Origin of the sequence: Bifidobacterium aesculapii (assembly GCF_001417815.1) — a bacterium.
Classification (GTDB): Bacteria; Actinomycetota; Actinomycetes; order Actinomycetales; family Bifidobacteriaceae; genus Bifidobacterium; species Bifidobacterium aesculapii.
The window spans coordinates 1-53,524 of the sequence record NZ_BCFK01000011.1 but is presented as its reverse complement, the minus strand read 5'-3'; the positions used below and the strand labels follow the sequence as shown (position 1 = coordinate 53,524).

Below are 53,524 nucleotides of genomic sequence, written 5' to 3'. Positions count from 1 at the left end.
CGGGGGTATATGGGGCACCGGAGGTACCGGAATTGGGGGAAGATGGGATGAATCCACTCATCGCGAACTCCTTACGCTGGTAGTCGGCCGCTCGGCGACGTTGCTTGGGTTCGCGAACGTGACCGCACGGCGGGTGCTGTCACGCCTTGTTAACCCATCGAGCAGGGCATGCAGACGGAGAACGACCAGACGGCGCAGCACACGCAGGCCCGCAGATGAGCCTCGCGATGCCGGGCGATGGTCTTCCCCGTGATGCGTTGCGCGATACACGGCGTAAAAAATCGGTATTCGGTTATCGGCTGTCAGCCTAGCAACAGGGGTGGGCGGCGTGCAACCGGCGGCGTGGCAGCCGCACTCGGGGCAATCGGCGTGGAACGCGCACGACACCAGCGGCATGAGACTGTGCTGGCGGCACTGGACCGACACCACTGCGACGACAACACTGTGACCACAACACTGTGACCACAACGCGAAAAGGCGGACCTCCCGTTGGGGAGGCCCGCCTCTACCGCAGTCGCCTTGACTCGGCGAATCGGGGTTTATACGGCCTTATGCGGATCGGCCTTATGGCCGGGACAGCAGCAGATTCGCCGTCCTGCGCTATCACCACATGTTGAACGGGAAGCCGTTGCTGCCGGAACCGCTGTCGCCGTTATCCTGGCCGCTGCCGCCGTTCTGATCGTTCTGGCTGTTGCCGTTGCTCGACTCGGAGCGGTTGGAGCCGTTGACGGCCTCCTCCTGCTTGTCGAGTGTCACGTCGACGTCCATGGTCTTGCCGTCGCGCACGATGGTGAGCGTGGCCTTGTCGCCCAGCGCCGAAGCGCGCACGAAGCCGAGCAGCGAGGCGTTGCTGCTCACCGCGTTGCCGTTGAAGGCGACGATCACGTCACCCTCCTTCAGGCCCGCCTTGTCGGCCGGGGAACCGGAGACGACCGCGGAGCTGCCGCTGCCCTGCGTGATCTTCGCGCCGGCGCGGGTCACGCCGTCCGCCTCGACCGTGGAGGAGGTGATGGTGATGCCGAGCGCGACATGCTTGACGGAACCGTTCTCGATGATCTCGTTCGCCACGCGCTTGACGAGGTTCGAAGGAATCGCGAAGCCGATGCCGATGGAGCCGGCCGTGCTGGACGACGAGCTGGACGAGGTGGAGGCGATCGAGGAGTTGATGCCGATCACCTGGCCGGCCGCGTTGAAGGTCGGGCCGCCGGAGTTGCCCGGGTTGATGGCCGCGTCGATCTGGACGGCGTTGGTGACGATGTCGTTGTTGTTGTCGTCCATCACGGTGACCGGGCGGTTGAGCGCGGATACGATGCCGGCGGTGGCGGAATCGTCATAACCGAGCGGGTTGCCGACTGCCATGATGTTCTCGCCCACGGCGAGCTTGTCGGAATCGGCGAACTCGACGGCCTTCAGGTCGCTCGGCGGGTTGTCGAGCTTGATGACCGCCAGATCGGTGGTGGTGTCGGTGCCGACGACCTGCGCGGAGTACATCTGGCCGTTGGAGAGCGTCACTTGGATCTGCTGCGCGCCGGAGATCACGTGGTTGTTGGTCACGATGTGGCCCTTGGTGTCGAGAATCGCGCCGGAACCCTGCGCGGCGCCGTTGGAGAGCTTCGTCTGGATGGAGACGACCGAGCCGGAGACCGCCTTGGCGACGGACTGCCAGTCGGGGGCCTCACCGGACTTCGCCGTGGCGGAACCGGAACCGGAGGTGCTGGAATCGACGTTGGCGAGGGAGCTGGTCGTCGGCACCTTGACCGCGCCGCTCGTGATGGCCGCGTAGCCCACGCCGAGGCACAATCCGGCGGACAGCAGCGCCGCGACCACACCGATGACCACGCCGCGCACGGTGCCGTTGGAGGCCTGCGGGCGGGAGGCTGCGGGCTGACCGGGCTGACCGGGCTGACCGGCGGCCGGCCCCTGCGGGTTGAACGGATTGCCGTTGCCGGTGCCGCCGAACGGGTTGCGCGGCGGGACCGGCTCGCTGCCGGAACCGGAGACACCCGGAATCGGACCGGCGCCCGGCGTCGTGTTCACCCCCTGCGGGTTAAACGGATTGTTGTTGGTGGGCATGCCGGCATACGGGTTGCGGTCCTGCTGCGCGGTCTGCTGGTTGGTCTGCGCGGGCTGGCCGGCGGCCGGCTGGGTCGGTACGGGGCCGTACGCACCGTACTCCGGGGCCGGACGGTACTGGCCGTACGCGGGCTGGCCGGCGGCGGGCGCGGGTGCGGGGGCACCGGACGGAGCGGCAGCCGGGGCACCGGTCGGGGCACCGGCGGGGTTTGCCGGAGCGGCGGAGACCACGGTCTGCTCCCCCTTGGCGGCGGCGTAGTCCGGGGTCGCTTCCGGCGTGCCGGAAGCCGTGGCGGGGGCCGCGGCGACCGGCGCCACAGGGTCGAAGTTCTGGGTAGGCGCCACATCGGATGCGGCGGCGGCCTGCGCGCCCTGCACGGCTGCCGGATCGATGGTCTCGGTGGGCTGCTCATTCGCGGCCGGAGCCTCCGGGGCGAAGCTCTGCGTGGCTTGCGTATCCTGAGACGCCTGCGGCTGCGCGGCAGGGGTCTGTTCCTCCTGAGGCTGCGTATTCTGGCTCCCCTGCGGGTTCCAGCTGTTCTGCTCATCAGCCATAATCGTCTGCTCCTTCATCAGAACGGCGGCTTCGTTTGACGTTGGTCGGTTCAGCAATCCCGCCGCCGGTTCGTATTGCTACCTAAGAGTAAAGGCAGTGGCTCTGTATGTTTCCTGAATGTTCTTTGAAAGTGCAAGGTGAATCCTCTACCGACTTCCCGCATATCTGCGCTACAAGGGGTTCTTTGCCGCCTTTGCGGACTTCTATCTCGCTTACGTGGGGTGCCTATTCCCGGTATGAGGGCTTCAAAATGGCTTGATTGCCACAAAGATTGGCCGTTTGGGAGCCCTTGCTCCTGAGGCAGGCACCCCACGTAAGCGAGATAGGTGTTTGCAACAAGCCAAAAGCACCCCTCGTAACGCAGATACTCTCAACCCGCACCCAATCTGGCCGCTCCCCACCATGTTTTGTCGTTTCCTCCCGGTCCTGCCACTTCATCCCGCCCTCACCTCATCCTCATCCCACCCTCCACGTCGCCACCCTCACCTCATCCTCATCCCACCCTCCACGTCGCCACCCTCCTCGCAACCCAAGCCATGACCGCATACGGCAAGCAGGAAGTGGCACCCCGACAGACGCTTCACCTCAATCCCCTTGTTCGCCTAAAGTGAAGCTATGACCGACATTTCCACGAATCTCAACGCCGCCGCACCGGCAAACGGCAGCGATAGCGGCATTGGCGCTGCCGATGTCGACCTCAACGAGCATCCGCGCGGCGCCACCCCCGGCCAGCCCGGCGACCGTGCCGCGTTCTCGTTCGAGACCATCACCCGCCTGCCGAACGCGGCCGACGGCAAAGGCCGCGACGGCGCACGCTACGGCCGCACCGGCATCATCCACACGCCGCACGGCGACATCCGCACGCCCGCGTTCGTGCCGGTGGGCACGCAGGCCGCGATGAAGGCGGTCCTGCCGGAATCGATGAAGGATCTCGGCGCGCAATGCCTGCTCGCCAACGCGTTCCACCTGTTCGAACGCCCCGGCGAGGACGTGCTCGACGCGGCCGGGGGACTTGCGAAGTTCATGAACTGGCATGGCCCGACCTTCACCGATTCGGGTGGATTCCAGGTCATGTCGCTGGGCGTCGGCTTCAAGAAGACGCTTGCGATGGACGTGACCGGCATGAAGTCCGACGACATCATCGCGAAAGGCAAGGAGCGTCTCGCGTGGGTCGATGAGGACGGCGTGACGTTCAAGTCGCCGCTCAACGGCGACGAGCACCGGTTCTCCGCCGAGATCTCGATGGGAATCCAGCACAAGCTGGGCGCGGACATCATGTTCGCGTTCGACGAGCTCACCACGCTGATGAACACGCGCTCCTATCAGGAGGAGTCCGTGGAGCGCACGTTCCGCTGGGCGAAGCGTTGCGTCGCTGAGCACCAGCGCCTCACCGAGGATCGTCTCGGCAAGCCGTATCAGGCGTTGTATGGCGTGGTGCAGGGCGCGAACTACGAGGATCTGCGCCGGCACGCGGCCGAGCAGATCGCCTCGCTCGACTTCGACGGCGTGGGCATCGGCGGCGCGATCGAGAAGCGCATCATCGGCGAGACGTGCGCGTGGATCTGCGACGCGATGCCGGAGAACCGCCCGCGGCACGTGCTCGGCATCGCGGAGATGAACGACATCTTCGCGTGCGTGGAGAACGGCGGCGACACGTTCGACTGCGTCGCGCCGGCGCGGTGCGCGCGCAACGGCGCGATCTACACGCGCCACGGCCGGTACAACATCAAACGTGCGCAGCACAAGTTCGATTTCGGTCCGCTCGAGGAGGGCTGTGACTGCTACACGTGCGCGCATTATTCGCGCGCGTATGTGGATCATCTGCTGCGCGCCCGCGAGTTCACCGGGTTCACGCTCGCCACGATCCACAACGAACGGTTCTTCGTCAAACTGCTCGACGACATCCGCGCCTCGATCGACGGCGGCTATTTCGAGGAGTTCCGTGACGAGTCGCTGGCGCATTTCTACGGGAAGTGAGGGATTGGCAATGATGGATCTTCGTGAGGCGATCGACGCGCGTCATGCCATTCGCGCGTATACGGACGAGCCGGTCGACCCGGACGCGCTCGACACGCTCCAGGCCGACATCGAGGCGTGGAATGCGGAGAGCGGACTGCACATGCAGATGGCGGTGGGGTTGGACGACGCGTTCCTCGGGTTGAAGACGCATTACGGGCGGTTCAAGGGCGTGCACAATGCGATCGCGCTAATCGGCTCGGCGGCGAGCGTCGAGCGCGAGATGCGTGTCGAGCGTCTGCGAGCGCGGCGCCGTGCGGCGGAACAGGATGCCGCGGGGCCTGCGGGCACGACGGGCGACACGTCTGGTGACGCGACGGGCGACACGTCGGGTGACGCGACAACGGTGGAGGAGCCGAACCGCGCCTCGACGTTGCAGGCGTTGAAGGCGACCGATGCGAGCGGCGAGGCCGTCTCCCCCGTTGACGCGGCGTTGCAGGAGAAGGTGGGCTACTACGGCGAGCGTCTCGTGCTGCGTGCCGTGCAGCTGGGATTGGCGACATCATGGGCGGTGCTGGATGATGCCGATACGGCGGCGGACCCGTGGTGGGAGCTGGAGGACGGCGAATCCGTGGTGTGGGTAATCGCGTTCGGTCACGGCGCGCGGCCGGGCGGGCGGCGGCGTTCCAAGCCGATGGCGGAGCTTGCGAGCGTGGAAGGCCCGTGTGCCGTCAGCGACGAAAGCGCTGAGGTCGGCAACGCACAGGCGACGGCTTCCGACGCTACCGGTCACGAGGGCGAAGGCAACTCAGGCGGTGACGGGGGCAACAACGGGGGCGACGCATCCGAAGCGGAAGGAGCCGCCACGACCGCTGCAACCACTGCGAACTGGCCTGATTGGTTCGTGCGCGGCATGGAGGCGGCGATGGCCGCACCCACGTCGCTGAGCCAGCAGCCGTTCCATTTCACGCTGAACGAGGACGGTTCCGTCACGGCGGAGGCGTTGCGGGGGTTGTTCTCGCATGTCGGATTGGGCTGTGCGAAGTGCCACTTCGAGATCGGAGCCGCGCCGCATGCGGTGACGTGGCGCGCGGCGTGACACGCCGAATCCTTGAGATTCCAACGCGACACGCCGAAGGCACATTCGATTTGCACCATACTTGGGGGCAGTGGTAATTTATCCACTTGTCTGCGAGTGTGGCGGAATGGTAGACGCGCTGTCTTCAGGTGGCAGTGAGTGTATGCTCGTGGGGGTTCAACTCCCCCCACTCGCACCAGCAACAAAGGGCTGGAACCGAATGGTTCCAGCCCTTTTGCTTTGCCCTGCGGCCTTAGCGGCGCCCCACAGTGCAATCCACAGTGCAACCCACGAATCGACACCCCACAAGTGCGCGCGATTTTGGTGCGCTGGAAGCCTGTTCAGCGCACCAAAATCGCGCGTACTGGGGTTGCGGCGTACTGGGGTTGCGGCGTACTGGGGTTGCGGCGTACTGGGGTTGCGGCGTACTGGGGTTGCGGCGTACGCTGCTACGCCCCCGCGAGCGGTCGGGGCATGGGCCGAAGCTCCATAGACGAAACGACCATATTGCAATATAATTTTGTATTGCAAAACTTATGGAGGTCCACCGCCAATGCAAACTGCCATCGTTCATCCACGAGTGCATGAACGTCATCCAGACATCAACGAGGAAGACGTTCTGACGGCATGGCGCAATGTGCTGCTTTCAGCGCCGCGCGACAATGGAACCGGATCATGGGTGTCCATCGGCATGGACGGCAATGGCCGGCTGCTGGAAATGGTCTCCATGCACAATAGTGCAGGGCAGTGGCTTATCTATCATGCGATGACACCACCGACGAAAAAGACCATGAAGGAGCTTGGAGCCACAAGGAGGAAATCATGAACCGCGAGGAGATTAACAAGCTGTTCAGCGTAACCGACGAGCAGCTCAACCACATGGCCGCCGAGTACGAGTCCGGCGACTGGGAAGGCGGCGTAGGTTCCGTCGTCCCCGGACGCCCCCGCATCTACGACGAGGAAATGGAAACCATCTCATTCCGCCTACCCAAGTCACGCGTGAACGCCATCGACGCCAAGGCCAAGCGCAACGGCGAAACCCGCAGCCAATTCCTGCGCCAAGCCGTCGACGACGCACTGCTCACCAATGCGTAACACGTACTTGCATCTGTCGAAGATGCGAAGACGTTCGCCACGGAGATTCAACTCCCCGCCCACAAGTACGCGCGATTTTGGTGCGCTGGAAGCCCGTTTAGCGCACCAAAATCGCGCATAGGGAGCTACGGCGTACTGGGGTTGCGGCGTACGCCGCTACGCCCACGCGAGCGGGCGGGGCATGCTGACGCGCAGCGAAAAGCGGTTGGTCAACCGGTCGGTGGGGCGATCGGGCACATGCGCCAGGAACCACGCGTCACCATTGACGACCTGCCCGGCGTGCCTGGCCGAACACGCGGAATCCAGCCAACCGACTTCCCTCCCGTCGAGCATCACATGGTATGCGGATTCACCACGCGAACGACCGCGCGGAATCAGCCCCGCGATCAGCTGGACATACACCCATGCGCCGTATCCGTACCGTTTGAGCAGCTGCTGCGCGCTTTTGCCGGCGTCAACGCCGACATGCACTTCCCCGTTCACGATGCGCGGCACATCGCCGGGCAACGTGTTGGCGGGTGTAATCACACGGCCATTGGACATCGGGTTCACAGCCATCTTCGGCTCCTTCGCGCACGGCGCGCAACCATTGCGCGCACCGGAACCGATTGTAGACGGCGCCGCGTTGGAACGCCGCCTATGTCCGGGAGCCGGAAGGCCGCGTACCACGAGCCGGACGGGCATTCGCCGGCAGCGCGGCGGCGAACGCCCGTCGGAGCGATTGGGCGATCAGATGAGATCAGATGTTGCCGCGCACGTGCTGGTCGGCCCACGACTGGGAGTGCGTGAACGTGGCCGGATCGGCGCTCACGTTGGCGTGGGGGTCGTCGAGCGCGTCGATCGCCGCCAACTCTGCGGGCGTCAGGTCGAATCCACCTTCAGCAGCGCCCGCGCCCAGTCCCGCGACGAGATTCTCGCGCATGCGTTCCACGTGCTTCGACTTCGGAATCACGATGCGCCCCTCCTGCGTGTGCCACCGCAGCACAACCTGGCCAGCCGTCACCCCGTGCGCGGCGGCAGCGGCCTGCACCGGATCGGACATGATGTCCTTGCCGTGCCCGAGCGGACTGTACGCCTCGACCGCGATGCCGTGCGCCTTGCAGTAGGCGCGCAGGCCCGGCTGGTTGAACCGCGGGTGCACCTCGACCTGGTTCACGGCCGGCGCCTCCCCCGAATCCTCGATGATGGCGCGCAGATGCTCGGGCAGGAAGTTGCTCACGCCGGGCACGCGGATCGCGCCCTCGTCGCGCAGGCGCAGCAGCGCGCGCCACGTTTCCTCGTAGAAGCCGGCAGCCGGGAACGGCCAGTGGATGAGATACATGTCGATGACGTCCACGCCCAGCTTGCGGCGGGACTCGTCGAACGCGACGCGCGCCGCGTCATAGCCTTGGTCGCAGTTGCGCAGTTTCGTGGTCACCCACACCTTGCCGGCCATGCCGGTGGCGCGCAGCGCGTCGCCGACCTGCTGCTCGTTGTAGTAGGCGGCGGCGGTGTCGATGTGCCGGTAGCCGATCTCCAGCGCCTCCTCGACCGCGCGCTGCGTGTCTTCCGGCGGGATCTGGAACGTGCCGAACCCGACCTGCGGAATCGCGGTGCAGGTCTTGTCGTTCAACGTCAGTTCAGGTGATTGCAGTTGTGATTGTTGCGTCTGTTCGCCCATGATGCCCCGATTCATGTCGTTCGGTCGGCTCGGATGCACACCGCCATAAATCACCGGCGGCGCATCCGGCCCTACCGGACATGATAGTTCGGGAACGGCACGGGGAGCCACCAACTCGTGCACTCTGATCTGCAACCTGCGCACTGCAAGCCGCAACCTGCGCAATTCTCAACCCAACCTGTGCACTGACTCACATAACCTGCGCACCCATCTTCTGAAGAAGCGTTTTCCACGCCTCGGCAGACATCCGTCAAATCCTTGGAATCATGCGGTTTCTCGCTCTTCCAAGAATTACCCGCCGACCGAAATGCCACCTTCTTTCAGCAAGGGTGTGCGCAAGTTACTTGCCCAACCGCACAGGTTGCGTTCCTCATCGCACAGGTTACAGCCATGACTACGCAAGTTACCACCGCAATTGCGCAGGTTGCGTCGACCATCCTTCTCCCCCACCGCATCGCGCATATTCACACCATCCCCGATCGAGATACAGTGGGGCCATGACCCGCAGCACCACGCACCACCATGTGTCGGCCCCAGAGCGGCCGGAGAAGTACGCGCGGGGCACGCGCTCGTACACGATGTCGCACATCCGCGGCAAGGACACGTCCATCGAGATGCTGGTGCGCAGTTACCTGTTCCGGCGCGGGCTGCGGTTCCGCAAGAACGACAAACGCTACCCCGGCCACCCGGACGTGGTGCTGCCGAAGTGGCGCACGATCGTGTTCGTTAACGGATGCTTCTGGCACGCGCACGAGGGGTGTTCGCGCCATTCGACGCCCAAGTCGAACGTGGAGTTCTGGACGGCGAAGCTGACACGCAACCGCGAACGCGACCAGCGCCAGCACGCCGAACTGGAGGCGGCGGGCTGGCGCGTGATCGTCGTGTGGGAGTGCGAACTAGTGAAGGCGAAACGCGAAGAGCGGCTGGAGCGGTTGTACCGTGAGATCGTCAGCGGTGGGGATGCCGGTACGGACGACGGGACGCTGGCTGGGCAGCCGGCGTCCACCAGCGGCACGAACTGGTAGGGTCAACGGACCATCAAGCCATGTCGTCCACCCAGCTGATCGCGTAGTCGAAGGCCGCTTTCGCCGCCCGGAAACGCCGGTAGTGCTCGGATGCGTAATCACCGCGCGGGATTCCTCGCCAATCGAAGGTGACAGGAATACTGCAGGGATCGCCGCGCAACATCGCACGCATTGTTATGGCATCACGTTCGACCATGACGGCGACGGCGCGATCCGATTGACATACGGAAACGATGACGGTCGTACCGTCCCATCCAATGATATCGATGCTGGGATGTCCGTATAGCGCGTAATTGAGCCCGTCTTCGATCGCGGCGACGATGTGCCAAGCCGATGTCAGAGCATCCGATCTCCCACGTGTTACTCCATGTCGCATCATCAGAGACGGTGGAAGAGTGCACGATCGCACGTAGTCGATCGATTGCGCGTCTGTCCAGCAGCATGCGTCGCTGTCGGTATCCTCTTCGAGGCTTCGGTCGATGAGATACGACATCACCGCAGGCTCATTCCAATACCGAACGGAGCATTCGTCGATGCAGCCGTTCTTCCACGCCATGTAGCGCTCACGATCATCGCCTGCAATCATCTCGAACGCTGCCTCACTGATGAACGTGCCACCATCGAGCTGATAGCACTCCTCTTCCGGGTGAATCTCACGATTCCGATACTGCACCATCGCTTTGGCGTATAGCCGATCATCCAGCTCACGCATGCGTCGCTCTACATCCGGCAGCGCGGGGATAACGACTCCCGATGAATCAGTCTGTGTCATATCGTCCAGTGTGATCGGAGCATCCGGGTTATTGTCCCGCTCATGGCAGGATCCACAGGCGATCCACGATCGCTGCACAATCGTCACATCAGCGTCGTCGGCGTTGTATCCTGGTGAGCCATGGAGGCACCAAGCAGTCCCAAAATCATCAACGTCGTCGGCGCTGCGATCGTGCGCGACGGCACAGTGCTGTGCGCACAGCGCGGCCCCGCCAAGTCACTCGCCGGATATTGGGAGTTCCCCGGCGGCAAAATCGAGCCTCACGAAACGCCACGGCAGGCGTTGCACCGCGAGATCGAAGAGGAGCTGCTGTGCGAGGTCGATGTCGCGGAAGAAGTATGTACCAGTGAATACGCCTATGATTTCGGCACTGTTCGCCTCACCACGTTCATCTGTCATCTCACCGCCGGCACGCCTCGGCTGACCGAGCATACCGATATCCGATGGCTCGCACCCGATGCGATGCCGCAACTCGATTGGGCTCCGGTCGACCGCGAAGCCGTCGCCATCATCGCGGCGAAACACACGCTGACGCGATAACGGCAGACTCCCGCCTGCTGTCGATGCGTGTCTCCCCTTCACGCGCGACGAGTCACGACAGACCACAACACGCACCACAACACACCACCCCCACCAGCACAACCAGCACAGTCAGGAAAACAGCATCATGGCAGACACGCATCCAGCCCCGGCACCCACCGGTCTTACCCCCATCTGGATCCCGGATACCGCAGCGACGGCGACAGCCGTATCTGCCGCGTCAGCAGCGGTGTCGACGCCCGAAGGCGAGGCGAGGCACTCGGTGCTCGAAGGAGCCATCTCCGGGCTCATCGGGCCGCGCGCGGACGCTTCCGACAGCTACAAACCGACGTTGATCTCCAACCGTCCCGGCGGCCCCAGCATGCACGACCAGCTCAGCGACGCCCTAACGAACAGCGACGCCTTCGACATCTCCGTCGCGTTCGTTTCCGCCGATGCCGTCATGAGTCTGTTCGAGGATTTCCGCAGGCATCGGGACAATGCGATAGCAGCAGCCAACACCGCTGCCACGACCGGCACGATCGCCACCACAACCGTCGACGCCCCCACGACAGGCGACACCATATCACGCCCCAGCCGCCTCATCACCTCCACCAAGAACCATTTCAACGATCCGCGTGCATTCTGGGAGCTGCTGCATCTGCAGCGCATAGCGGGCGTGGACGTGCGCGTCTGGGAGGGTTCCGGCGCATCCTCCACCGCCACCCAGGGCCAACCGTTCCATCCGAAGGGCTATATCTTCACGCGCCGCATGCGCAACGGCACCCCGTATTACGACCTGTTCGTCGGCAGCTCGAATCTCACCGCCGCAGCGCTGAATACGCAGCGCGAATGGAATCTCAAGGTCTCCTCCCTCGCGGACGGCGAACTGGTCCAACAGGTGCGGGAGGAAATAGACTCGCAGGTGGCTGATTCCGTGCCGCTCACCGAAGAGTGGATCAGGCAGTACGAGGAGGATTTCAAGAAGTACGCGCCGCCACGACGAGACATTCTCAAATCGTTGGAAGGCCGCGACATCCAGCCAAATGCCATGCAGCGCGAAGCATTGGAGAATCTCAGAAAGCTTCGCGAACAGGGCGAGCATCGTGCGGTCATCGTCTCCGCCACCGGCACCGGCAAAACCTACCTGTCCGCGTTCGACGTGCGCGCCTGCAAGCCGAAACGCATGCTGTACATCGCCCAACAGCAGATGATCCTCAAGGCGGCGATGAAGTCATACCAGAAGGTGCTCGGCTGCGACGAATCCGAGCTCGGCCTGTACTCCGGCAACAGCAAACAGCATGACCGCCGATACGTGTTCGCCACCGTGCAGACGATGCGACAGCCGGAAGTACTGGCGAAGTTCGCCTCCGACGAGTTCGATTACATACTGGTCGATGAGGCACATCATGCCGGTGCCGAAGGCTACCAGCGCGTCATCGACCATTTCAAGGACGCCGATTTCATGCTCGGCATGACCGCCACACCGGAACGCACCGACGGTTTCAACATCTTCGAACTGTTCGGGCACAACATCGCCTATGAGATCCGCCTGCAGAAGGCGTTGGACGAGGACATGCTCTGCCCGTTCCATTACTACGGCGTCGCCGAATATCTCGGCACGCATGACGCCACGTACACGGACAATCAGGGCCACACGCATACGGTGAGCCAGCGGCTCGGCGTCGGCGGCAACGACGGCGGCAGCGACGGCAACGGGCTCAGCGTAGACGAGTCCGGTCAGCTCAAGTACGAGATCGCGCAGCTCGCCAGCAAGGAGCGCGTCCGCTACATCATCGACAAACTGCAGGAGTACGGACAGTTCAACCTGCCCGTCACCGGTCTGGTGTTCTGCAGCAGGCAGGAGGAGGCCCGCGAGCTGTCGCGCCTGTTCAACCAAGAGTGGAACCAGCAAGCGGAACGCCACTACCAGACCGCCGCGGTGACCAGCACGGATGAGAACGGCAAGCCCGTATCACAGGAGCAACGCGACGCATACGTGCAACAGCTTACGGAAGGCAAGCTCGATTACCTGTTCACCGTGGACCTGTTCAACGAGGGCGTCGACATTCCCGCCGTCAATCAGATCGTGATGCTGCGCAACACCGAATCCAGCATCGTCTTCACCCAGCAGCTGGGCCGCGGCCTGCGCAAGTTCCCACATAAGGACAGCGTCGTGGTCATCGACTTCATCGGGAACTACGCCAACAACTTCCTGATCCCGGTGGCCCTGTACGGCAACACCGGCGACCGCGACCGCGCGCGCAAGAACCTGCAACGCAAGTCGATCGGATTGTCGTCCATCAGCTTCGACAAGATCTCACGGGAACGCGTCTTGAAGTCATTGGACACCGCCGACTGGTCCGAGATGAAGAAGCTGACGAAGCAGTACCGGATAGTACGCTACGAGCTCGGGCGCATCCCGATGCTCATGGACATCTACGCCTATGATCCGTCACTGCCGTACACGTTGGCATCAAAGCGCAACAACTATCTCGACTTCGTGCGTTCGCGAGAGAAGAGTCTCGGCGGCGGCAAACGCGGCGGGGCGGGCACCGCACAGTCGTTCGCAGACCAGCTGGAACCGGTGAGCGCAACCGAGGACGCGATCCTCAAGATGGCGACGGAGCTGTTGCTTCCGGGATTGCGGCCGCAGGAACTGGTCATCCTCGACCGGCTGTGCCGGTTCGCCGACGAGCGACTGACGGACGAGACGCCGTCCGACTGGCACGCCACCGGCACAATCACCCGCGAAACACTACTCGACGCGATCCGCACCGCGTTCCCGCAGGCCGATTCGTCGGAAGCGCAGTTCGACTCCGCCATCAGTGTGCTCGATTACTCATACTTCACCGGCCCGAATCGCAAACGTTTCGGCGAACAGCCGCTGGTCGAAACCGTGCCGGCATCCGACGACGAATTCAACGGCGGCGAGCGCGGCCGACGCTACCGTCTGACCGACCGTTTCGCCGCGTTGCTCGCCGCGAACCACACGTTCCGCATTTTCTTCGCGGACACGTTGCGCACCGGTCTGGCGAACTGTCGCGACATGTTCCGCGAGGCGGCCGGCAAGCGTCGCACATTCGACCGCGCGTTCCTCTACGAAAGCAAGTATTCGATGGCGGACGTCATGCGGCTGTGCGGGTGGAAGAAGGAGAACACGCCGCAGAACGTGGGCGGGTACCTGCTGGACAAGGACACCAACACCATGCCCATCTTCGTGAAATACGCGGCCAGCCAGTACGAGGATGAGTTTCTCAACGCGCAGGAGATGAAGTACTTCAGCAAGAACGGTCGCACGCCGCAATCGCCGGAATTCCAGTGGGTGCGGGAGGGTGCCGGACCGGACGGGCAAGGCGGACCAGACTGGGAACGCACGCATTTCGTGCCGCTGTTCGTCATGCGCAAAGCCGAGGAGGACGACGGCAAGTACTACTACGTGGGACACGTCACCGCGTTCGACCACCCGACCCTCACGACCAAGCCGAACGCGGCGGGCGACGGCACGGTGAACGTGACGCTCTCCACGCTGCGCCTGGCGCGCCCGCTCGACCCGGAGCTCTACCGACACCTGACGAGCTGAGCAACGGGAATTGAGTACTTTTTCTCAGTCATTGAGTAAAAATACTCAATGACTGAGCATTTTTCTGTGTCCAGCGGGAGAGCCGCATAGCCATCGAGGCCAAGAGCGGACGCAATCGAGTAGGTCGACGGCGAGAACGCCCAAGCCCTCGTTCAGGCCTTGCGGGCGAGTTGGACGGCCGTGCCGGAGGCGGTGACCATGAGCATCGAACCGTCGGCGCCAAGCACCTCGTAGTCGATGTCCACGCCGACCACGGCATGCGCACCCAACGCCTCCGCACGCTGCTGCATCTCGGCGATCGCCTCGTTGCGCGCGTTCGTCAGCTCCTCCTCATAGCCCTGGCTGCGTCCACCGAACATGTTGCGGAAGCTCGCGCCGATGTCCTTGAACATGTTCACGCCGGCGACGACCTCGCCGAACACGATGCCCTGATAGCTGGTGATCGCATACCCGTCGACAGACGGTGTGGTGGTGACGAGAATCATAACGGCCTCCCTGACGCAATGACGAGGTACTGACAACGCAATAACGACGCAATAACGACCGACCGGCGGAAACCCGCGGCCACCACCCAGCATACCGAAACGCAGGGAAGACGCCTCCACGCCCGGGTACACACAGCGGCATGCGCGATCTCTACAAGTACTCGAAACCCTACTCCGGCAAGGATCCTGAACTTGACGACGGCGATGTGTTCAAGGCGTTCGCACCTGTACGTTGGGTAGAGGGAACTGACGCCGGAACCATTTCACAGGTCACGCCACAGTCCCTCGATGAAAACAGCATCACGCCCGCCGCCATCACCGCGCCTGCGGCGAGCGCCCACCCATTGAGGGCGGCACTCGCCGCACGTTGACGGTATATTCCGCCGCGACCGCTGCAACCCAGCCCAGACAACCCAGCCAACCGCGCCAACCCGGTTCAGCTCTTCGAAATGGCCCAGAAGGTCGGGCTGCTGTCCCAGTTGAAAGCGACGCCCTTGAGGTTCTTGACCGTGGCGCTGGTCGCGTTCGTATTGTAAAGCGGGATGGACGGCAGGTCCTCGAGAAGGATTTCCTCGGCCTGCACGTAGAGCTTGTTCGCCTCATCGGTGGACGAAGCGGCCGAAGCCTTGGCGAGCAGGTCGTCGAACTCGCCGTTGCTGTACTTGCCGTAATTCCTGGCGCCTTGCGAACTGGTCGCGTAGATGGGCGTGAGATAGTCTTCGACAGCCGGATAGTCAGGGCCCCAGATGTCGTGGTAGGCAGTGCTGATCTTGCCCGCATACGCATTGGTCAGATATTCCTGCTGAGTGGGGATGGGCGAGGTGGACGCGTCGATGCCAAGCGTGTTCTTGAGCTGGTTCACGATGGCGTCATAGGTCTCCTTGTAGGTGCCGTCCGCGTTGTATGTGATGGTGAACTTCCCATCCCACTGGCTGATGTCGTTCGCCTGATCCCACAGCTTCTTCGCCTCGGCCGCATCATAGCGCAGCACATCGGAGCCCTTGAGGCTGCCGGAATACGGCTTGAACACCGGCGAGGCGAAGTCCGTGGCCGGGCTGGCAAGACCGTTCAGAATCTTCTTCGTGATCGTGTCGCGGTTGATGGCGAGGCTGATCGCCTTGCGGCGCAGCTTCCCCTCCTCACCGGAGAAGTGCTTGAGATTCTCGGGAATGCCGAGCGCCACCCGCACGGGGCCGGGCTCGCTGTACGCCTTGACGGTCTTGTCATTGAGCAGGTTCTTCAACGCGCTTGGCGGAATGGCGCTGGTGATGTCGAGGTTGCCGGCCTGCACGTCGGCGTACTGCGCATTCGTGTCCGTGTACATCTTGAAGACGATGCCGTCGTTCTTCGGCTTGTAGTAGCCCGTGTAATACGTGTTCGGCACGACATCGATCTGGCTGCCATGCTTCCAGGATTTGAACTTATAAGGACCATTGCCGACCGGGTTCTGGCCGAAGCCCTTCGGATCCTTATAGAAGGATTCCGGCAGCGGGTAGAATCCCATGAACGTCAGCACGGTCGTGAAGACCGATGACGGTTCGTTGAGCGTGATGGTGAAGTGCGTATCGTCCTTGACGGACAGTCCGGACAGCTGTTCGTCGCCGTTCAGACCGTCCTTCTGCAGGTCGTCGTACCCCTTGATATACGACAGGTATCCGGCGTTCTTCTGCGCGTTCTTCACGTTCGCCGTATAGGACCATGCCTTGACGTAGCTTTCGGCGGTGATCGGCGTGCCGTCGGAGAACTTCAGTCCCTTGCGCAGCGTGACCGTGTACTGGGTGTTGTCGCCGTTCGGCTCGATCTTCTCGGCGTTTTCGTTGACGATGGTGCCGTCGGGCTTGGTCGCCACGAGACCAGTGAACAGGACGCGATTGAGGACAAGCGCGCCGTTGCCCTCATTGGTGTTTCCAGGCACGAGCGGGTTCTGCGGCTCGCCGATGCCGAAGCTGATGACGTTCCCGCTCGCGGCGGTCGCGCCCGCGTCTGACGTGGTGCCGCAGCCGGCCAGCATCGTGGCCGCCGCGACGATCACCACAGCCGTACGTATTGCACGTATTGCACGTATCATGTCTGTTTCCCTTCTGTTGATGTGCTTCCCCGATACCCTCCCCGATTGCCGTAGTACCTCAGGCGGCCCAATGGGCGGGGAACGGGTCGTCGATGAACCGGTCGAGGGTGAAGTCGCCCCGTTCCATCATGAAAATCTCCGTCAGCGCGAGGCCGATGCCCGCGGCCCCGCGGAACAGGCTGTGCGGCCTGGTAATATCGTCGGGCTTCTGCCTCCAGAACGCGATGGGCCAGTCGGCTCGGCCTTCGCCCAGATCCTCCTTCATGCCGAGGATGACGTTCCCGCATCGAATCGCGAGGTCATGCCACCGCGATTCGCCGGTAGCAAGGTACAGGCCGACGAAATAGTGGACCAGTCCCGCATGGCCGCAGCACAGCGTATCGATATTCCATAATCCGCGGGATTGGTGTTCCGGCGCGCCCACGGCCTCGAACCCGTCGGCGAGCGCGACGAGGAACTCCGCTGCCTCCTCGTCGCCGGTGAGCTCGTGGAGCAGGAACGGGAACAGACCGGTTCCGGCGATGCCATGGCAATGCCCCAGAGGGAACAGGTCGCGCTCCTCAGGCCCGAGACTCCTTGGTATGAGCACCCCCTTGGCTTGGGGGACGGCGACCGACCGCAGGTATCGCAATTGGTCGAAGGCCGCGTCGAGATAACGCCGTTCGCCGGTGAACTCGTACAGCTTCAACAGGATGTAGCCGCTGCCCGCCGCCCCGAACTCCCAGTTGGGCATGTTGTGCTCCATATGGAAGACGACGCCTTCGACGCAGAACGTGCCGCCGAAATGGCCGTCGAACACCAGATGGCCGTTACCATCCGGCTTGCCTTCACTGAGATACTGTGCTCCCGCGCGGCGAACCACCTCGAGAATCGTCGGATCATCGAGATACCGGCCGAGTGCAAGGAGGAACAGGATGATGCCGCCGTCCTTCACCCATGCCGTGTTCCCCGTCCAATAGGGGCCGTGGTCGCCCTGCTCATAGTGGAGCAGGTATCGTTGCGCGAATCGACGGGCGGCCTCCGTGTAAGTAGCATCATGGAATACTGCGGCGGCCTCCAGCAGCACAAGACCATAGCAGCTGTCGAATCCCTCCAGCATCGTGACGGGGGCCGCCCCGACCTTGCTCCTGATCCAACGGGCGGCCTGCCGGGCCGTCTCCCAGTGCCTCGAATCCTGCGTCACACGGGCGAGCTGAATGTAGAAATGCAGGATGCCGGCCGAACCGTCCGCATACCCGGGGTTCGGGGCTTCACCGCCGACGCCCTCCCAGTAGACGCCGTCATCGTCTTCACGCTGGAAACCCGCGATGTAGCGTTCGGCCTGTAGGGCGACGGCGAGCCATTCATTCGGGGTTTCCGCCTGTTTGATCGCGTACGGCTTGCCGACACGGAACGACCACTTGTCGTCCCCTGTTCGTCGCTCACCCCTGCCGTTCACGATGGTCATGCGTACATTATGGCCGTTCTAAGGACCCGGCACAGCACCCTTCCTATACGCATTTCTTGGTGCCGGTTATCGGCCGCGCAGTTCGAGATGTAACCTGTGCGGTCCGAGGCACAACCTGCGCGGTCCGGTCGCGAACCTGCGCAGTCCGGTCGCGAACCTGCGCAGGGGGTTCCTGAAGAACGGGCCGCACTGAGATTCCCGAAGCCTGCCATACCTACCCAAAAGCCCGGAAACAAGCCATTCTGCGATTCGGCGGGGAACGCCGAATCAGCGCTCTTCAGCAAGTAGGTGCGCAGGTTCGTGCTCCCATTGCGCAGGTTATGCCTCGAACTGCACAGGTTCACGCCTCGATCGCGCAGGTGGGCCTCCCTACTGCACAGGTTCGGCTCCCCATTGCGCAGGTTCGCCCTTAAGCCTCCTGAGTTCCCTCAGCGGCGCCACCGTCAACCGCCGGAATCCACTCGGCGTAGCCTTCGGCTTCCATCCGCGAGCGCGGCACGAACCGCAGCGCGGCGGAATTCATGCAGTAGCGCAGCCCGCCGCGCTCTGCCGGACCATCCTCGAACACGTGGCCCAAATGAATCTGCGTATCCGCCGTGCGGATCTCGATGCGCGGGCGCCCGGGCACGCGGTCATCCTCGTGCTCGGTGACGAGGTCGGCCTTCAGTGGGCGGGAGAACGCGGGCCAGCCGCAGCCGGAATCGAACTTGTCACGCGAGGAGAACAACGGCTCGCCGCTGACCACGTCCACGTAGATGCCCGGCTCGAACGTGTGATCGTACTCGTTGACGAACGGCCGCTCGGTGGCGGCGTTCTGGGTGACCGCGAACTGTTCGAGCGTCAGATCCCAAATCCGCTCCACATACTTCTGGCGGCGCTTCACGTTCGCGATCGCAGCGAACGGGATGTGGCAATAGCCGCCGGGATTGTTCACGAGATAATCCTGATGGTGCGCCTCGGCCGGGTAGAAGTTGCGCAACGGTTCGATGAGCACGGCCGGACGCTGCGGCTGGCGGTCGATGAGCTGTTCAATCGCGGCGATATACACGTGCTGCTGCGTTGCGTCCGTGAAGAACATGCCCGTGCGGTACTGGCGGCCTTCGTCATTGCCCTGTCGATTCACGGCGAACGGGTCGATGACCTCGAGGAACAGCAACGCGAGCGTGCGCAGGGAGACACGCGCGGGATCGAAGGTCACCTGCACGGTTTCGGCGGCATCGGTCGAACCCGAGCACACCTGTTCATACGTAGGGTTCTCCACAGTGGATTGCGCATAGCCCACCGTGGTGTCCGTCACTCCGTCCACGTTCTGGAAGTAGCGTTCCAGACCCCAGAAGCATCCGCCGGCGAAATAGGCGGTCTGTGCTCCGGCGCCAAGCCCGGCAACGGCCCCGTCGGAAGTCCCGGCGCCAAGCCCGGGATTGTTCACATTCACATCACTCATACGCCCAAGACTACCGGCGCCCAAGACCACCCGGCCTACCTGTGCAGTGCCCGGAGCATGCCAGCTATCTCGCCGGCCGTGACGGACGGCACGTAGGCGTGCGTCACGGCCAGCCCGATCTGCGCGAGCTTCGCTGCGTCCGGGTAGCACACGTACACGGGCTCCTCGCTCGGCTGGAACTTGCGTTTGAAGTTGAACAGCGAATGGAATCCGTAGGCGGGCTCCATCCAGTCCGCCACGAGCTGGAGCGCGTGCTGCAGCACTTCCACACCGGCGTCCATGCGCCCGTCGCCTCCGGGCAGCGTGTTGTCGCGTTCCGGGTTCATGCCGGCCAGCGGCGCGGCGGATAGGCTCATGAACTCGACGGCCTCCCCGGGCGCCGCCTCCCCCTCGTCGCGCAGCCGTTCGGCCATGCGCGCGATGAGGAACTCCATCACGCCGTTCGGGCTGTCGGGCCGGTGGCGCATGAAGTCGAGCGTCCACCCGACGATCCGCCCGTCGCGCCACGTGGGCAGCCAGCTGGTCACGCCGAGCACGAGCCCGTCCGGGTCGATGGCGTACAAGAGCCGCACGCGCGGGTCGCGCAGCTCCTCGACGCCGCCCAGCGTGAACCTCATCTCCGGCAGCGCCTTGCCTTGCGCCCACTCCTCGGAGATGTCGTCGATCTGGTCGCGCACGTCGAGCGGCGCTTCGAGGAACGTGGAGCACACGTCGGTCACGCCTTGGCGTTTCGCCTTGTTGATGGCGGTGCGGATGTCCTGCCACTTCTTGCCGGTCGTCTTCCACTGCCGCGGGTCGACGACCATCTCGCCGCCGACTTCGATGGAGTGCCATCCCATCGCGAGCAGACGGTCGCGTTGCGCGCGGTGCACGGCGTAGAACGCGGGCGTGAGCGAGCGGACCGCGCAATGCCGCGCGAACGCGACCAGGTCGTCGTCCCATTCGCCGGGGTCGCCGAACGGCCCGGTGCAGGTGAGCGCCACGCCGCCCCACACGCGGTAGGCGACGGCCGACCGCCCGGAATCGGACATCCAATACTCGTTGCCCTCCCACGTGGTCATGAAGCTCATCGACTCGCCGCCGGCCTCGACGAGCCGTTCGGCGCGGGCGCGCGCACGCTCGTCGACGGCGGTCACGTCGTTCATCCACCGCACGACGACGACCAGCACGACGATCCAGAACGCGAGTCCCACGACCTGGTACACGACGGACGCGAGCGGCGTGACCGGCATGAACGCGAGCCGCACGTGGCTCAGGAAGCCGATGGGCAGGAAGCGGCCGGGCAGTTCGGCGAGCAACGTCGCGGCAGTGGCGTGCGGTGTGAAATCGGCAGGACGCGCCAGGCCGTACAGCAGGTACACGGCGACGCACGCGAGCAGCGCGAGCAGGATGGCGCCGATGCCGCCGGCGAGCCGCCGCCAGCCTACGCGCACGGGGAAGTGCCGCAATCCGACGAGCAGCGCGACGGCGAACGCGAACGGCGGCAGCGCGTTCGCGACGCACGCGGCGAACGCGCCGTGGTCGGCGAGCGAGACGAGGCCGTCCGGCGCGACGCCCAACGGCACGATTACGTAGTAGGCGACGGCGATGGCCGCGGTGACGAGATTGACCGCCACGGACAGCAGCGCGGCGAACCGGCGTCCGCGGTACAGGCCCCACGCGAGCACGAGCGTGACGGCGGTGGGCAGCAGCGAGCGCAGCACCGCGCCGGGCATCGACGTGCGCAGCAGGTCGAACTGGAGGAAGCAGTCGGCGCGCGTGCTGCCGGCGATGCAGTGGGCGAGCGTGGCGTCGTTGGGGTCGAGCGGGCTCATGATGAGTCCCAGCGTGCTGAGCGGGCCCGCGTGGCTGTGCGAGGTGATGGCGATGACGGGGCCGAGCGCGAGCACGACCGCGATGGCCGCGTACAGGCGGCGCGTCTCGTAGGAGGTGCCGCGCAGCCAGTGCCAGCGGGTGTCGACGACGCCGGCGGCGATGTCCAGGTCGGTGTCGGCGGTGTCGATGGCGCCGGTACCGGAGCCCGGGTCGGTGTCGGGGCCAAGCGGTGTGGCGGCTTCCACCTTGTCGAACGCGCGGAAACGGCGTTCGCGCTGGCGCAGGAACGCGCCGGCCGCGTGGCCGATGACCGCGGCGGCGAGGATGCAGTATCCGCCGGGATTGCCGCTGTACAGGAGCGTGACGGCAATCGCCACGTAGCCGACGAGCCGGATGCGTTGGCGCCACAGGTGTGTGCAGTACGCGCTGGCGGCCATCAGCGCGCCGACGGGCAGGGTGAGCGGGCTGAGCACGAAGCGGATGCGGTCGATGATGCGCGTGTCGTGCAGCAGCATGCCGGTCGCGCCGCACAGCAGCAGTCCGACAGCCACGCCGCCGACCGCGCATATGGCGGCGATGCGCACGGTGCGCGCGCGACCGAGCCAGCGTTCGGCGATGGACAGCATGACGAGCCACAGCAGCGCGTCGATGACGAGCTGGACGACGCCGCGGGCGAGGAACAGCGAGCACAGCAGCCTGCCGAGGTCGAACTCGTCCAGGCTGGTGCGCAGCCGCAGCGGGAAATCGAGTCCGGTGACCGCCGCCACGATCCACGCCACGACGTTCACCGCGGTGAACGCGAGGGTCGCGCCTATCGCGAACCGGTGTGCCCGGCCCCACCGGCGCGCGTCGTCGGCGAGCGCGCGCCAGGCGGGCGACATCGCGGATGCCGCCGATGATGCAGGCCGTCGGGGGTGTTGGGACTGCTGAGTGTGTTGGGGTCGCTGGGGCTGCTGCGGTCTCTGGGATTGCTGAGGCGTCGTCATTCCTGTACCTCCACTTGCGGGTAGTCCTTGAGTTCCTTCGTCATCGCGCCGAGTCCGGTGCGCGCGCCGAACCAGTCGACGCCGGGCCTCCACACGGCGGTGACCGCATGCCAGTCGTGGCCGGTGCCGGGCACGACGATCTCGGTCACGTCGTCCATGCCGGCCTTGCGCGCGGCCGCGGCGATCGTGCGCATGTTGCGCAGCGATTCACGGTCGCGCACGCCGGCGCCCGCGAACAGGGCGAGTCCGCGTGCCTCGGCCGGGTCGAGCGCGGCGAGCGCGTTGACCGGCACCTGCGCGTCGTAGTCGGCGCGGCGCCCGCGGAAGTAGTTCTTCGTCATCTCGGCGACGGTGCCGTTGGTGGGTTTGAGCTCGCCGTCGACGGGCAGCATCGCGCCGTACAGGTCGGGATGGCGCGGCGCGAGCTGCGTCGTGCAGGTGCCGCCCTGCGAGAATCCGCCGATCGCCCACATGCGTGCGTCGTGTGCGGCGGGCAGACGGCGTTTCGTCCAGTCGACGACGTCGCGCGTGATGTACGTTTCGGCGGCGCCCTGCGAGGTGTCGGCGCACAGGCTGTTATGCGAGTCGGCGCCGTTCTGGTCTGGCACGACGACGATCGGCGCGAGGCCGTCGTGCGCGGCGGCGTAGTCGTCCATGATGCGCGCGATGCCGGAGGCGGCGATGAGACGGCCCGGCGAGCCCGGCTGACCGGCGAGCAGCTCCATCACCGGCAGCCGCGGCGGGGTGGCCGCGAGCGCCGCCGGCGGCAGGTAGACCATCGCGCGGCGGGCGTGGAAGTGTGAACGCGTGTTCGGGATGTCGGCCGTGACGATTGTGCCGGCGGCGGGCGTGGCGGGCAGGCGGCGAGTCCGTGCGCGAGACCGCCACTGCGCGACGGTCATGGACGCGCGGTGGATGGCGATGTCGTCGATGGACGCGTACGGGCTGTAGCCGACGAGGCTGCCGATGGTCTGGTATTCGCCGTAGATCGCGTCGACCCTCAGCGCGGTGGTGGCGAGCGTGAGCGGCACGAGGACGGCGGCGATCGCACGCAGCGTGCGGCGGGCGGCGGTGCGGGGTACGCGGCGGCGGTCCGCGACGACGATGGCGGCTACGAGAAAACCAAGTCCGGCGAAACCGCATGCGACGGTGATGATGACCGGCCAGCCGAGCGAGACGCCGAACGTCAGGAACACGTCGGAGAGGAGCCAGGTGACGATGAGGCCGATGACGCCGGAGACGAGGGCGGCGAGCAGCGGGGCGATGGACGGTTGTGGTGTGGGGGACTTCTCGGTGGAAGATTGCGCGGCACTCCCTTGGGCGCGGCGCACGACGAGCGGCAACGCGACGAGCAGGGTGGCCGCCGCAATCGCGGTCAGCGAGTAGACGACGACCGGAAGCGGGCCATGGACCAGCGACATCTGCATCAGCCATGACGATGACGCTTCAGCGGCGGTATGCATGCCGGCATCCAACCGTATGCCGGTGCTCATATTCATGATGACGCTCAAGACGAATCAGCTTCCTCTCCATTCGACTACGCGCATGATAGACTAACGCGCGCTTTGCGAAAGCTGGGAAAATCCCATGAATCTCACGGCGAGTTCCCATGAATTCCCATGATTCGAGCAGAATTCCGATAACGGCTACCGGAACCGCCACACCAACCCTCTTGGGTGCCGGCCCATATAACGCGGAAGGGCCGGCGCATGGAACTGAATCCATGCGCCGGCCCTTCTTAGGCTTGGCATTGTTTCCGCGTCGCCCGTCTACTCAACCCGTACTGTATAGGGCGTATGGGATGGGCGACGTATGAACGAACCAGACCAGTCGGCGTACCTCCGGGTGCCGGCGATCACAACGTCGGTCACCGGCACTATGAACCAGCCTAGTCGTTCTGCAATCCCGAATCACCACACCGATGCGAGGGCGGCGAATTGCGCGCACGCAACCGCGATTACGCCGAACTGCCATAGGAAAGCCGGAGGCTGCGCTTATAACGCGCCGTCTCCGGTCCTGCAATCATGGACTCGCGCCACGCGCGAGACCCACACCTGCCTTCGCTCGGCTGCCGCCTCGCTCAGGCTGACGCTATGCGAAGCCCACCGGGCTTCGCATTTAACGCGTCAGCCCTCAATCGCGATCTGGTGCTTGGACTCGACTTGCGGCTGGGCCTGCATCTTCGGAACCTGAATGCACAGCGTGCCGTTGTTGTAGCTGGCGTGGATGTCGGATTCCTTCACGTCGTCGCCCACGTAGAAGCTACGAGAGCAGGAACCCATGTAGCGTTCGCGGCGCAGCCAACGACCCGACTCGTTCGTGCCGCAAGCGCACTGTTCACCGGACTGGGCCGACTGACCCTGAGCATCGGCGGAACCCGAAGCGTTCGCGGACTCCGGGGCTTTCTCCTCATGCTCGCTGCTGCGCGAGGCGGACACGGTCAGATAACCGTTGTTCAGCTCAAGCTTGATGTCGTCCTTCTTGAAGCCCGGCATATCGATGTCCACATCGTAGCCCTTGTCGGTCTCACGCACATCCGTGGTCATCATGTTCGCCATCGTGTTCGCCGGCATCATGGAGCCCATCTGGCTGTCCATGTTGCGCCAACCCTCAAAGAACGGGTCATCGAACAGATCGGAGAACATCGTGTCATTCATCAAAGCCGGAAACATCGCCATAATCGGTACTCCTTACACATCAAGGAGGGAACCGGCTTGGCTACCGTCGCCGGATACGTTCGCGGGAAACGCTCGCCGCACGCATATCACGCGCGCCGCACGCCTCTCGTGGCGAACGTACCCGGCAACGGATATCGTTGCCGGTTCCGGAACCCCTCCCGGGGCTCTCACCTTCGCCTTTCACTTCACTCAATTCCCGCGCGGGCGAAACATTCCGGGATTTTACCCACAGTGAAATCCAGCGGAATATCAAGGGAAAACGGCGGCCGCCTACCGCAGCCGCGTCTCCTTGAGCGCGGCCTTGACGGCCCACTTGGTCAGCACGTACTGCGCGTAGCTGGACACCACCACCAGCGCGGTGGTCGCCGCAAGCGACACGATGCCGGCGACCACGTTCGCCTTGCAATCGGCCGGCTCGCCGTTCCCGGCACCGCCCACGGCGAACAGTTTGAGCATCGGGCAACGCCGCTTCACCGGGCACGCCGGAGCGTCCGGTGAAGCATGGTCCGATGCGACGGCACCTGCGGCCCGCACATCCGACGCAACGGCCTCTTCCGGTTCCTGTGCAGCCTGTTCGTTGATGTTGATCTCAGCCATGACAACCCCCTTGTTCCGCAATGACCATATCAATCGCGGCGCGTTCGCCGCGTATCACCCAATATACCAATGCGCGCCCGCGTCCGGGCGGGGACGAACCGGGCGTCAGGCATCGGCAAGCACACGGAAGCCCGGCTCCTTCGCACGGCCGGCAAGGCGGCCGCCAAGACGATTGCCGGAACGCGCCCCCGAACGATTACCCGACCGACCATCCGGCTCGAGCTCGTCCACGGCGACGTGCTCGACGTGAGCCCATCGGGGGCCGGTCTTCAATGCGCTGACCAGCTGGGCGATGGCACCACGACCCCCTTGCGCCTCGACCTCCACCGAGCCGTCATAGCGGTTGCGCACCCATCCCGAGATGCCGCCGATGGCACGCACCCGTGTCACGACGAAATAGCGGAATCCCACGCCCTGCACCATGCCCGTCACCACGGCATGCACGCGAATCACATCGGCGCAACCCTTGTCGTCATCCATCAGTGCACCTCCATTTTCATTGCCATCCTCTCACGGCGCATCTCCATCACCGCGCATCTCCCCCGCGCCCCACGCACCACACCACGCTCTCATGGTGCGGCAACACGATCCCTCCATAACCCGAGAAATAGCCGCTTCGGCCACCGCACCATGGGAGATAAGCCGGGGGTGGGAGACGGAAAGAAAAAGAAAGGGGGATAGGGAAGGAGCACAGCTACCGGATCAGGAACACCATGATCAGGATGAGGACGAATCCGACCAGGTCGGTGGGGGTGAACACGGCGCCGAGGAACATCACCGAAGACAGCGTCGCGGCGACCGGTTCGACGGTGCCGAGCATCGTCGCCCGCATCGCCCCAATCCGCACCACGCCGGCGAGGAACAGGCCGAACGCACCGAACGTGCCGAACACCACGGTGAACACCATGAGCCCCCATCCGAGCGCGTCGAACGTGGGACCGCCGGACCACGGCCGCGCGATCGGCAGCAGCACGACGCCGGAGATGATGAACATCACGCCGTTGACCACCATGTTGCCCCACCGTTGCACGAGCCGCATCGGCAGAATCGACATGCCGCCGGTCGCGGCCGCGTCGACGAGTCCCCATATCAGGCCCATCAGCGGCAGTTTCAATGTGGAGAGGTCGCCGCCGGTGGCGATGAGCACGGTGCCGACGAACGCGAGCACCACGCCCGCGCTTTCGCGCGTTCCGGGGAGGCGCCGGTCGCGCAGGCAGACGAACAGCAGCACGAACAGCAGGTTGAGCGTTTGGAGCACGGTGGCGGTGCCGGCGTTCGTCCAGCTGATGGCGGAAAGGTACGCGACCTGCACGAGCAGCACGCATGCGAACGAACAGTAGAGGAACTGTAGGTACGATGACCGGTCGCGCACCGCGCCGACGACGAGTTTCGGCGTGCGCACGCCGGCCGCGATGAGGAACAGCACGCCGGCGAACAGTTCGCGCATGCAGGCGAGCCACAGCGGTTCGACGTGATACGCGCCCATGAGCACCTTCGACACGGTCGCGTTGCAGCCCCACATCATGCCGCCCGCCAGCACCAGCCCGGCGCCGACGAGCAGGTCGCGCGGCGTGCGTTCGAACGTCGCGCGCCGCTTGCGTGCCGCGCGAACCGGCTTCTGCTCTTCACTCATGGTTTCCAGTATGGCACCGCGCGCCGCCCGCCGGTTCCCGGCGTACGAGCGCGGACGCACGCGCCGTGCACGTATGACGGGCGACGACGCCGGCCTATGCTGGTGCGTATGAACGACACGTATGATTCGCATGATTCCGATACGCCGGTGAAGAAGACAGCGAAGACGCCGATGAAGACGCCGCCACACACCTCCGCCGACGATTCCGCCGCCTCGCAGGCATCCCAGGTGACACGCACGACCGGAATCCCCACGCCCGCGACGCCCGCGGCTTCCAAGCCCGCAAAAGCCAAACCAGCGATGCCCGCGAAGCCGGCAGCAACCAAACCCACGGCCCCCAAACCCGCAACACCCGCCGAGGACGGGCTCAAACCGGTGAGCGCGAAGTCGCGCAACATCACCATCGTGGCGACCGTGATCGCGCTGATCGTCGTCTTCCTCGCGTTGGGCTTCTTCGTGCACTGGGGACTCGCGGCGATCTTCGCGATCATCATGGTGCCGGGCGCGATCTCGATGGCGATCATCGCGCGTCACCCGGAGAAGACGGGCGGACGCAGCATGCTCGGCGTCTCGAATCCGGACACGCTGCTCGAACCGTTCACCGGCAAGCGCAAGTAGCGCCGCGGGTACCCATTCCAGCGGATGGGCGCCTCCCGCGGCGACTCACCCGCGACAACCCCTCACGCGCCGTGCGCGCACGCCCGTTCCAGCGGCACACGCCTCCCGCGCGGGGCGTGCGGCGCCGCCCTTCCCGGCACCGCACGGCACACCACACGGCACGACCGCCGCGCCCCGCGCTCCGCTCACATCGAGCGCGCGTTCTCCAGCAGCGCGTTCTTCAAGTCGGATTCGAGCTGACGCATCTTGACCTGCGCGGCCTCGCGGCTCGCCTTGCCCTGCTTCTGGATCTGCACGGTCTCCTTGAGCGTGGCGATGAGCTCGCTGTTGATCTTCTCCAGCGTCTCGATTTCCACCACGGAACGCTGGTTCGCCTTCTCCGCGTCCACGGCGCCCTTGTGCAGGGCGGCGGCGTTGCGCTGCAGCAGCTTGTTGGTCACGTCGTCGGCCTTGTTCTGCAGTTCGAGCGCCTTGCGCTGGTTGGACAGGCCGAGCGCGATCACCATCTGCGACTTCCACACGGGGATCGTGGTGGAGATGGTCGTGTCGATCTTGTCGACGATGGTCTGGTCCGCGTTCTGGATGATCTTGATCTGCGGCGCGGTCTGCAGCGTCACCACGGAGATGCGGTCGAGGTCGTCGAGGCGCTTCTCGAAGCGGTCGAGCTTCGACTTGAAGTCCTTGAGCAGCTGCGCCTGCATCGGATCGCCGCTCTTCGCGGCCTCCGCTTCGAGCGCGGGCAGCTGCGTGGCGCGGAAGTCGGTGAGCGCCTTCTTGCCGGCGAGCACGGTGATCTTCAGCTGGCGGTACTGCTGCGCGTTCTGCTCGTACATCGTGTTGTACATGGAGATGTCGGCGACGAGGCGCGACTGCGCGGCTTCGAGTTTGGTGATGATCTCGTCGATCTGCGAGTCGACCTTCTGGTAGCGGCGGCGCAGCTTGTCGATCGAGACGGCCACCTGGCCGAGGATCGGGACTTTGCGGAATCCGCTGAGCTCGGCCTCGTCGATGGTGACGAGCATGGTGCTGAGCAGTTCGCCGGCCTCGCCGGTGTCCTTGGAGCGGGTTTCGGAGAGGATTTCGTCGGCGAAGGTGCTGGTGGCGCGCTGCGCGTCCTTGCCATAGCTGGATTCGATGCCGTCGCGCGTGAAGTCGATCTGGTCGGCCATCTGCACGATGGTCTGCTGGTCGGCGGCGGGCAGTGCCGCGATCTGCTGGTCGGGGGTGAGCTGCGCGTTGGCGACGGCCTGCGCGGCGGTGGGGACGAGTTCGCCGTTCGCGGCGGCGTCGCCGGGGCCGTTGAGCCCGGCGAGCGCGGGGTTGGTGACGGCGTTGCCACCGGCGAGGTCGGCGAGCGAGATTTGTTTGGCCATGATGTGGTCCTTTCGGTGGGTTGGGTTGGAGTGGGCGGGGACAGCGTCACTGCGGCTGCGGCGTCACTCCTTTGAGCGCTTCGATCAGCTCCTGCATGGCTTTGTTGCCGGGCAGTTCGGAGACGGCGGGCACTTGGTCGAGCGTGCCGTTCACCTTGAACCGTTTGATGGAGTCGGTGCCGGTGAAGTTGGCGGCGCGGAACCCGTGCTGCTCCCATGCGAGTTTCTGGATCGCGGGGGACTTGAGCACGCCGAGCAGTTTTTCGCCGTTCTCGTCGAGCGCCATCAGCGTGTGGGTGCTCCACACGGTGGGTGTCGGGTACACGATGACGACGTCGTCCTTGATCTGTTTGAACGCGTCGGGCTGGTTGGCGGCGAGGTCGAGGATCTGCGATTCGTAGCCGACCATCATCGGCTTGGATCCGACGCCGAGCGTGAGGAACTGGTTGAACGCGTCTTCGGAGGAGGTTTCCATCCATCCGGATTTCGCGAAGATCGACTTGATGGTCTCCTTGTCGCGGGCGAGCGATTCGGTGGTGGCGGGCTGCCCGCCGTTGAGCACGTTCGCGATGAGCGCCGCGTATTCGTTGCCGGAGTTGGATTGCACCGGGTCGGTGGAGTCGATGCGGAACTGCCCGTAGCCGGCCGCGTAGCCGACGTCGGCCCAGGTTTTGTCGTTGGTCATCGCGTCGATGGCCTTGGCCATGTCCATCGAGTAGACGCCGTCCGCGTTCTTGCTCATGAGCCCGCCCGCGACGAGTCCGTCGGCGACGGCCTTGTGCGTGTACAGCACGATCGGCGAGTTGAAGACGATGTCGCTTTGCGTGGCCTTCACGCCCTGCGCGGCGCCGTATTCGACGGCGGCGCGGGAGGAGGGGAACAGGTAGTCCATGCCTTTGGTGTCGGCGGTCATCATCGCGAGGCTGCCGGCTTTGCGGTAGTCGACGTCGAGCCCTTGCGCGGCGGCGGCCTTCTGGAAGTCGGGGTCGTCGAACAGTCCGATCTTCTCGCCTCCGAGGTAGCCGTTCACCTGCACGGTTTCGATGGGCCCGGCGGGTTTGGGTTGCGCCTGCCGCCAGACGAGCGTGCCGCCGATGATGGCGACGATGGCGAGCAGCGCCACCAGTCCGATGATTTTCGATTTCGAGAGTTTCATTGCTTCAATCCCATTTCCGTGGTGTGCGGTCCCGTTCCCACCGTTCCGGCTCCCGGCGCCGCGATGCGCGCCGCGGTGCCGTTCGCCGTCGCGTCGTCGGTCTGGTAGCCGTCCATGCTGGCGAGACGCTGAATCGCGTCGGAGTCGGCCGCGATGCCGAGCGTCTTCGTGCTGACGGCGCGGCTGAGTTCGCCGGCGGCGGTCCGTTCGAGCACCTGGAGCGCTTCGATGGTCTCGCCGCGCGCCTTGGCGGTCTGGTCGTGCGCGCCGGACGATTCGACGTCCACGTACGAGCGCAGCAGTTTCTGCGTCTGTTCGCCGTACACGGTGATGTAGTGACGCAGGATCGCGTATGCGGAGGTGTCTTTGGCGACATAGTCGATGAGGCTGCGCGTCGCGGCGATGAAGTCGTCGGCCTCCTTGCGTACCAGCGGGTCCTGCACCTGTCGGGAGAGCATGGTGATGGCGTTGAGGCGCGTGTTGGCGGCGTCGATGGCGTCGGCGGCCTTCTGCCCGTTGGGCAGCGCGCTGGCGAGCATGTGGCCGATGCGGCGCTCCGGTTCGGTGAGCGTCGAGCCGGCCACGTAGCCGAGCGCGGCGAGCGCGAGCGATACGCCGAGTCCGACGATTCCGCCGCCGGACACGGCGAATCCGAGCGCGGCGAGCACGCCGCCGGCGATGATTCCGCAGATGATCTGAAGCATCAGTTGAATCCCTTGACGGTACGGAAGACGGTGGCGAGGTCGCCGGTGCGTCCGTCGAACACCTTCGCGTTGGACATCTTCGCGAGCGGGTCGAGCTGGGCGGAGTCGGCGTCGCCGAACATGATGGAGAAGATCGGCACGTCGAGCTGCTCGTCCTCGTACTGGGCGATCGCGGCGTCACGGTTGTCGACCTGCGAGCGCCCGTCGGTCATGAGCACGATGGCGGTGGTGTAGTCGTTGCGCTGGGAGGCGTCGGGCAGCTCCTTGTACGCGGATTCGAGACCGGCGTAGATGTCGGTGCCGCCGTCCGCTTCGGTGACTTGGGCGGTGTTGAGCAGGCTGCCGGTGGAGGCGCCGTCGGCGCGCACCGGATCGTGCGGGAGGCTTTCGAACGGGATGAGGATGTTCACGTCGTGGCTGGCGGGCTGGATGTGCGTCAGGGCGGCCTGGGCCGGGTCGAGCGCCGCGTTGAGTCCCTTGACGACGCCGTTCTTGCCGTCGCCGCTCATCGAACCGGAGTAGTCGACGACCCACACGGTCCAGCTGGGCTTGCGCAGTGCGGTCTGGTACACGTCGAGCGCCTTGGTGATGGTCTTCGCGGCGGGCAGCGGGATGGTCTTCAACGTGCTGGCGTCCGTGTTGATACCCCATTCGGAGCGGAACGCCCGCTTGACCTCGCTGTCGGAGGCGTAGGTGAGGGCGCCGCCGAGGCCGGTGCGGCGGCCGGCGCGCTCGAATTCGATCTTCGCGTCCTTCGCGCGCAGGGCCTTCGCGAACGCGTCGTACGCCTTGCGCTTATCGGCGCCTTGGCCGCGGTCGACATAGCCGAGCGGCGAGTCGGATACGGCGATGCCGTCGGACGGGTAGACGGCGAGGAGCGGATCGTGGCCGTTCTTTTCGAGCGACTTGTTCGCCTGGATGACGAGGGACTCGTAGTTGACCATCGAGTCGAAGCGGTCGGGGCTGGCCACGACCATGTCCTTGAGCCAGTCGGAGGAGCCGGAGGAGCGGTCCACGCCCTTGAGCAGCTGCGCGACGGAGGAGGTGAGCGCGTTGTCGGACAGGTCGGCTTCGGTGATGGGGCCGGTGCCGCCGCGCAGGGCGGTCATGAACGCGAGGTAGGCGGAGGCGCCGGAGTTGGATTGCGTGGCGGAGGTCATCGAGAACTTGAGGTCGCCGCTTTGCACTTTGGCGAGCACGTCGGCGGTGGAGACGGGGGTCGTCTTGCCGGATTCGTCCGCCCAGCCGAGCTGGATGGCCTTCTTCCGGGCGATGCCGAACACGATGGGCGTGGTGGAGGTGCTTTGCGCGTCCTTGACGAGATGCTTGGTGTCGCCCATCGAGATCCACATCGAGGAGGCGGGCCAGACGGCGTCATAGTTCTTGGCGCCGGTCTCGAGCACGTTCATGATGTCGAGGGAGCCCATGTAGTCGACGGTCACGGTCACGCCGGAGGCGTCCGCCGCGTGCTGGATGGCGGTGGCGACCTCCTTGTTCTCCGATCCGGAGGCGATGCGGATGTCGCCGTTGGAGCCGGATGCGGGCTTGAACGTCTGCGTCGTGCCGCCATTGGCAGTGGAGGACGTGCCGTTGCCGGAGGATCCGTTCGCATTGTCGGAGGTTGACGCGCACCCGGCGAGCATCATGGCGGCGGCGCAGATCAGCGCGGCCGCGGCGGCGATTCGACGGCGAAACCCAACTCTAGTGTTCATGCTTCCATTGTCGAACGGCGTTCTTTCCCTACCGGAATCGCCAAGCGACATGCGGGTGAACTCTAGGTAAAAAACTACACTCGACTACGTAATCGGCGTAGTTCGCCCGCGTGCGACGGCACACGCAGCCCGGCAGCCGCCGCGGCGTTCAGTCCGCGATCACCTTGTCGCCGTAGAACGCGAGAATCCGCTCCAGATACGGCCCCGCCACGGCGTTCGGCATCGAGAAGACCTCATGCTCGGACTCGTCGATGCGCACCAGCGTAGCCTGGCCGGAACCGTCCAGCACGCGGCGCACGAACTCGTTCTGCGGCTGGTTGCGCACCCAGATGTCATGCCCCGCCTGGAACAGCAGGATCGGCGTCTCGATCTGCGCGCACGCTGCCGGATCGAGCACGGCGCGGTTCAGCCTCATGGCCTGCCGCACCCATTCGAACGAGGCGCAGTACGTCTGGTAGTCGCGGTTCTCGCAGCGCAGCTTATGGTACCAGCGTTCGCGCGCTTCGCTGGAGAGCTGGTACGGCCCCAGGTCGAGCACGCCATCGAAATCCTTCTGGCCGAACACGCGACGGCGTCCCATGCCGCACAGGCACAGCACGTCGACGAGCGCGCGCGTGAGCCACATCGGCATGCCGGTCTGCGGCGCGATCATCGGCGCGGACAATACGGCGCGGTCGAACAGCGACGGGTAGCGTTCGAGCACGGCCGCGCCGATGCCGCCACCCATCGAATGGCAGAACAGGTCGAGCGGGCGGCCGTCCGCATACGATTGGCCGATCGTCTCGGCGAATCCGGCGAGATCGGCCACATAGCGCCGCCAATCGTCGATCCACACGAGGCAGGGGTTGTCGACGTCGCGCGCGGATTTGCCGTGGCCGCGATGGTCGAGCACGCACACCGAATAGCCGGCGAGCAGGAAGTACCAGACGAGTTCGTCGTATTTCTCCGCGAACTCGGTGAACCCGTGGCTGATGACGATGGCGCCGCGGAAGGCCGCGCTGGCGCCGGCCTCGCGCTCGGTGTCGAACTTGGCGGCGTCGTAGCACAGGTAGTGCAGCTGGCCGGACCGGCCGCCCGTGTCGAGGCACCCGGGCAGCGGTTCGAGCCCGGCCGACCGCTCGGCGTCCGACGGGTCGTACCAGCCCTCCACACGGCAGGCCGCCAGCGCCGGGATGACGGTGCGCTCCATCGTTTCGGCGTAGCGGCTCTCGTCGATCATGTTCACGTGCATGCGCCCAATCCTACGCAACCACCCGCCCCGGGCCGAACCGTGACGGAGGCGGACCTACCCCAGATGGCTCTTGAGGAAGTCGCGTTGGAGGGTGAGCAGGTTCTCGGCGACGGTCTCGTCGTTGGTCATGTGCGTGATGCCGGTCAGCGGCAGGAACGTGTGCGGGCGCCCCGCGGCCATCAGCGCCTGCGAAAGCCGCAGGCTGTGCGCGATGGTCACGTTGTCGTCGGCGAATCCGTGGATGAGCATGAGCGGCCGGTCGAGCTTCGGCGCATCCGCGACGATCGAATTGCGCTCATACACCTCCGGATCGAGGCCGAGGTAGCGCTCGGTGTAGTGCGTGTCGTACAGCGTCCAGTCGGTGGGCGGCGCGCCGGCGCAGGCGGCGGCGAACACGTCGGGCGCGTCGAGCACGGCGAGCGCGGAGAGGAATCCGCCGTACGACCATCCGATCATGCACACCTTGCCGAGGTCCGGTGCAGGCATGGGCGCCGCGTCGACACCCGCACGCGCCGCGTTGATCGCGACGACCGCGTCGGGCAGGGCGCGCACGGCCTCGATCTGGTCGGCGAGCGTCACATCCTTCATGTCCTCGAAGATCTCGCGATCCCAGCGCGGGCCGCGGCCGGTGGTGCCGCGCCCGTCCGCGGTGACGACGAGGAATCCCTGATCGGCCCACCATTGCGCGTCCCAGTAGAACGACTGCGCGGCGACGACCTGCTGGAATCCGGGGCCGCCGTACGGTTTCATCAGCACCGGAAGCTTCTCGGCTTGCGCGTACGGACTGTCGGCCGAGGGCGCGACAATCGCCGTGTACAGGCGATGCGCACCGAGCCGCGTGAACGTCACGTCCGGCGCGAATCCGGGGTCCGTGGCATGGTTCGCGATGGGCGCGGCGAGCACGCTGAGCTCCGCCTCATCGTTCTCCACGGCCACGGTGGCGTCGTCGCGCGCGGCCTCCTCGTCCACGTCGCCGGCGACGGCGTCGATGCCCGCGCCGCCCAGGGCGAAGGAGTGCGTCATCGTCACGCCGGCGCGCGCCATGCTGCGTCCGGTGACGACGATGCCGTCGCCGCTCCGGCTCGCGGTCCACACGCCGGGCCGCGACGTGACGGGCGTGATCGACCCGTCGAAGCCGAAGCTCACCACGTCGAAGCTGCGGGCGTCATGTGCGCCGACGCGCGACTCGTCGGCCGCGTCGTCGCCGTATGCCGTACGCGCGAAGACGCGCCATCCGAGCGGCCCGTCGGGCGCGAGGTCGGGTTCGCGCTGGACGACGGCGAGCACGTCGTCGTCGGTCACGTCGAGCACGGTGCGCACGTTCCAGCCTTCGGGCGTGAACGCGCGCCCGTCGACGGTGAGCCGGTTCGTGTCGCCCGCCATGTCATTCCACGCGCAGACCAGACGGCCGTCGGGCGTGAACGCGGGCGTGCCGTGGATCAGGTCGATCCACTGGCCGTTCGCATGCTCCTCGAGCACGCGGGTCTCGCCGAACGCCCGGTCGGGCGTGCCGGCGACGGCGACCTCAAGCACCTGGTCGCGGGTCTGGCGGCGGTTCTGCACGAGCACGAGCGGATCGTGGCCGCGCGTCCAGCTCACGGCCGCGACGTATTCGTATGATTCGCGGTCCCATGCGACGTCGGCGTTCGCGGTGATGCCCATGTAGCGGTCGTCCTCGTCGAACGCGAGCGTGATGGCGGTCAGGTAGACGTCGGCGTTGCGGGTGAGCGCGCGCGGGTAGCGGCGACCGGCGGCGGGATGCTCCGGGTCGGCCGGATCGGAAAGGAACCACGTCGGTTCGTCGGCGGTGTCGAAGGATTCGAAGAGCACGTGGCGGGAGTCCGGCGACCACCAGAATCCGTCGTAGCGGTCCATCTCCTCGCCGGCGACGAATTCGGCGAGACCGATCCGCCACGTGTTCTCGGCGGGTTCGCCGTCCTCGTCCTCGACGGCGACGCCGTAGATGGCGGTCACGCGGTCGTCGAGCGGCTCGTAGTCGTCACCGTCGTAGTCGTCATCGTCGATGTACTCGTCCGGCCAGTCGCCGATGTCGACGAGCATGAGGTGCTCGCCGGTGGTGTACAGCACGTGGTCGCCGTCCGGGCTGATGCGCGGGTTGAGGACGGGCGTGTACAGGTCCGGGTCCTCGTCCAGCCACTCGCCGGCCAGTTCGCGCGTCGCGACGTCGGGCGCGTTGCCCTGCACGCCGGGCTCGTCGTCATCCCACGTGATTTCGGTGAGGAACAGGCGGCCGTTGATGGTGAACACGACGCGGTCGCCGTCGGCGCACACCGAATACCCGACGATTCCGGCGCCGCCTTCGCGCGCACGTTCGCGGCGGGCCTTCTCTTCGGCCGGCACGTCCTCGCTGTCCGCCTCCGCGCCGAGCAGGTCGCGCGGGTCGGCGAGCTTGGTCTCGTGATGTTCCCCGGCGGCGTCGAACCAGCTGAGCCACAGGGCGGTGACGAGATCCTCGGGGCCGTCGGAACGCAGGAACAGCGCCGCGGAGCCGTCGCGGATGGCCTTCGCCGAGCGCGGGGCGCCGCAGGTGAATCGCAGGGTGCGCGCCTTCGCGCGGGGGAAACCAATGATCGCATCGTTCATGGTTTCCACGGTACACGCTCCACCTTCGTCACGGTTCAGTCCGCGCCCGCCACGGTTCAGTCCGCCCTTTTCACGGTTCACTCCATGACTTGTCCCGGAAAAACGAGGCAAACCCCGGATTCAACCGTAACCCTGCCGGATTCAACCGTGACTGTGCCGGAGCGAAATGCGCCCAAGTGGGGAAACGGCCCTGAAACGGACGGCGTACCACGCGCAGCCATGGCGCGTCGCAGCGGCGAGTGGGGACGACACGGCTGTGATTTGTTGCTTTTGCAAGTATTGACACATGGCCTAAGGCGCGTTCCGCCCCCTGCGTACACTGGTCAAGGATAGAAAGGGATGACTATGAGCGTTCTCGACCGTTTTGAAAAAAGCGTGGAAGGCGCAGTGAACGGAGTGTTCTCGAAGTTCGGCTCCAAGGATCTGCAGCCCGTCGACCTCTCCAGCGCACTCGAGCGCGAGATCGACAACGAGGCCATGCCTGTGGGCCGCGACCGCACGGTCGCCCCGAACGAATACCGCTTCAAGCTGAGCACGCCCGACTTCGACCGCATCGAGCAGTGGGGCAGCGAGACCCTCGCCGACGAACTGGCCGACAATCTGACGAACTACGCGCGCACCCAGCACTATGCGTTCGTCGGCCCGGTCGTCGTGATCTTCGAGGAGGACCTCGACCTGAGCAAGGGCAGCTTCAAGCTCACCTCCGCCTCCGTGCAGGGCAATGCGGTGCCGGTCACCACGAACGACCAGAACCAGGACAGCCCGCTGCTGGAGATCAACGGCAGCCAGTACCTGCTCACCAAGGACAAGACGATCCTCGGGCGCGGCTCCGGCTGCGACATCGTCATCGACGACCCGGGCATCTCCCGCAAGCATCTGGAGATCGACATCACCCCGAACGGCGTCATCGCGCGCGATCTCGGCTCCACCAACGGCACGTACGTCGAAGGCCATCAGGTGCCTGCGGCCACGCTGCTCGACGGCAACACCATCACCATCGGCCGCACGCGCATCCTCTACTGGGCCTCCGCTCAGGAGCAGGAGTGACGACGGGCCCGCGCCCGTACGGGATTAAGGTCGAAACCGCATGACCGAACTGACTTTCGCACTACTGAAGTATGGATTCCTGATCCTGCTATGGGTGTTCGCGTGGTTCGCCGTGCGTTCTTTGCATAAGGACATCGAGTCCTTCAGTCCGCGTCCCTCGCGTTCGCGCCGCCGCAAGGAGCGTCACGCCACGCGCAAAACGACCACGCCGGCCGTCGCCGTGACGGGCGACGCTCCCGTCGTGGCCTCGGCCGGTGGGTCGGCGGAGGAGCCGCGCAATGCGCAGACGCCACGTGGCGACGCCGGGCAGCGTGCCGGCGCGCCCACGCTGCTGGTCATCATCGACGGCCCGTTGGCGGGCTCCTCGGTGCCGCTGACCGGCAAGACGATCACACTGGGACGCGCCGCGTCGAACACCGTCGTGCTCGACGACGAATTCGTCTCCTCGCATCACGCGCGCGTCTACATGGACCAGCAGTCGGGCCAGTGGGCGATTGAGGATCTCGGCTCCACCAACGGAACCGTCGTCAACAACCAGCGTCTGACCGTGCCAACCGTACTCCCCGCCCGCATGCCCGTACGCATCGGCGCCACTACTTTCGAGCTGAGGTGATGCATCGATGACAGCATCCGCCGACCAGTCGCAGACCACACCGCTGCCGCAACAGTCCACCGGGCGCGACGCCCGCGACGAGCAGGCCACGCAGGCGCTGCCGGTCAACGCGCAGGACATCCAGCCCACGGCACCGTTGGAAACCGCCGCCGCCGTGCATGTCAACCATGACGACGGCGACACGCTCGGCGACACCATTCACGACGCGACGGGCGACGCCGCCATCGTCGACGACGAGCGTAACGTCGCCGCGGACACGAACGGCGACGCTCCCGCCGACGACCAGCAGCTTTTCCTGTGCTCGACCACCGTCTCCGACGTGGGCACCGTGCGCGCGAACAACCAGGATTCCTCGTTCGCGGGCGAGCATTTCATCGCGATCTGCGACGGCATGGGCGGCCACGCGGGCGGCGACACCGCCTCCACCATCGCCATCCGTTCGCTCGCGCACATCGAACGCGACGACGTGACCGACGACGTCAAGACCATCTCCTCGATGCTGGAGACGTCCGTGATGGCCGCGCACGACGCGATCGTCGGCAAGGCGCGCCGCGAGCGCAAACTCGCCGGCATGGGCACCACCGTCACCGCCGTCGCGCTCGTCAACGGATGGTGGGTGCTCGCGCACATCGGCGATTCGCGCGCCTACCTGCTGCGCGACGGCGTGCTCAGCCGCACCACGCAGGACCACAGCTACGTCCAGCATCTCATCGACACGGGCCGCATCACCCCGTCCGAAGCGAAGAACCACCCGCAGCGCAACGTCGTCATGCGCGTCCTCGGCGATTTCGACATCGACCCGCACCCGGACATCGCCATCCTCAAAGCGCACCCGGCGGACCGTTGGATGCTCTGCTCCGACGGCCTGTGCGGCGTGCTGGAGGACTCCACCATCGCCGAAACGATGACGGAACTGTCCGATCCGGCCGAATGCGCGCAGCGTCTCGTCGCGATGGCGTTGCGCGCCGGCAGCACCGACAACGTGACCGCGGTCATCGGCGACGCGACGCTCGCGCTCGACGCGCACGCGTTCGCGTTGCCGCACCAGACGCCGCTCGTGGGCGGTGCGGCGAGCGCCAGCCTCGAACCGCTCGCGGACATCGTCAACGAACCGGTCGCCACGGCACCCGCCCTGCGCGACGACGGCTCCCCCGCACGCCGCGCGGCCGCGCTCACGCAGGAGGCGCAACCCGAACCGCGGCCGGCGCCGCGCGTCGCACAGCCGTCGATCGTGCGCGAGGAGGAGGGCGAACGCAAGAACCCGGACACGGGCGAGATTCCCGTCGTGCAGAAAAGCGACGGCGTGGTCACCACCGATCCGAACGATCCCGCCGTCAAGCGCGCCATCCACGAGGAGAAGCTCGAACAGCGCAAGACCGAGCACGGCCGTCGCCGCAGGCGCCGCGTGGTGCTGATCGTCGTGATCGTCGCGCTGCTCGCCGCAATCGCGGGAGGCGTGTTCGGCGCATACCGGTACAGCCAGTCGAAATACTACGTCGGCGAGGCGGACGGCGTCGTCGCGATCTACCAGGGCGTGCCCACGAATCTTGCGGGGCTCGAACTGTCGCACGAGGTCGAACGCACCACAATCAAGGTGGCCGACCTGCCGTCCACGTGGCGTACGGAACTGCAGCAGGGCATCGTGCGCGACAGCCTCGGCGAGGCGCAGGACCACGTCAAGCTGATCCGTGACGAGCTGAAGTCGATGCAGCAGGCGCAGGCGGACGACGCGTCGAAGAACACGACGTCCGGCACGTCCGGCACGTCCGGGTCGAGCGAAACGCCGAAGGAAGGCGGGGACCAGCAATGATCGTCCTCCGCCTGCGTCAGATCGCGCTGCTGCTGGCATCGTTCGCGATCTGCGGCATCGCGTTCTACCAGATGTTCTACCGGGTCGACGGTTCGTTCCCCGGCGAATACGCGATGGCATTGGGCGTCACGGCCGCATTGTCGCTGGTCTTCTGGGTTCTCGTGCTCCGCTTCCTGCCGTATGCGAGCCAGGTGGTGCAGCCGTGCGTGCTGCTGCTCACCGGCATCGGCGTGGTGATGATCGCGCGCATCGACCATGAGAACGGGACGTCGGTGGCGCTGCGCCAGATCATGTTCGTGTGCATCGCCATCGTCCTGTGCTCCGCGCTGGTCATCGGGCTCAAGGACTACCGCGTGCTGCGCCGGTTCTCGTATGTGAGCATGGTCGTCGGCCTCGTGCTGCTGCTTTCCCCGATGCTTCCGGTGCTCGGCCAGGAGATCAACGGCGCGCGCATCTGGATCAGGATTCCGGGCGTCGGGCAGATTCAGCCGGGCGAGTTTGCGAAGCTGTTCCTCGCGTTCTTTTTCGCCGCATACCTGTTCGACCACCGCGACCAGCTGGCCGTGGGCGGCAAGAAGGTGCTGGGGCTCCAACTGCCGCGCATCAAGGACCTCGGCCCGATCGTCATCGTGTGGGTCGCTTCGATGGGCGTGCTCATCATGCAGCACGACCTCGGCACCTCGCTGATGTTCTTCGCGATGTTCGTCGCGATGCTGTACGTCTCCACCGGACGGCTGAGCTGGATCGTCATCGGCTTCATCGCCTTCGCCGCGGGAGCGGTGCTCGCCGCGAGCATATTCAGCCATGTGGGCGCCCGCGTGGACGCCTGGCTGCACCCGTTCGACCAGGAGCTCTACAACCGTGAATACGGCGGCTCCTACCAGATTGTGACCGGCCTGTTCGGCCTCGCCTCAGGCGGGCTGATGGGCACCGGGCTCGGACAGGGCCACCCGAGCATCACGCCGTTCGCGAACTCCGACTACATCTACGCCTCCGTGGGCGAGGAGCTGGGTCTCGTCGGCTGCATGGGCGTGCTCGTGCTGTACGTCATCATCATCGCCTCCGGGTTCGTCACCGCGATGAAGATCAAGGACGGTTTCGGCAAGCTCCTCGCCTCCGGTCTCGTGTTCACGATGGCGTTCCAGGTGTTCACCGTCGTCGGCGGCATCACGCTGGTGATTCCGCTGACCGGTCTGACCCTGCCGTATATGGCGGCCGGCGGCTCGTCGCTCATCGCGAACTACATTCTCGCGACGCTGCTCATCGTCATCTCCAACGCGGCGAACAAGCCCGCGCCGGACACCGATTCCGAAACGTTCCAGTACGAGGCGATGGCAGTCCTGCGCGACCACGAGCTCAAGGAGCGCGAGGCGGAACTCGCCGCGGCGCGCGACCTGCGCTCCAACGACGACGACACGCGCGACACCGCGGGCGACACCCCGATCGCGCCGATCGCGCCCGTGCGGACGTCGCTCGACCCGCGTGCGGCGTCCGCGGACGACGCGCGGCGCGCCGGCGGCGGGCGTCACGCCGCGCACGCACGTTCCAGCAGAGGAGGCGCCAGGTGAACAAGACCCTCCGACAGCTCTTCACCGCCGTGATCGTGCTGTTCACGATCCTCGGCCTGTCCACGACGATCATCACCGCAATCCGCGCGACCTCGCTCAACGCGGACACGCGCAACACGCGCGCCCTCTACCACGAGTTCGGCGCGCCGCGCGGCTCGATCCTCGCGGCGGACGGCACGGTGCTCGCCAAATCCGACCCGTCGAACGACGCGTTCAAATACCAGCGCTCGTACTCGAACGGCCCGCTGTACGCGCCCGTGACCGGTTTCTTCTCGATCAGCCAGCGCGCCGACCGCGGCGTCGAGGCGTCACGCAACTCGCTGCTCTCCGGCGAATCGGACAGCCTGTTCTGGCAGCGCATCAAGTCGACGCTCACCGGCAGCGACAACAAGGGCGCGAACATCGAGACGTCCATCAGCACCTCGCTGCAGCAGGTCGCGTACAACGCGCTCGGCAACCAGTCCGGCGCGGTCGTCGCGATCGAACCGAAGACCGGGCGCATCCTCGCGATGGTGTCGACGCCCAGCTACGATCCGAACGTGCTCGCCACGCACGACGGCAACGCGCTGACGGAGAACTACGCGAACCTCACGCAGGACCCGGCCAACCCGATGCTCAACAACGCGACGAGCCAGCTGTTCCCGCCCGGATCGACGTTCAAGACGGTCGTCGCCGCGGCGGCGCTCGAAACCGGCCAGTACCAGACGGACACGCAGATTCCCGCCGGCGCCAGCTACACGCTGCCCGGCACGGTCACGGACCTCACCAACGTGGACGCGCGCGCCAACGGCGCCAACAACACGATCTCCCTGGAGGACGCACTCGCCTACTCGTCGAACACCGCATTCGCACAGTTGGGCGTCGCGCTCGGGCAGGACAAGATCTCCGACATCGCCACGAAACTCGGCTTCGGCAGTTCGATCGTCGTGGACGGCACCGATTCGACCGGTTTGCCGATCAGGGCCGTGGCGTCGAAATATCCGACGTCGATGACCGACGACAAGCTCGCGCTCGCCTCGATCGGACAGGGCGACATGGTCGAGACGCCGTTGCAGAACGCGCTGATCGCCGCCGCCATCGCAAACGACGGCACGCTGATGCGCCCCACGCTCGTCGACCGCGTGCGCGCCAGCGACCTGTCCGTGCTGTCCGAGACGAAGGCCTCGACGATGTCCGAACCGTTCAGCGCGGACACGGCGAACAAGCTCACGCAGATGATGCAGGCGGTCGTCACCAAGGATTCGCCCTCGCTCGCCCCCGCAGGCGTGAGCGTCGCAGCGAAGACCGGCACCGCACAGACCGGCGTCGGCAACACCGGCATCGACGGATGGGTGATGGGCTTCGCCCCCGCCGACGACCCGAAGATCGCCGTGGCGGTGGTCGTGACCAATACCTACGGCTACGGCGTCGAAGCAGCAGGCCCGATTTTCCGTTCCGTACTCGAGGAGGCGCTCAAGCAATGAAACTGATCGAAGGACAGCTGATCCATCGCCGATACCGCCTCGACTCGCGCATCGCGAAGGGCGGCATGGGCGAGGTCTGGAAAGGCTGGGACATCCAGCTCGGCCGGCCGGTCGCCATCAAGGCGCTGCGCTCCGACCTGACCAACGCGGAGGCGAAGCTGCGCCGTCTGCGTGCCGAAGCGCACAATTCCGCGAACCTCGCGCACCCGAACATCGCCGCGTTGTTCGAATACTACGAGCATGACGGCATCGGCTTCCTCATCATGGAGTACGTGCCGTCGAAGTCCCTCGCGGACCTGTTCCACGAGAAGGGCGCGATGGACCCGCTGGAACTGCTGCCGATCCTCATCCAGACCGCGCGCGGCCTGTTCGTCGCGCACAGCCACGGCGTGATCCACCGCGACGTGAAGCCCGCGAACATCATGGTTTCGGACAACGGCGAAGTGAAGATCACCGATTTCGGCGTCTCCTACTCCACGAATCAGGAGCAGATCACGCAGGACGGCATGGTCGTGGGCACCGCCCAGTACATCTCCCCCGAGCAGGCGCAGGGCCAGCAGGCCACGCCGCAGTCGGACATCTACTCGCTGGGCGTCGTCGCGTACGAGGGCCTGTGCGGGCATCGTCCGTTCACGGGCGCCACGCCCGTCGACATCGCCGCCGCGCACGTGAACGATCCGGTGCCGCCGCTGCCGAACGACATCGACGTGCAGCTGCGCGAATTCGTCATGTCGATGCTGGCGAAGGATCCGCTCGACCGCCCGAAGGACGCGCTCGTCGTCTCGCGCACGCTCGCGCGCATCGAACGCCGCCTGCTCGACCAGCAGACCGAACTGAACGATGCCACCATCATCACGGGGCGCCGCCTGCCGCGCAGGATCTCCAGCACCCCGCACATCCCCCTCGTCTCATCGCCTGACAGGCGCGACGGCGGCCCCGCGGACGGCCGCGCGAACCAGCAGACGTTTTGGAAGGAGCAGCAATGAGCAACATGCCCTCTTCTCTGGCCCAAGGCCGCTATCAGCTGGGGCAGCTGATCGGCCGCGGAGGAATGGCCGAGGTGCACGTGGCCACGGATACGCGTCTCGGACGCACCGTCGCCATCAAGATCATGCGCGCCGACCTCGCCAATGACGAGATCTTCCTCAAGCGGTTCCGCCGTGAGGCGCACTCGGTCGCGCAGATGAACAACCCGAACATCGTCAACATCTATGATTCGGGCGAAGAGACCGTCGTCGGCGAGAACGGGCAGGCCGAACTCCTGCCGTACCTCGTGATGGAGTACGTGAAGGGACAGACCCTGCGCGACATCATCCGCGTGAACGGCGCGCTCTCGCAGCGCGACGCCGAACAGGTGATGCTCGGCGTGCTCAACGCGCTCGAATACTCGCACCGCATGGGCGTCATCCACCGCGACATCAAGCCCGGCAACATCATGATCTCCGAGCAGGGCATGGTCAAGGTCATGGACTTCGGCATCGCCCGCGCGCTCGACGATTCCGCCGCCACGATGACGCAGTCGCAGGGCGTGGTCGGCACCGCGCAGTATCTCTCCCCGGAGCAGGCGCGCGGCGAGACCGTCGATATGCGCTCCGACCTGTATTCGGCCGGCTGCGTGCTCTACGAGATGCTCACCGGGCGTCCGCCGTTCACCGGCGATTCGGCGGTGGCGATCGCCTACCAGCACGTCTCCGAAGTCGCGACGCCGCCTTCCGCGGTCGTGCCGGGACTGCCGAAGATGTGGGATTCGATCTGCGCGAAGGCGATGGCGAAGGATCGTCAGAACCGCTACGCCACGGCCGCCGACTTCAAGAACGACATCCTGACCTACATGAACGGCGGCGTGCCGGTCGCGGCGGCGTTCAACCCGCTCACCGATCTCGCGAACATGAAGGCGCGCAAGCAGGCCGAACAGGACGCCGCCACCGTGCCGCTCAACCCGAACGACAAGAACTCCACGCAGGCGTTCAACCCGGTGACCGGCCAGTTCGAGCAGGTGGCGCCGGCGGGCGTCGGCGCCGGGCAGTCGACGGCCGCGGCGGCCCGTTCGCGCGCCGCGCAGCGTGAGGCCGCGCTGAAGGCGAAGCGCAAGAAGCGCATCATCCTCGGCTCGGTGTTCGGCGGCCTCGTGGTCGTCGCGATCCTCATCGCCGTGTTCTTCGCGATGGGCGGCGAGAAGACGGTCTCGCAGACCGCCACCGTGCCGACGATCACCTCCGCGATGACCAAGGACCGCGCCAAGTCGACAATCGAGGCGGCGGGCTTCCAGTTCCAGGCGATGGTCGACACCGATTCGACCGAACCGGAGGGCACGTTCACGAAGCAGAGCCCGAAGGGCGGCGACAAGGCGCGCAAGGGCGCCACCGTGAAGGTGTGGTTCTCCGCCGGCCCGCAGAACACGACCGTGCCCGACGTGAAGGGCATGTCGCGGTCGGAGGCCACCGCCGAGCTGAAGCAGGCCGGGTTCAAGGTGATGTCCAGCGTGCAGACGGAAGACAGCGCCGACATCGAACAGGGCGCCGTGACGCGCACCGACCCGGCCGCAGGCACCTCGCAGCCGAAGGGCACATCGATCCAGCTGTGGGTCTCCTCCGGTATGACGACGGTGCCGGACGGCATCGTCGGGCAGAACAAGGACGCGGCGACGGCCTCGCTGCAGTCGCTCGGATTCACGGTGACGATCACCGAAGAGTATTCGGACACGATCGCCGCCGGCACGGTGATGAGCGTGAACCCCGGTTCCGGCACGTCCGTCGCGCAGCGCTCCGCCGTGACGATCGTCGTGTCGAAGGGCAAGGAGCAGACGACCGTGCCGAACGTGGTCGGTCAGACGTTCGCGTCCGCGAAGGCCCAGCTGGAGGCGCTCGGATTCACCGTGACGCAGTCCGGATCGACCGGGTCGACCGATAAGGTCACCGCGCAGAACCCGCCGGCCGGTCAGGCCGAGAAGGGCGCGACGATCACGCTCACCACGCAGGGGTCCTCAACCAACGAGGATTCGGATGATTCCGGGACGACCGGTTCCGGCGGCTCCAACAGCTCAGGTAACACCAGCGGAGGTAACGCGCAGTAGGCGCGCGCGCCCGCTCCACACAGGGGCTTCGTGCTCGGTGTGGAGCGATAACGCTCCACACCGGGGCTTCAGGATTCTTGTGTGGAGCAGGTGCGCTCCACACACTGAGCCCAAGCCGGTATTCGCAGCCTATGTGGAGCGATAACGCTCCACACTCGTGCCAGAATCCCCATATACGCCATGTGTGGAGAGCCCACTCTCCACACTTTCGCTCTTCTCCTTCATTACGCGTTGTGTGGAGCAATAATGCTCCACACAATCCTCAGCGAACCCCGTTCAAGCCTCGTGTGGCGCACGGCTGCTCCACACGCCACAATACGACCCTTGTGTGGAGCGAGGGCGCTCCACACAATGATTTCCGACCTGTCGCGAGGCACCTGTGGCGCCGCACGGCAGCCCCGTCACTTCACGACTTTGGGCTGAAGGCCCTGGGCCTTGGCCACGGCGTTGGTCTGGCCGCAGACGGCCAGCCAGTTGGCGAGCAACAGGTAGCCATCCTGCGTCATCACCGATTCGGGGTGGAACTGCACCGCGTACATCGGCTCGCCCTTGACGCGCAGCCCCTGCACGATGTGGTCCTCCTGCGTCCATGCGGTCAGCTCGAGCGTATCCGGAATGGAATCCGGTTCGACGGCGAGCGAATGATAGCGGGTGGCGGTCATCGGGTTCGCGACGCCCGCGAAGATCTCATCGTCGATGTGCTCGACGAGGCTCGTCTTGCCGTGCATGATCGTCGGCGCATGGTCGACCGTGCAACCGTAGACCTCGGCGAGCGCCTGCAGTCCCAGGCACACGCCGAACATCGGCTTGTGCTGCTTCGCGCACAGACGGATCATGCCTTCGCTGGCGCCGGAATCGGCGGGGGCGCCCGGGCCGGGACTGATGAGCACGCCGTCATAGCCGTCGGTCACATGCTCGTCGGACGGGTCGATCGCGTCGTTGCGCACCACGTCCACAGTGGCGCCGAGCGTTTTGAGATAGCCGACGATCGTGTAGACGAACGAATCATAGTTGTCGATCACGAGGATGCGGGCTGAATCGGTCACAATGGGCTCCTTACGGGCATACGGGCGTACTGTCCGCAAGTCTACTCGCGACCGGTCGCGCGCGGCGGCCGCAGGCCCGCGCCGCGGACGGACGGCGTGCGCGCGGCGCAACGCGAGCCGCGCGCGACGCGACGCACGCGACGCGGTCAGGAGACCGCGAAGTTGCTCATCTGCTGGAGGAACGGGATCGTCGTGGCCGCCCACGGGAACACCCATTCGAACAGGCTCGCGGACGCGGCCACGAGCAGCAGCGCGAGCAGCACCAGACGCACCGGCAGCACGCCGGGCTGCAGGCGCAGCAGACCGCCGTAGATGCTCGCGTCGGGGCGGCGGCGACGGCCCTCGCGGATGGCCGCGAGCACCGGCCAACGCCACGCGACGGCAGCGGCGATGAACAGGACGAGCCATGCGACGAGCGAGACCGCCACGACCGGCTTCATCGAGCCCATGCGCGCGGGCAGCGACATGGCGGTGGTGCTGTTGCTGGCGAACTTCACCTTGCCGGCGGCGTCGGTGGTGGCGAGTTCCTGCGGGATTCCATCGGACACCTTCGCCCAGTACTTGAGTTCGCCCCACACGATCCAACGATGCGTCGGAGTGGAGTATTTCGGCTCGCACGTGGTGAGGGTGATCATGCGTTTGGTGGCCTGCTGGCCGCTGTTGAACGGGTCGGGCGCGATCACGTAGACGTCTTCCGGCAGCACGATCTTGTACTTCGTGTACGTGTACACGTACCAGTAGTCCTGCGTGCGCACGATGATCGGGTCGCCTTCCTTGAGCTTGTCGACGTCGCCGAGCGGCTCGCCGTAGCCGTTGCGGTGGCCGGCGATGGCGAAGTTGCCGACCTGCCCGGGCAGCTGCGTGTTCTCATAGTGGCCAAGGCCGTGGCGGGCCAGCTGGGCGGCGTCCGTGCCTTCGACGACGTTGCGCTGCCATCCCTCGCCGAAGCGTGGAATGTACAGCTGGGCGATGAGGTCGCCGTAGCTCGCCTTCTCCGGCTGCACGGGAGCGTCGCCCTGCTGCGCCTTCGCGATCGTCGTCTCGCCGCCGCCGGCGGACGGGTCGGACCAGGAGACCTGCTGGCGGGTCTCGACCTGCGTGCGTTCCGCCTCGACGCCGGTCCACCACATCTGCCAGACGATGTAGAGCGCGCAGATCGCGGCGAGGGTGATGAGGATCTCCGCGAAGACGCCGATGGCCTGCCATACGGGGCCGTTGCGGCGGGCGGTGTTGGGGTTGGAGTTGGGGTTGGCGCGGCCGCGCGGGTTGGAGGCGCGGCGGGTGTACGCGCGATTGGCGCGGCTGAAGTCGTCGTCGTCGGGGTCGCTGTAATCGGCGAGATCCGGCCCGCCGGCATACTGCGGCGGCATCGGTACGTTCGGTACGCCGCTCGGTGTGCCCGGTGCGTTCGGTGTGCTGCGCGATCCGTGACGTGCGCTGTGCTTCATCGTTTATTCCCCTTCCGTCGCGGATTGACCCGTGGCTGCGGCATCCGCATCATCCGTGGTGGATGCGCTGCCGTTTGTATCGTTCGTGTCGTTCGTATCGTTCGTGCCGGACGTGCCGCCGCTTCCGTTGGACGTGCTGGACGTACCGGACGTACCTTTGACCACTGCGGCGTACTTGAGCGGCTGAAGCAGCGACGGCGTCTCGTCGAAGGTGAGCGTCTTCTTGCGCTCCACCTTCCACCCCAGACCGAACGCGCTCACATACTGTTTGTAGATGCCGATGGCGCGCGAATCGTCGAGCGCCTTCTCGAGCTCGTCCGGATCGCCGATGGCGGAGATCGTGAACGGCGGCGAATACTTCTTGCCGTGCAGCGAAACGACGTTGCCGGAGCAGATGATCGCAGAGTTGAACAGCATGCGCTGGTCCATGAACTGCATCGAATCGGCGCCGCCCGCCCACAGCGCGTTGATCACCGCCTCGAGATCCTGCTGGTGGATCACGTATTTGTCGATGTCCTCGCTGGAACCGGACGAGTCCACCGCCTGCTCCCACATCGGCGAATCGTCGAGCGTGACACTGATGCCGGGGCCCTCCACCTTCGGCAGCGTCGTGCCGGTGCCGGAATCCTCACTGGTGGCGGGGGTGTCGCTGTTCTTCGCCGTCAGTTCGGTCAGCGTGCTGATGTCGGAGCTGAGCTTCTTCACATCGGCGGAAAGATCGTTGACCTCGGCGACACGCTGCTCGATCAGCTCGGCCGTGTCCGAATTGACGGTGGCGGTGCGGTTCGCCCGCAGATTCGCGGTGAACAGGTAGCCGGTGAGTGCCACGACGACGACCACGGCGACGCTCCCCCACAGGGAGCGTTTCGCGATATGCTTGCCGCCATGTCTGGCCATACCGTCGCCTTTCCTTCGCGTTCCCGAGGCCGTACGGACGACTCGCTTGCGCCTTACACCTCACGACTCGGAAACCATGCACCATCCACGACTCCGCCCAGTTGCGAACATCATGGCGGGCATTATTCGTCGGTTTCGAGTGTAACCACTATTATGACTTCTAGCCTATTGAAATGGAGACTACGCTGATGGCTGACGAAGAGCTCAACGAGAAGGATCAGAAGGACTGGCAGGCCGCGACGGACGCGACTGATGCCTCCTCCGAGACGAAGGATGCGAAGGATGACGGCTTCGCCGTGGACATGGATCAGGTCGAGGCTGTCCTGAACGCCACAGTGGACAAGTCCTCGATGACGCCGCAGATGCGCCGCATGATGGCGCGCCAGGAGGAGAACACCAAGCGCGTCGAAGAGACGATCAAGGGCACCAAGTCCAACCCGCGTTGGTTCGTGCCGCTGTTCTGCGTCCTTATGGTCATCGGTCTCGTGTGGGTGGTCTGCTACTACCTGACCAGCAACTATCCGATTCCGAACATCGGCGCTTGGAACCTGCTCATCGGTTTCGTGATCATCATGATCGGCTTCCTGATGACGATGTGGTGGCGCTGAAGCCGCATGATGGTGCGGTGGCGCTGAAATGGCGCTGAGGCCTCTCGCCTGATCGGGTGGTTGTGCCGGGTGGTTGCACGGCCGTGTTGTGTGGTGAGGCTATGTTGTGCGATGCGGCCGTGCGACGACGATTATGTTACCGTGGCCTTGCATAGGCGCCGCGCATAGTGGCCTTGCAGCTGTCAGGGCACAGTGACTATGCAATATGGCCTTGCAGCAGAGACGCGCAATATGGCCGTGCGACATAATCACGAACTGGTCGTGCCCAATGGGCACGACCGTCGTATATATGGCCGTCACCCAACCCATATCCGGGCGAATTCATGGGTGAGGAGGAAAATGGCCGTCCCTCAACCGCACAATCACGCGAATAGACACTGAGGGCAGAATCCCGCCATGCCGAAATCGTTGGAAAATAGCCATTCCCGCATAATGCCGCATAAAGCAGGTCAACAACGATTCCTCCCTCAACTCAAAAAGTCAGACTTCACCAGTTGAGGGAGAACTGGCGCCCATGCCCAGGACACCACGTCAAACACGCGCCCCAACCAAACGGCCACCGGCCTCTATCGACAATAACCGCTGGTTCCACGCCACCAAATACTCAGCAGTGGAACTCACACTGGAAACCAAACGATGCATCGGTAGACAAACTTCCGGCGAAGGCCACCAAACGCAGTCAAGGGCAAGTCATCGACAGAGAGTCATCCCTTCGCAAACCGGCTACTCCATCGCAGACCGGCCGTACCGTCGCAAGCCGTCAACGCATCTTCGCGAATGGCCATTCCGTCGCAGATGATCCGTTCCCTTTACAGGGAAAAACAAGGAACCAGACTGCGTTCGCACTTCTCCGTGCTGTTGGCACCGAGCCGGAATCGAACTCTGACGCGGCGCGCGGGCATATCACCACTCGATGCCGTATTCGGCGTACAGGTAAGAGTCGTACTGGCGGTCAGTGGAGGCGTTGTCGGTATGGTGCGCGTCCTGGTACATGGTGTTCGTGTTCATCATCATTCCTTTTCCTAGCTTCATCGATATCGCTTCAGGTATATCGCCACCGTGTTGCGAACTGATGTGACTTCCGCAAATCACAGGTGAATTCGCAGCGAACACCCCCACTCCCCTCACACCCCACACCCATGGTGCGGTAACACAATTCCTCCACAACCCCGGAATTGCAACGTTTTCGCCCTCTAACGCCAAAGTGGTTTACCGCACCATGGGAGAAGGCCTGGGAGAATGCGGGCATATGTGGATAACTGGCGGGGAATGTTATCCACAGTTATCCACAAGGGCGGATGCGTTGAAAATACTGGGATAACGAACTCTTCCCACATAGTTATCCACAAGTTATCCACAGTTGTGCACACCTTATCCACCGCTTATCCACCGAAGTCCACAGGTTATCCACCGTCAGGCACCACGATATGCACCACGCAGCGTAGTCCACGGTAGATAGCGACGTTGTGGATAACTCGGCGCACATCTTATGCACACGTCGTCATCGTTGAAATTGCAACGATTCCAGCAGTTATCCACTGTACATATCCACTGTTGTCCACCGGTTATCCCCCACTTATCCCCAAGTTATCCACACGGTTTTCCACATTTGTGGAAAACTACACTGATGTGATTCAACCTATGGAGGCCGGATAAAAAACTGGACGCCTTGGCGTCCGGATTGGCGTCCGTGATGTATTCGCAGGAGATGAGGTCGCGTGTCCTTGATCTGCATGTTGTGGATGGCCCGCGCGCGATAGCGAGGACGGAGAGCATGCCCACGCGCGTCCCAACACTGCGGCACGCAACGACACAATCGGCACGCGACGGACCACGCCTATGCGGTCCGCGACGTTCACGCCAGACGCGGCGCGCACAGGAGCATGACGGCGACGAGCGCGACGACCACCACGGAACCGTAGATCCACATGCGCACGGTGAAGGAGCGTCCGCGCAACTGAGGCACGCCCGCGATAAGCAGCCACGTGAGCACGCCGCCGACCACGAATCCCCCGACATGCGCCTGCCATGCGATGCCGCCGACCACGAACGGCAGCAGGAAGTTGATCGCCATCCAGATCATCATCGAACGGATGTCTTCACCGACGCGTCGGTACACGACGAGCACCGCGGCGAACAGACCGAACAATGCGCCGGACGCGCCGTATGCCGCGGTCATCCAGTCGCCCGTCAGCCGCGACCAGACGAGCATGCCGACGGCGCCACCGAATCCGGAGATCAGGTAGAGGGCGAGGAAGCGCCAGTGGCCCATCAGACGTTCGAGCATCGGGCCGACGGACCAGAGCGCGAGCATGTTGAACAGGATATGCATGAAGTTCGGCGCGTGCAGGAACATCGAGGTGAGGATGGTCCACGGCTTGACGAGCATCGTGAGCGGCATGACCATGCCGGAGCCGACGAACGCGCTGAACGCACGCGGCGCGACGAGCGAAAGCAGCATCTCCACCACCCACACGGCCACGCACAGGATGATGATGGACCAGACGATGACGGGCCCACCGTTGCGCCATTCGTACTGGATCTGCCGTTTCGTCGGGAATCGCATATGCATGATGCCATCGTAGCGGCCGGACGGGAACGTTCACAGCCACGGAGAATACCGGTGTCGTTCCACCCAATCCACACATAACCACGCCTATGATGTAAGGCAGGGTCGGCTTGAACGGACAGGTCGACGAGAATGGGAAAGGAGCCGTCATGGAGAACAAGTCGTCCAACGGTTGGAAATTCTTCGCATTGCTGTTCGGTGCACTGCTCGCCGGCCTGGTGGGTCTGTACATCTACAAGCAGCAGAACCCGGATTACGACCCGTGGGAGGAGCCGTGGGAGAACAGCTCGTCTCCGGTCGATCTCGGGCTGGACAAGGCCAAGGACGAGGCCGCCCCTGCCGAGGACGCTCCCGAGTCCGTCGCAGAGGCCGAGGCCTGATTCGCGGACTACGCATACGCAGTGAGCCCCCGCAACCCGATGGTTGCGGGGGCTCACTTGTTGCCCAAGTCACTCAGCCGTGCTGGTTGGCACGCCCTAGCGCGTGCCAACCAGCGACAGCCGTGAGGCAGGGA

42 protein-coding genes and 1 tRNA gene are annotated in these 53,524 nt (G+C 65.1%); 19 read left to right on the top strand and 24 right to left on the bottom strand.

Annotated elements, in window-relative coordinates; translation table 11 throughout:
* Positions 1–603: 603 nt before the first annotated feature.
* On the bottom strand, positions 604–2,628 hold the full coding sequence (locus BFAL_RS01790; protein ID WP_055426739.1) for a S1C family serine protease: 2,025 nt from the start codon (positions 2,626–2,628) through the stop codon (positions 604–606).
* Between the two features lie 616 nt (positions 2,629–3,244).
* Between BFAL_RS01790 and tgt the strand changes: the two genes are divergently transcribed.
* From tgt to BFAL_RS01770, 5 genes are all read left to right on the top strand, one after another.
* Entirely contained in the window at positions 3,245–4,606 is a 1,362-nt protein-coding gene (gene tgt / locus BFAL_RS01785) for a tRNA guanosine(34) transglycosylase Tgt (protein ID WP_236691621.1), read from the top strand.
* Between the two features lie 10 nt (positions 4,607–4,616).
* Complete coding sequence (locus tag BFAL_RS01780; protein WP_055426729.1) at positions 4,617–5,684, top strand: nitroreductase family protein; 1,068 nt, start codon at positions 4,617–4,619, stop codon at positions 5,682–5,684.
* Between the two features lie 92 nt (positions 5,685–5,776).
* Positions 5,777–5,862, top strand: a tRNA-Leu gene (locus BFAL_RS01775).
* A gap of 354 nt (positions 5,863–6,216) precedes the next feature.
* Positions 6,217–6,489, top strand: a complete 273-nt coding sequence (locus tag BFAL_RS10540; protein ID WP_082440262.1) for a hypothetical protein — start codon at positions 6,217–6,219, stop codon at positions 6,487–6,489.
* Positions 6,486–6,758, top strand: coding sequence for a ribbon-helix-helix protein, CopG family (locus BFAL_RS01770; RefSeq protein ID WP_055426728.1), 273 nt, complete (start codon positions 6,486–6,488; stop codon positions 6,756–6,758). The genes BFAL_RS10540 and BFAL_RS01770 overlap by 4 nt, the downstream gene beginning before the upstream one ends.
* Positions 6,759–6,914: 156 nt before the next feature.
* Here BFAL_RS01770 and BFAL_RS01765 read toward each other — a convergent pair whose 3' ends face one another.
* Positions 6,915–7,316 carry a hypothetical protein gene (locus BFAL_RS01765; RefSeq protein WP_055426727.1) on the bottom strand — a complete coding sequence of 134 codons (402 nt, stop codon included), beginning with the start codon at positions 7,314–7,316 and terminating at the stop codon, positions 6,915–6,917.
* A gap of 181 nt (positions 7,317–7,497) precedes the next feature.
* Positions 7,498–8,418 carry an aldo/keto reductase gene (locus tag BFAL_RS01760; protein ID WP_055426737.1) on the bottom strand — a complete coding sequence of 307 codons (921 nt, stop codon included), beginning with the start codon at positions 8,416–8,418 and terminating at the stop codon, positions 7,498–7,500.
* Positions 8,419–8,915: 497 nt separating this feature from the next.
* On the opposite strand from BFAL_RS01760, the gene BFAL_RS01755 reads away from it, so the two are divergent.
* Positions 8,916–9,443, top strand: a complete 528-nt coding sequence (locus BFAL_RS01755) for a very short patch repair endonuclease (RefSeq protein WP_082440261.1) — start codon at positions 8,916–8,918, stop codon at positions 9,441–9,443.
* A 13-nt stretch (positions 9,444–9,456) separates the two neighbouring features.
* On the opposite strand, the gene BFAL_RS01750 is transcribed toward BFAL_RS01755, so the two are convergent.
* Positions 9,457–10,302 carry a hypothetical protein gene (locus BFAL_RS01750; protein ID WP_152973472.1) on the bottom strand — a complete coding sequence of 282 codons (846 nt, stop codon included), beginning with the start codon at positions 10,300–10,302 and terminating at the stop codon, positions 9,457–9,459.
* A 33-nt stretch (positions 10,303–10,335) separates the two neighbouring features.
* On the opposite strand from BFAL_RS01750, the gene BFAL_RS01745 reads away from it, so the two are divergent.
* Together BFAL_RS01745 and BFAL_RS01740 are read left to right on the top strand one after the other, a co-directional pair.
* Positions 10,336–10,755, top strand: a complete 420-nt coding sequence (locus BFAL_RS01745; protein ID WP_055426725.1) for a (deoxy)nucleoside triphosphate pyrophosphohydrolase — start codon at positions 10,336–10,338, stop codon at positions 10,753–10,755.
* A 127-nt stretch (positions 10,756–10,882) separates the two neighbouring features.
* Complete coding sequence (locus tag BFAL_RS01740) at positions 10,883–14,317, top strand: DUF3427 domain-containing protein (RefSeq protein ID WP_082440260.1); 3,435 nt, start codon at positions 10,883–10,885, stop codon at positions 14,315–14,317.
* 152 nt (positions 14,318–14,469) lie between these two features.
* On the opposite strand, the gene BFAL_RS01735 is transcribed toward BFAL_RS01740, so the two are convergent.
* Positions 14,470–14,802, bottom strand: a complete 333-nt coding sequence (locus BFAL_RS01735; RefSeq protein ID WP_055426723.1) for a putative heavy metal-binding protein — start codon at positions 14,800–14,802, stop codon at positions 14,470–14,472.
* 140 nt (positions 14,803–14,942) lie between these two features.
* Between BFAL_RS01735 and BFAL_RS10895 the strand changes: the two genes are divergently transcribed.
* On the top strand, positions 14,943–15,173 hold the full coding sequence (locus BFAL_RS10895) for a hypothetical protein (RefSeq protein ID WP_152973471.1): 231 nt from the start codon (positions 14,943–14,945) through the stop codon (positions 15,171–15,173).
* A 65-nt stretch (positions 15,174–15,238) separates the two neighbouring features.
* On the opposite strand, the gene BFAL_RS01730 is transcribed toward BFAL_RS10895, so the two are convergent.
* From BFAL_RS01730 to BFAL_RS01690, 9 genes are all read right to left on the bottom strand, one after another.
* Entirely contained in the window at positions 15,239–16,870 is a 1,632-nt protein-coding gene (locus BFAL_RS01730; protein ID WP_055426722.1) for a peptide ABC transporter substrate-binding protein, read from the bottom strand.
* Positions 16,871–16,928: 58 nt separating this feature from the next.
* Positions 16,929–18,317, bottom strand: coding sequence for a lanthionine synthetase LanC family protein (locus tag BFAL_RS01725; RefSeq protein WP_055426721.1), 1,389 nt, complete (start codon positions 18,315–18,317; stop codon positions 16,929–16,931).
* 409 nt (positions 18,318–18,726) lie between these two features.
* Entirely contained in the window at positions 18,727–19,761 is a 1,035-nt protein-coding gene (gene msrA, locus BFAL_RS01720; RefSeq protein WP_082440259.1) for a peptide-methionine (S)-S-oxide reductase MsrA, read from the bottom strand.
* Positions 19,762–19,796: 35 nt separating this feature from the next.
* On the bottom strand, positions 19,797–22,457 hold the full coding sequence (locus BFAL_RS01715) for a bifunctional lysylphosphatidylglycerol flippase/synthetase MprF (RefSeq protein WP_082440258.1): 2,661 nt from the start codon (positions 22,455–22,457) through the stop codon (positions 19,797–19,799).
* A gap of 101 nt (positions 22,458–22,558) precedes the next feature.
* Positions 22,559–23,989: an alpha/beta hydrolase gene (locus tag BFAL_RS01710; RefSeq protein ID WP_055426735.1), complete on the bottom strand. Its 1,431-nt coding sequence runs from the start codon at positions 23,987–23,989 to the stop codon at positions 22,559–22,561.
* A 699-nt stretch (positions 23,990–24,688) separates the two neighbouring features.
* Entirely contained in the window at positions 24,689–25,240 is a 552-nt protein-coding gene (locus BFAL_RS01705; RefSeq protein WP_055426719.1) for an Hsp20/alpha crystallin family protein, read from the bottom strand.
* Between the two features lie 270 nt (positions 25,241–25,510).
* Entirely contained in the window at positions 25,511–25,837 is a 327-nt protein-coding gene (locus BFAL_RS01700) for a hypothetical protein (protein ID WP_055426718.1), read from the bottom strand.
* Positions 25,838–25,942: 105 nt separating this feature from the next.
* Positions 25,943–26,317 (bottom strand): acylphosphatase, encoded by a 375-nt coding sequence (locus tag BFAL_RS01695; protein ID WP_082440257.1) that lies wholly within the window; start codon positions 26,315–26,317, stop codon positions 25,943–25,945.
* Positions 26,318–26,531: 214 nt separating this feature from the next.
* Positions 26,532–27,470, bottom strand: coding sequence for a DMT family transporter (locus tag BFAL_RS01690; protein WP_055426717.1), 939 nt, complete (start codon positions 27,468–27,470; stop codon positions 26,532–26,534).
* Positions 27,471–27,578: 108 nt separating this feature from the next.
* Here BFAL_RS01690 and BFAL_RS11490 point away from each other — a divergent pair, with 108 nt between their 5' ends.
* On the top strand, positions 27,579–28,088 hold the full coding sequence (locus BFAL_RS11490) for a hypothetical protein (RefSeq protein WP_236691619.1): 510 nt from the start codon (positions 27,579–27,581) through the stop codon (positions 28,086–28,088).
* A gap of 185 nt (positions 28,089–28,273) precedes the next feature.
* Here BFAL_RS11490 and BFAL_RS01680 read toward each other — a convergent pair whose 3' ends face one another.
* The 6 genes from BFAL_RS01680 to BFAL_RS01650 all read right to left on the bottom strand — a co-directional run bounded on the left by BFAL_RS01680 (position 28,274) and on the right by BFAL_RS01650 (position 36,868).
* Positions 28,274–29,461 carry a toxic anion resistance protein gene (locus tag BFAL_RS01680; protein WP_236691618.1) on the bottom strand — a complete coding sequence of 396 codons (1,188 nt, stop codon included), beginning with the start codon at positions 29,459–29,461 and terminating at the stop codon, positions 28,274–28,276.
* A gap of 46 nt (positions 29,462–29,507) precedes the next feature.
* Entirely contained in the window at positions 29,508–30,617 is a 1,110-nt protein-coding gene (locus BFAL_RS10535; protein WP_082440256.1) for a substrate-binding domain-containing protein, read from the bottom strand.
* The gene (locus tag BFAL_RS01665) at positions 30,614–31,321 is read right to left on the bottom strand and encodes a hypothetical protein (RefSeq protein ID WP_236691617.1); all 708 of its coding nucleotides are present in this window, start codon (positions 31,319–31,321) and stop codon (positions 30,614–30,616) included. Before BFAL_RS01665 ends, BFAL_RS10535 begins: the two co-directional genes overlap by 4 nt.
* Positions 31,321–33,033 (bottom strand): VWA domain-containing protein, encoded by a 1,713-nt coding sequence (locus BFAL_RS01660; protein ID WP_055426715.1) that lies wholly within the window; start codon positions 33,031–33,033, stop codon positions 31,321–31,323. Before BFAL_RS01660 ends, BFAL_RS01665 begins: the two co-directional genes overlap by 1 nt.
* Before the next feature lie 148 nt (positions 33,034–33,181).
* Positions 33,182–34,264: an alpha/beta fold hydrolase gene (locus tag BFAL_RS01655; protein ID WP_055426714.1), complete on the bottom strand. Its 1,083-nt coding sequence runs from the start codon at positions 34,262–34,264 to the stop codon at positions 33,182–33,184.
* Between the two features lie 54 nt (positions 34,265–34,318).
* Positions 34,319–36,868, bottom strand: a complete 2,550-nt coding sequence (locus tag BFAL_RS01650; protein WP_055426713.1) for a S9 family peptidase — start codon at positions 36,866–36,868, stop codon at positions 34,319–34,321.
* Between the two features lie 345 nt (positions 36,869–37,213).
* Between BFAL_RS01650 and BFAL_RS01645 the strand changes: the two genes are divergently transcribed.
* From BFAL_RS01645 to pknB, 7 genes are read left to right on the top strand one after another with little or no spacing between them, the layout of a single operon-like run.
* Complete coding sequence (locus BFAL_RS01645) at positions 37,214–37,915, top strand: FHA domain-containing protein (RefSeq protein WP_055426712.1); 702 nt, start codon at positions 37,214–37,216, stop codon at positions 37,913–37,915.
* A 40-nt stretch (positions 37,916–37,955) separates the two neighbouring features.
* Complete coding sequence (locus BFAL_RS01640; protein WP_055426711.1) at positions 37,956–38,528, top strand: FHA domain-containing protein FhaB/FipA; 573 nt, start codon at positions 37,956–37,958, stop codon at positions 38,526–38,528.
* Positions 38,529–38,535: 7 nt separating this feature from the next.
* The gene (locus tag BFAL_RS01635) at positions 38,536–40,338 is read left to right on the top strand and encodes a PP2C family protein-serine/threonine phosphatase (protein WP_082440255.1); all 1,803 of its coding nucleotides are present in this window, start codon (positions 38,536–38,538) and stop codon (positions 40,336–40,338) included.
* Positions 40,335–41,906: an FtsW/RodA/SpoVE family cell cycle protein gene (locus BFAL_RS01630; protein WP_082440254.1), complete on the top strand. Its 1,572-nt coding sequence runs from the start codon at positions 40,335–40,337 to the stop codon at positions 41,904–41,906. The genes BFAL_RS01635 and BFAL_RS01630 overlap by 4 nt, the downstream gene beginning before the upstream one ends.
* Positions 41,903–43,369 carry a peptidoglycan D,D-transpeptidase FtsI family protein gene (locus BFAL_RS01625; protein WP_055426710.1) on the top strand — a complete coding sequence of 489 codons (1,467 nt, stop codon included), beginning with the start codon at positions 41,903–41,905 and terminating at the stop codon, positions 43,367–43,369. Before BFAL_RS01630 ends, BFAL_RS01625 begins: the two co-directional genes overlap by 4 nt.
* Entirely contained in the window at positions 43,366–44,355 is a 990-nt protein-coding gene (locus tag BFAL_RS01620) for a serine/threonine-protein kinase (protein ID WP_055426709.1), read from the top strand. Before BFAL_RS01625 ends, BFAL_RS01620 begins: the two co-directional genes overlap by 4 nt.
* Positions 44,352–46,442, top strand: a complete 2,091-nt coding sequence (pknB, locus tag BFAL_RS01615; RefSeq protein WP_442319909.1) for a Stk1 family PASTA domain-containing Ser/Thr kinase — start codon at positions 44,352–44,354, stop codon at positions 46,440–46,442. Before BFAL_RS01620 ends, pknB begins: the two co-directional genes overlap by 4 nt.
* A 401-nt stretch (positions 46,443–46,843) precedes the next feature.
* Here pknB and BFAL_RS01610 read toward each other — a convergent pair whose 3' ends face one another.
* The 3 genes from BFAL_RS01610 to BFAL_RS01600 form a co-directional block, all read right to left on the bottom strand.
* On the bottom strand, positions 46,844–47,488 hold the full coding sequence (locus tag BFAL_RS01610) for an anthranilate synthase component II (protein ID WP_055426708.1): 645 nt from the start codon (positions 47,486–47,488) through the stop codon (positions 46,844–46,846).
* A 146-nt stretch (positions 47,489–47,634) separates the two neighbouring features.
* Positions 47,635–48,858, bottom strand: coding sequence for a class E sortase (locus tag BFAL_RS01605; protein WP_082440253.1), 1,224 nt, complete (start codon positions 48,856–48,858; stop codon positions 47,635–47,637).
* Between the two features lie 81 nt (positions 48,859–48,939).
* Positions 48,940–49,833 carry a DUF881 domain-containing protein gene (locus BFAL_RS01600; protein WP_082440252.1) on the bottom strand — a complete coding sequence of 298 codons (894 nt, stop codon included), beginning with the start codon at positions 49,831–49,833 and terminating at the stop codon, positions 48,940–48,942.
* A gap of 188 nt (positions 49,834–50,021) precedes the next feature.
* On the opposite strand from BFAL_RS01600, the gene crgA reads away from it, so the two are divergent.
* Positions 50,022–50,441: a cell division protein CrgA gene (crgA, locus tag BFAL_RS01595; protein ID WP_055426707.1), complete on the top strand. Its 420-nt coding sequence runs from the start codon at positions 50,022–50,024 to the stop codon at positions 50,439–50,441.
* 1,855 nt (positions 50,442–52,296) lie between these two features.
* Here the strand turns inward: crgA and BFAL_RS01590 are convergent.
* Positions 52,297–53,007: a rhomboid family intramembrane serine protease gene (locus BFAL_RS01590; protein WP_370696046.1), complete on the bottom strand. Its 711-nt coding sequence runs from the start codon at positions 53,005–53,007 to the stop codon at positions 52,297–52,299.
* A gap of 152 nt (positions 53,008–53,159) precedes the next feature.
* Between BFAL_RS01590 and BFAL_RS01585 the strand changes: the two genes are divergently transcribed.
* On the top strand, positions 53,160–53,390 hold the full coding sequence (locus BFAL_RS01585) for a hypothetical protein (protein WP_055426705.1): 231 nt from the start codon (positions 53,160–53,162) through the stop codon (positions 53,388–53,390).
* Positions 53,391–53,524: the final 134 nt, after the last annotated feature.

Bases quoted from the DNA above. Each gene is read 5' to 3' on its own strand.
- BFAL_RS01590 (WP_370696046.1), bottom strand. From the start codon at position 53,007: ATGCGATTCCCGACGAAACGGCAGATCCAGTACGAATGGCGCAACGGT.
- BFAL_RS01755 (WP_082440261.1), top strand. From the start codon at position 8,916: ATGACCCGCAGCACCACGCACCACCATGTGTCGGCCCCAGAGCGGCCG.
- BFAL_RS01605 (WP_082440253.1), bottom strand. From the start codon at position 48,858: ATGCCGCCGCAGTATGCCGGCGGGCCGGATCTCGCCGATTACAGCGAC.
- pknB (WP_442319909.1), top strand. From the start codon at position 44,352: ATGAGCAACATGCCCTCTTCTCTGGCCCAAGGCCGCTATCAGCTGGGG.
- BFAL_RS01620 (WP_055426709.1), top strand. From the start codon at position 43,366: ATGAAACTGATCGAAGGACAGCTGATCCATCGCCGATACCGCCTCGAC.
- BFAL_RS01600 (WP_082440252.1), bottom strand. From the start codon at position 49,833: ATGGCCAGACATGGCGGCAAGCATATCGCGAAACGCTCCCTGTGGGGG.
- BFAL_RS01700 (WP_055426718.1), bottom strand. From the start codon at position 25,837: ATGGCTGAGATCAACATCAACGAACAGGCTGCACAGGAACCGGAAGAG.
- BFAL_RS01780 (WP_055426729.1), top strand. From the start codon at position 4,617: ATGATGGATCTTCGTGAGGCGATCGACGCGCGTCATGCCATTCGCGCG.
- BFAL_RS01705 (WP_055426719.1), bottom strand. From the start codon at position 25,240: ATGGCGATGTTTCCGGCTTTGATGAATGACACGATGTTCTCCGATCTG.
- BFAL_RS01790 (WP_055426739.1), bottom strand. From the start codon at position 2,628: ATGGCTGATGAGCAGAACAGCTGGAACCCGCAGGGGAGCCAGAATACG.
- BFAL_RS01660 (WP_055426715.1), bottom strand. From the start codon at position 33,033: ATGAACACTAGAGTTGGGTTTCGCCGTCGAATCGCCGCCGCGGCCGCG.
- BFAL_RS10895 (WP_152973471.1), top strand. From the start codon at position 14,943: ATGCGCGATCTCTACAAGTACTCGAAACCCTACTCCGGCAAGGATCCT.
- BFAL_RS01655 (WP_055426714.1), bottom strand. From the start codon at position 34,264: ATGCACGTGAACATGATCGACGAGAGCCGCTACGCCGAAACGATGGAG.
- BFAL_RS01640 (WP_055426711.1), top strand. From the start codon at position 37,956: ATGACCGAACTGACTTTCGCACTACTGAAGTATGGATTCCTGATCCTG.
- BFAL_RS01745 (WP_055426725.1), top strand. From the start codon at position 10,336: ATGGAGGCACCAAGCAGTCCCAAAATCATCAACGTCGTCGGCGCTGCG.
- BFAL_RS01770 (WP_055426728.1), top strand. From the start codon at position 6,486: ATGAACCGCGAGGAGATTAACAAGCTGTTCAGCGTAACCGACGAGCAG.
- BFAL_RS01765 (WP_055426727.1), bottom strand. From the start codon at position 7,316: ATGGCTGTGAACCCGATGTCCAATGGCCGTGTGATTACACCCGCCAAC.
- BFAL_RS01650 (WP_055426713.1), bottom strand. From the start codon at position 36,868: ATGAACGATGCGATCATTGGTTTCCCCCGCGCGAAGGCGCGCACCCTG.
- BFAL_RS10540 (WP_082440262.1), top strand. From the start codon at position 6,217: ATGCAAACTGCCATCGTTCATCCACGAGTGCATGAACGTCATCCAGAC.
- BFAL_RS01645 (WP_055426712.1), top strand. From the start codon at position 37,214: ATGAGCGTTCTCGACCGTTTTGAAAAAAGCGTGGAAGGCGCAGTGAAC.
- BFAL_RS01680 (WP_236691618.1), bottom strand. From the start codon at position 29,461: ATGGCCAAACAAATCTCGCTCGCCGACCTCGCCGGTGGCAACGCCGTC.
- msrA (WP_082440259.1), bottom strand. From the start codon at position 19,761: ATGAGTGATGTGAATGTGAACAATCCCGGGCTTGGCGCCGGGACTTCC.
- BFAL_RS01630 (WP_082440254.1), top strand. From the start codon at position 40,335: ATGATCGTCCTCCGCCTGCGTCAGATCGCGCTGCTGCTGGCATCGTTC.
- BFAL_RS01730 (WP_055426722.1), bottom strand. From the start codon at position 16,870: ATGATACGTGCAATACGTGCAATACGTACGGCTGTGGTGATCGTCGCG.
- crgA (WP_055426707.1), top strand. From the start codon at position 50,022: ATGGCTGACGAAGAGCTCAACGAGAAGGATCAGAAGGACTGGCAGGCC.
- BFAL_RS01760 (WP_055426737.1), bottom strand. From the start codon at position 8,418: ATGGGCGAACAGACGCAACAATCACAACTGCAATCACCTGAACTGACG.
- BFAL_RS01635 (WP_082440255.1), top strand. From the start codon at position 38,536: ATGACAGCATCCGCCGACCAGTCGCAGACCACACCGCTGCCGCAACAG.
- BFAL_RS01735 (WP_055426723.1), bottom strand. From the start codon at position 14,802: ATGATTCTCGTCACCACCACACCGTCTGTCGACGGGTATGCGATCACC.
- BFAL_RS01725 (WP_055426721.1), bottom strand. From the start codon at position 18,317: ATGACCATCGTGAACGGCAGGGGTGAGCGACGAACAGGGGACGACAAG.
- BFAL_RS11490 (WP_236691619.1), top strand. From the start codon at position 27,579: ATGAACGACACGTATGATTCGCATGATTCCGATACGCCGGTGAAGAAG.
- BFAL_RS01695 (WP_082440257.1), bottom strand. From the start codon at position 26,317: ATGGATGACGACAAGGGTTGCGCCGATGTGATTCGCGTGCATGCCGTG.
- BFAL_RS01710 (WP_055426735.1), bottom strand. From the start codon at position 23,989: ATGCAGATGTCGCTGGTCCATGGCCCGCTTCCGGTCGTCGTCTACTCG.
- tgt (WP_236691621.1), top strand. From the start codon at position 3,245: ATGACCGACATTTCCACGAATCTCAACGCCGCCGCACCGGCAAACGGC.
- BFAL_RS01740 (WP_082440260.1), top strand. From the start codon at position 10,883: ATGGCAGACACGCATCCAGCCCCGGCACCCACCGGTCTTACCCCCATC.
- BFAL_RS01690 (WP_055426717.1), bottom strand. From the start codon at position 27,470: ATGAGTGAAGAGCAGAAGCCGGTTCGCGCGGCACGCAAGCGGCGCGCG.
- BFAL_RS10535 (WP_082440256.1), bottom strand. From the start codon at position 30,617: ATGAAACTCTCGAAATCGAAAATCATCGGACTGGTGGCGCTGCTCGCC.
- BFAL_RS01585 (WP_055426705.1), top strand. From the start codon at position 53,160: ATGGAGAACAAGTCGTCCAACGGTTGGAAATTCTTCGCATTGCTGTTC.
- BFAL_RS01665 (WP_236691617.1), bottom strand. From the start codon at position 31,321: ATGCTTCAGATCATCTGCGGAATCATCGCCGGCGGCGTGCTCGCCGCG.
- BFAL_RS01715 (WP_082440258.1), bottom strand. From the start codon at position 22,457: ATGTCGCCCGCCTGGCGCGCGCTCGCCGACGACGCGCGCCGGTGGGGC.